The sequence below is a fragment of the Lutibacter sp. A64 genome, assembly GCF_022429565.1.
In the GTDB taxonomy this organism is placed as follows: Bacteria; Bacteroidota; Bacteroidia; order Flavobacteriales; family Flavobacteriaceae; genus Lutibacter.
Map to the genome: position 1 here is coordinate 1 of NZ_CP092487.1, position 57,671 is coordinate 57,671.

General features: G+C 28.3%; 53 protein-coding genes, 3 tRNA genes and 1 pseudogene (1 of these 57 running past the window's edge). 46 read left to right on the forward strand and 11 right to left on the reverse strand.

Features of this window, described 5'->3' with window-relative positions:
* Genes dnaA through MKD41_RS00015 form a run of 3 tightly spaced genes read left to right on the forward strand, consistent with a single transcriptional unit; the run spans nt 1 to nt 2,607 of the window.
* Entirely contained in the window at nt 1-1,428 is a 1,428-nt protein-coding gene (dnaA, locus tag MKD41_RS00005) for a chromosomal replication initiator protein DnaA (RefSeq protein WP_240243405.1), read from the forward strand.
* A 9-nt stretch (nt 1,429-1,437) separates the two neighbouring features.
* Nucleotides 1,438-1,890 (forward strand): low molecular weight protein-tyrosine-phosphatase, encoded by a 453-nt coding sequence (locus MKD41_RS00010; RefSeq protein WP_240243406.1) that lies wholly within the window; start codon nt 1,438-1,440, stop codon nt 1,888-1,890.
* Nucleotides 1,891-2,607 (forward strand): SAM-dependent methyltransferase, encoded by a 717-nt coding sequence (locus MKD41_RS00015; RefSeq protein WP_240243407.1) that lies wholly within the window; start codon nt 1,891-1,893, stop codon nt 2,605-2,607.
* A 207-nt stretch (nt 2,608-2,814) separates the two neighbouring features.
* On the opposite strand, the gene MKD41_RS00020 is transcribed toward MKD41_RS00015, so the two are convergent.
* The 4 genes from MKD41_RS00020 to dapF form a co-directional block, all read right to left on the reverse strand.
* Nucleotides 2,815-3,447, reverse strand: coding sequence for a peptidoglycan-binding protein LysM (locus MKD41_RS00020; protein ID WP_240243408.1), 633 nt, complete (start codon nt 3,445-3,447; stop codon nt 2,815-2,817).
* A gap of 203 nt (nt 3,448-3,650) precedes the next feature.
* A complete protein-coding gene (gene mltG / locus MKD41_RS00025) occupies nt 3,651-4,685 on the reverse strand; it encodes an endolytic transglycosylase MltG (protein WP_240243409.1) in 1,035 nt (344 codons plus the stop codon).
* Nucleotide 4,686: 1 nt separating this feature from the next.
* On the reverse strand, nt 4,687-5,208 hold the full coding sequence (locus MKD41_RS00030; RefSeq protein WP_240243410.1) for a GNAT family N-acetyltransferase: 522 nt from the start codon (nt 5,206-5,208) through the stop codon (nt 4,687-4,689).
* Nucleotides 5,208-5,987, reverse strand: coding sequence for a diaminopimelate epimerase (gene dapF / locus MKD41_RS00035; RefSeq protein ID WP_240243411.1), 780 nt, complete (start codon nt 5,985-5,987; stop codon nt 5,208-5,210). The genes MKD41_RS00030 and dapF overlap by 1 nt, the downstream gene beginning before the upstream one ends.
* Nucleotides 5,988-6,150: 163 nt before the next feature.
* On the opposite strand from dapF, the gene MKD41_RS00040 reads away from it, so the two are divergent.
* Both MKD41_RS00040 and ligA read left to right on the forward strand, forming a co-directional pair.
* Nucleotides 6,151-7,560: a trypsin-like peptidase domain-containing protein gene (locus tag MKD41_RS00040; RefSeq protein ID WP_240243412.1), complete on the forward strand. Its 1,410-nt coding sequence runs from the start codon at nt 6,151-6,153 to the stop codon at nt 7,558-7,560.
* Between the two features lie 341 nt (nt 7,561-7,901).
* Nucleotides 7,902-9,905 (forward strand): NAD-dependent DNA ligase LigA, encoded by a 2,004-nt coding sequence (gene ligA / locus MKD41_RS00045; RefSeq protein WP_240243413.1) that lies wholly within the window; start codon nt 7,902-7,904, stop codon nt 9,903-9,905.
* A 72-nt stretch (nt 9,906-9,977) separates the two neighbouring features.
* Here ligA and MKD41_RS00050 read toward each other — a convergent pair whose 3' ends face one another.
* The gene (locus MKD41_RS00050; protein WP_240243414.1) at nt 9,978-10,631 is read right to left on the reverse strand and encodes a Crp/Fnr family transcriptional regulator; all 654 of its coding nucleotides are present in this window, start codon (nt 10,629-10,631) and stop codon (nt 9,978-9,980) included.
* 254 nt (nt 10,632-10,885) lie between these two features.
* Here MKD41_RS00050 and MKD41_RS00055 point away from each other — a divergent pair, with 254 nt between their 5' ends.
* Nucleotides 10,886-11,536, forward strand: a complete 651-nt coding sequence (locus MKD41_RS00055; RefSeq protein WP_240243415.1) for a lysoplasmalogenase — start codon at nt 10,886-10,888, stop codon at nt 11,534-11,536.
* A gap of 93 nt (nt 11,537-11,629) precedes the next feature.
* Here MKD41_RS00055 and MKD41_RS00060 read toward each other — a convergent pair whose 3' ends face one another.
* From MKD41_RS00060 to MKD41_RS00070, 3 genes are read right to left on the reverse strand one after another with little or no spacing between them, the layout of a single operon-like run.
* Nucleotides 11,630-12,670 carry a GMP reductase gene (locus MKD41_RS00060; RefSeq protein WP_240243416.1) on the reverse strand — a complete coding sequence of 347 codons (1,041 nt, stop codon included), beginning with the start codon at nt 12,668-12,670 and terminating at the stop codon, nt 11,630-11,632.
* An 18-nt stretch (nt 12,671-12,688) separates the two neighbouring features.
* Nucleotides 12,689-13,603 (reverse strand): bifunctional metallophosphatase/5'-nucleotidase, encoded by a 915-nt coding sequence (locus tag MKD41_RS00065; RefSeq protein WP_240243417.1) that lies wholly within the window; start codon nt 13,601-13,603, stop codon nt 12,689-12,691.
* A 27-nt stretch (nt 13,604-13,630) separates the two neighbouring features.
* Complete coding sequence (locus MKD41_RS00070; protein WP_240243418.1) at nt 13,631-14,383, reverse strand: 5'-nucleotidase C-terminal domain-containing protein; 753 nt, start codon at nt 14,381-14,383, stop codon at nt 13,631-13,633.
* A gap of 52 nt (nt 14,384-14,435) precedes the next feature.
* Between MKD41_RS00070 and MKD41_RS00075 the strand changes: the two genes are divergently transcribed.
* The 10 genes from MKD41_RS00075 to MKD41_RS00120 all read left to right on the forward strand — a co-directional run bounded on the left by MKD41_RS00075 (nt 14,436) and on the right by MKD41_RS00120 (nt 23,486).
* The gene (locus MKD41_RS00075) at nt 14,436-14,957 is read left to right on the forward strand and encodes a DUF6913 domain-containing protein (RefSeq protein WP_240243419.1); all 522 of its coding nucleotides are present in this window, start codon (nt 14,436-14,438) and stop codon (nt 14,955-14,957) included.
* A complete protein-coding gene (gene dapA, locus MKD41_RS00080; RefSeq protein WP_240243420.1) occupies nt 14,958-15,833 on the forward strand; it encodes a 4-hydroxy-tetrahydrodipicolinate synthase in 876 nt (291 codons plus the stop codon).
* Between the two features lie 48 nt (nt 15,834-15,881).
* Entirely contained in the window at nt 15,882-16,400 is a 519-nt protein-coding gene (locus tag MKD41_RS00085; RefSeq protein ID WP_240243421.1) for a ferritin, read from the forward strand.
* Between the two features lie 179 nt (nt 16,401-16,579).
* A complete protein-coding gene (locus MKD41_RS00090) occupies nt 16,580-17,407 on the forward strand; it encodes an outer membrane protein assembly factor BamD (RefSeq protein ID WP_240243422.1) in 828 nt (275 codons plus the stop codon).
* Nucleotides 17,397-17,729 (forward strand): DNA-directed RNA polymerase subunit omega, encoded by a 333-nt coding sequence (locus MKD41_RS00095; RefSeq protein ID WP_240243423.1) that lies wholly within the window; start codon nt 17,397-17,399, stop codon nt 17,727-17,729. Before MKD41_RS00090 ends, MKD41_RS00095 begins: the two co-directional genes overlap by 11 nt.
* 1 nt (nt 17,730) lies before the next feature.
* Complete coding sequence (gene coaBC / locus MKD41_RS00100; RefSeq protein ID WP_240243424.1) at nt 17,731-18,945, forward strand: bifunctional phosphopantothenoylcysteine decarboxylase/phosphopantothenate--cysteine ligase CoaBC; 1,215 nt, start codon at nt 17,731-17,733, stop codon at nt 18,943-18,945.
* Nucleotides 18,938-19,825 (forward strand): DUF4835 family protein, encoded by an 888-nt coding sequence (locus MKD41_RS00105; RefSeq protein WP_240243425.1) that lies wholly within the window; start codon nt 18,938-18,940, stop codon nt 19,823-19,825. The genes coaBC and MKD41_RS00105 overlap by 8 nt, the downstream gene beginning before the upstream one ends.
* Nucleotides 19,826-19,849: 24 nt before the next feature.
* Complete coding sequence (recN, locus tag MKD41_RS00110) at nt 19,850-21,502, forward strand: DNA repair protein RecN (protein ID WP_240243426.1); 1,653 nt, start codon at nt 19,850-19,852, stop codon at nt 21,500-21,502.
* 49 nt (nt 21,503-21,551) lie between these two features.
* Nucleotides 21,552-22,388: an enoyl-ACP reductase FabI gene (locus tag MKD41_RS00115; protein WP_240245057.1), complete on the forward strand. Its 837-nt coding sequence runs from the start codon at nt 21,552-21,554 to the stop codon at nt 22,386-22,388.
* Nucleotides 22,389-22,532: 144 nt separating this feature from the next.
* Nucleotides 22,533-23,486, forward strand: a complete 954-nt coding sequence (locus MKD41_RS00120) for a glycosyltransferase (protein ID WP_240243427.1) — start codon at nt 22,533-22,535, stop codon at nt 23,484-23,486.
* Nucleotides 23,487-23,570: 84 nt separating this feature from the next.
* On the opposite strand, the gene MKD41_RS00125 is transcribed toward MKD41_RS00120, so the two are convergent.
* Nucleotides 23,571-26,111: an ATP-dependent Clp protease ATP-binding subunit gene (locus tag MKD41_RS00125; protein WP_240243428.1), complete on the reverse strand. Its 2,541-nt coding sequence runs from the start codon at nt 26,109-26,111 to the stop codon at nt 23,571-23,573.
* A gap of 257 nt (nt 26,112-26,368) precedes the next feature.
* Between MKD41_RS00125 and gyrA the strand changes: the two genes are divergently transcribed.
* Together gyrA and MKD41_RS00135 are read left to right on the forward strand one after the other, a co-directional pair.
* Nucleotides 26,369-28,882 carry a DNA gyrase subunit A gene (gene gyrA, locus MKD41_RS00130; RefSeq protein WP_240243429.1) on the forward strand — a complete coding sequence of 838 codons (2,514 nt, stop codon included), beginning with the start codon at nt 26,369-26,371 and terminating at the stop codon, nt 28,880-28,882.
* Nucleotides 28,883-28,902: 20 nt separating this feature from the next.
* Nucleotides 28,903-30,177: a tetratricopeptide repeat protein gene (locus MKD41_RS00135; protein ID WP_240243430.1), complete on the forward strand. Its 1,275-nt coding sequence runs from the start codon at nt 28,903-28,905 to the stop codon at nt 30,175-30,177.
* A gap of 50 nt (nt 30,178-30,227) precedes the next feature.
* Here the strand turns inward: MKD41_RS00135 and MKD41_RS00140 are convergent, their stop codons facing one another.
* Together MKD41_RS00140 and MKD41_RS00145 are read right to left on the reverse strand one after the other, a co-directional pair.
* A complete protein-coding gene (locus MKD41_RS00140; protein ID WP_240243431.1) occupies nt 30,228-30,998 on the reverse strand; it encodes a C40 family peptidase in 771 nt (256 codons plus the stop codon).
* Between the two features lie 8 nt (nt 30,999-31,006).
* Entirely contained in the window at nt 31,007-32,182 is a 1,176-nt protein-coding gene (locus tag MKD41_RS00145) for an acetyl-CoA C-acyltransferase (protein ID WP_240243432.1), read from the reverse strand.
* A 328-nt stretch (nt 32,183-32,510) separates the two neighbouring features.
* Here MKD41_RS00145 and MKD41_RS00150 point away from each other — a divergent pair, with 328 nt between their 5' ends.
* From MKD41_RS00150 to MKD41_RS00285, 28 genes and pseudogenes are all read left to right on the forward strand, one after another.
* Nucleotides 32,511-34,565 (forward strand): HD family phosphohydrolase, encoded by a 2,055-nt coding sequence (locus tag MKD41_RS00150; protein WP_240243433.1) that lies wholly within the window; start codon nt 32,511-32,513, stop codon nt 34,563-34,565.
* A 104-nt stretch (nt 34,566-34,669) separates the two neighbouring features.
* Nucleotides 34,670-34,753: transfer RNA gene (locus tag MKD41_RS00155), tRNA-Ser, on the forward strand.
* A 20-nt stretch (nt 34,754-34,773) separates the two neighbouring features.
* Nucleotides 34,774-34,848: transfer RNA gene (locus MKD41_RS00160), tRNA-Pro, on the forward strand.
* 46 nt (nt 34,849-34,894) lie between these two features.
* Nucleotides 34,895-34,968: transfer RNA gene (locus MKD41_RS00165), tRNA-Arg, on the forward strand.
* A gap of 325 nt (nt 34,969-35,293) precedes the next feature.
* Entirely contained in the window at nt 35,294-36,139 is an 846-nt protein-coding gene (locus tag MKD41_RS00170; protein ID WP_240243434.1) for a site-specific integrase, read from the forward strand.
* An 820-nt stretch (nt 36,140-36,959) separates the two neighbouring features.
* The gene (locus MKD41_RS00180) at nt 36,960-37,727 is read left to right on the forward strand and encodes a LytR/AlgR family response regulator transcription factor (protein ID WP_240243435.1); all 768 of its coding nucleotides are present in this window, start codon (nt 36,960-36,962) and stop codon (nt 37,725-37,727) included.
* Between the two features lie 324 nt (nt 37,728-38,051).
* A complete protein-coding gene (locus tag MKD41_RS00185) occupies nt 38,052-38,234 on the forward strand; it encodes a hypothetical protein (protein WP_240243436.1) in 183 nt (60 codons plus the stop codon).
* Nucleotides 38,235-38,283: 49 nt separating this feature from the next.
* Entirely contained in the window at nt 38,284-40,353 is a 2,070-nt protein-coding gene (locus tag MKD41_RS00190) for a tetratricopeptide repeat-containing sensor histidine kinase (protein ID WP_240243437.1), read from the forward strand.
* Between the two features lie 59 nt (nt 40,354-40,412).
* On the forward strand, nt 40,413-41,075 hold the full coding sequence (locus MKD41_RS00195; RefSeq protein WP_240243438.1) for a response regulator: 663 nt from the start codon (nt 40,413-40,415) through the stop codon (nt 41,073-41,075).
* Nucleotides 41,076-41,257: 182 nt separating this feature from the next.
* Nucleotides 41,258-42,886 carry a vitamin K epoxide reductase family protein gene (locus tag MKD41_RS00200; RefSeq protein WP_240243439.1) on the forward strand — a complete coding sequence of 543 codons (1,629 nt, stop codon included), beginning with the start codon at nt 41,258-41,260 and terminating at the stop codon, nt 42,884-42,886.
* A 116-nt stretch (nt 42,887-43,002) separates the two neighbouring features.
* Entirely contained in the window at nt 43,003-43,254 is a 252-nt protein-coding gene (locus tag MKD41_RS00205; protein WP_240243440.1) for a hypothetical protein, read from the forward strand.
* 88 nt (nt 43,255-43,342) lie between these two features.
* Nucleotides 43,343-44,413 carry a TlpA disulfide reductase family protein gene (locus MKD41_RS00210; RefSeq protein WP_240243441.1) on the forward strand — a complete coding sequence of 357 codons (1,071 nt, stop codon included), beginning with the start codon at nt 43,343-43,345 and terminating at the stop codon, nt 44,411-44,413.
* A gap of 125 nt (nt 44,414-44,538) precedes the next feature.
* Nucleotides 44,539-44,754, forward strand: a complete 216-nt coding sequence (locus MKD41_RS00215; RefSeq protein ID WP_240243442.1) for a hypothetical protein — start codon at nt 44,539-44,541, stop codon at nt 44,752-44,754.
* Between the two features lie 107 nt (nt 44,755-44,861).
* Nucleotides 44,862-45,956, forward strand: a complete 1,095-nt coding sequence (locus MKD41_RS00220) for a TlpA disulfide reductase family protein (RefSeq protein ID WP_240243443.1) — start codon at nt 44,862-44,864, stop codon at nt 45,954-45,956.
* 110 nt (nt 45,957-46,066) lie between these two features.
* Complete coding sequence (locus MKD41_RS00225; protein WP_240243444.1) at nt 46,067-46,297, forward strand: hypothetical protein; 231 nt, start codon at nt 46,067-46,069, stop codon at nt 46,295-46,297.
* Between the two features lie 60 nt (nt 46,298-46,357).
* On the forward strand, nt 46,358-46,720 hold the full coding sequence (locus MKD41_RS00230) for a hypothetical protein (protein WP_240243445.1): 363 nt from the start codon (nt 46,358-46,360) through the stop codon (nt 46,718-46,720).
* Nucleotides 46,721-46,819: 99 nt separating this feature from the next.
* A complete protein-coding gene (locus MKD41_RS00235; RefSeq protein ID WP_240243446.1) occupies nt 46,820-47,878 on the forward strand; it encodes a TlpA family protein disulfide reductase in 1,059 nt (352 codons plus the stop codon).
* Between the two features lie 2 nt (nt 47,879-47,880).
* Nucleotides 47,881-50,067, forward strand: a complete 2,187-nt coding sequence (locus MKD41_RS00240) for a peptidase domain-containing ABC transporter (protein WP_240243447.1) — start codon at nt 47,881-47,883, stop codon at nt 50,065-50,067.
* An 83-nt stretch (nt 50,068-50,150) separates the two neighbouring features.
* Complete coding sequence (locus MKD41_RS00245; RefSeq protein WP_240243448.1) at nt 50,151-50,366, forward strand: hypothetical protein; 216 nt, start codon at nt 50,151-50,153, stop codon at nt 50,364-50,366.
* Nucleotides 50,367-50,416: 50 nt separating this feature from the next.
* On the forward strand, nt 50,417-51,547 hold the full coding sequence (locus tag MKD41_RS00250) for a TlpA disulfide reductase family protein (RefSeq protein WP_240243449.1): 1,131 nt from the start codon (nt 50,417-50,419) through the stop codon (nt 51,545-51,547).
* A gap of 61 nt (nt 51,548-51,608) precedes the next feature.
* Complete coding sequence (locus MKD41_RS00255; protein WP_240243450.1) at nt 51,609-51,818, forward strand: hypothetical protein; 210 nt, start codon at nt 51,609-51,611, stop codon at nt 51,816-51,818.
* A gap of 60 nt (nt 51,819-51,878) precedes the next feature.
* A complete protein-coding gene (locus MKD41_RS00260; RefSeq protein ID WP_240243451.1) occupies nt 51,879-53,234 on the forward strand; it encodes a TlpA family protein disulfide reductase in 1,356 nt (451 codons plus the stop codon).
* Nucleotides 53,235-53,295: 61 nt separating this feature from the next.
* The gene (locus tag MKD41_RS00265; protein ID WP_240243452.1) at nt 53,296-53,532 is read left to right on the forward strand and encodes a hypothetical protein; all 237 of its coding nucleotides are present in this window, start codon (nt 53,296-53,298) and stop codon (nt 53,530-53,532) included.
* A gap of 86 nt (nt 53,533-53,618) precedes the next feature.
* Nucleotides 53,619-54,530 (forward strand): HlyD family secretion protein, encoded by a 912-nt coding sequence (locus tag MKD41_RS00270; RefSeq protein WP_371824276.1) that lies wholly within the window; start codon nt 53,619-53,621, stop codon nt 54,528-54,530.
* 15 nt (nt 54,531-54,545) lie between these two features.
* Nucleotides 54,546-54,911, forward strand: a pseudogene (locus tag MKD41_RS16410) (HlyD family secretion protein); the annotation flags it as partial.
* Between the two features lie 429 nt (nt 54,912-55,340).
* A complete protein-coding gene (locus MKD41_RS00275; RefSeq protein WP_240243453.1) occupies nt 55,341-56,330 on the forward strand; it encodes a hypothetical protein in 990 nt (329 codons plus the stop codon).
* A 437-nt stretch (nt 56,331-56,767) separates the two neighbouring features.
* The gene (locus tag MKD41_RS00280) at nt 56,768-57,082 is read left to right on the forward strand and encodes a hypothetical protein (RefSeq protein WP_240243454.1); all 315 of its coding nucleotides are present in this window, start codon (nt 56,768-56,770) and stop codon (nt 57,080-57,082) included.
* A gap of 2 nt (nt 57,083-57,084) precedes the next feature.
* A protein-coding gene (locus tag MKD41_RS00285; protein ID WP_240243455.1) for a PfkB family carbohydrate kinase crosses the window boundary here: on the forward strand, nt 57,085-57,671 show its start. The gene runs 616 nt beyond the window's last position; only the first 587 of its 1,203 coding nucleotides appear in the window; the start codon lies at nt 57,085-57,087; the stop codon falls past the right edge of the window.

The window sequence follows — 57,671 nt, forward strand, 5'->3', positions numbered from 1 at the left end:
ATGAGTAAAACTGCAACATCAGTTTGGACGGAATGCTTATCTTTTATACAAGATAACATAAAGCAGCAAGCTTACAAAACTTGGTTTGAGCCAATTAAACCTATAAAATTATCAGGTGAGGCTTTAACTATTCAAGTGCCAAGTAAATTTTTTTACGAGTGGTTAGAGGAACATTATATCAAATTGTTAAGAGTTGCGTTGGTAAAACAGCTTGGTGAAGATGCTAAATTAATCTATGATGTGCGCATGGAAAATAATTACAGTAGTAATAATCCACATACTGTAAAATTTCCGAGTTCTAATAGAAATCCAATGAATCCGCAGGGAGTTACAGTTCCTATAGATTTTAATAAACGAGAATTAAAAAATCCATTTGTAATTCCAGGAATTCAAAAGGTTAAAATAGAATCTCAATTAAATCCAAATTACAATTTTCAAAGTTTTGTTGAAGGAGATTCTAATCGTTTAGCGCGTTCAGCAAGTATGGCGGTTGCAAATAAACCAGGAGGGACTTCGTTTAACCCATTGTTGGTTTATGGTGGAGTAGGTTTAGGAAAAACACATATTGCACATGCTATTGGTGTAGAAATAAAAGATAAATATCCAGATAAAACTGTTCTGTATATTTCTTCTGAAAAATTTACACAACAATATATAGACTCTGTAAAAGGAAATACGAGAAATGATTTTATTCATTTCTATCAAATGATAGATGTATTAATAATTGATGATGTTCAGTTCTTATCTGGTAAAACAGGAACTCAAGATGTTTTCTTCCATATTTTCAACCATTTACATCAAAACGGAAAACAGGTAATTTTAACGTCAGATAAAGCGCCAGTAGATATGCAAGATATTGAGCAGCGTTTACTTTCTCGATTTAAATGGGGATTGTCTGCAGAATTACAAGCGCCTGATTATGAAACAAGAGTTTCTATTCTAGAAAATAAACTGTATAGAGATGGTGTTGAAATGCCAACTGAAATTGTACAATACATTGCAAAACATATAAAATCAAATGTAAGAGAATTAGAAGGTGTGTTAATTTCTATGATTGCACAAGCATCATTTAATAGAAAAGAGTTTACACTTTCTTTAACAAAACAAATTGTAGATAAATTTGTAAAGAATACCAAGAGAGAAGTTTCTATAGATTATATACAAAAAGTAGTTTCTAATTATTTTGAATTAGATGTTGCTACATTACAATCTAAAACTAGAAAACGCCATATTGTTCAAGCGCGTCAATTAGCAATGTATTTTGCAAAAAGAATGACAAAAGCTTCGTTAGCAAGTATTGGTTCTCAAATTGGTAAAAGAGACCATGCAACTGTACTTCATGCTTGTAAAACTGTTGATAATTTAACAGAAACCGACAAGCAATTTAGAAGATACGTTGATGATTTAACAAAAAAACTTACGTTTTAAATATATAAAATGACTAAAGTATTAATGGTTTGTTTAGGTAATATTTGCCGCTCTCCATTAGCAGAAGGAATTTTAAAATCCAAAATTCTTGGTTCTAACGTTTTTGTAGACTCTGCTGGTACGGGTGCATATCATGTTGGTGAACAGCCAGATACAAGATCTATAGCTATAGCAAATAGTAAAGGTATTGATATTGCCGATCAAAAAGCGAGAAAATTTACTGTTAAAGATTTTGATTTGTTTGATGTTATTTACGTAATGGACAATTCAAACTATAAAAATGTGATTTCTTTAGCTAGAAATAACCAAGATGCATCTAAAGTTAAACTAATTTTAAATGAAGTTTTTCCGAATGAAAATTTAGATGTGCCAGATCCATATTATGGAGGTGAATTTGGTTTTAAAAATGTGTATAACATGCTAAACGAAGCATGTGAAGTTATTGCTAAAAAAATAAATTAGATGAGTGATCAAAAAGGTAAATTGTATTTAATTCCTACTACTTTAGGTGATAATGAGCCTTTAGAAGTGCTTCCGCTTTCAGTAAAAAAAATAATAGAAGCATTAGATACTTTTATTGTTGAAAATGAAAAAACAGCACGTAGGTTTATAAAACGAATTACACCTAGAAAATCGCAACCGTCTTTAATAATCTTAAAGTTAGATAAATATGCTGATCAGTTAGAGGTTAGAAGTTATTTAGATGTTTGTGAAAAAGGTGTTTCAGTGGGATTGCTTTCTGAAGCTGGAGTACCAGCTATTGCAGATCCAGGAGCAGAGATAGTAAAGTTGGCTCATGAAAAAAATATAAGAGTTGTTCCATTAGTTGGTCCTTCATCAATTGTGTTGGCAATGATGGCTTCAGGGTTTAATGGTCAGAATTTTGCATTTAATGGTTATTTGCCAATTGATACATCAGAAAGAAAAAAAGCAATTAAAAGCTTAGAAAAATTATCAAAAGAAAGAAATCAATCGCAAATATTTATTGAAACTCCTTATAGAAATGATAAAATGTTTGCAGATTTAAAGAGTACACTTACACCAGCGGCTAAATTATGTATTGCTTGTAATATTACATTAGAAGATGAGTATATAAGAACACTTGAAATTAAAGATTGGAAAAACGAACATCCAGATTTACATAAAAAACCAACTATTTTTATAATTCATAAAGATTAAAAAAAGAGATTGTCTAAAAAGTTTAGGAATCCGTTATTCTGAACTTGTTTCAGAATCTCATCTTGGTGATAATAAATCACTATGAAAACCTGAATTCGAAGACTCACGAATTCCATATTATAAAATGTGAAATAGATGAGTAAATAAATTCAGGTTGACGAAAATTTATTTTTTTAAACAGCCACTTTTTAATATTGCCAATATATTTTAGACGCTAGGCTTTTTGTTAGCCTCAATAAATGAAGTGTCATACCCTGAAAATTCTCTTAAATAATGTTGAATAGAAGATCCAAAAGCATCTTTAAAGGTAGTTCTACCATGGCTTCTTAAATATTTCTTTACATTACCAGCTCCAGATAAGTGTGCTGCTGCTAAAATTCCAGATTCTGTAATTACAACACCATTAATTTTTTTTCCAACACTTCTTTTAATGTCTTTTCTTAAAATCCATTTATTTAAAGAACACAAAGCTACAAATGCATCTTCTTGTAATTCAGGAGTATTTAGAAAGTTATGTGTATTGTAAATTTTAAATCGCTCTAACGTTGTTCTACCAAATTGGTATTTTCCTAGATAACCTAGTGAATTTACGATGTGGTATCTACCTTGAGACTCTTTAAAAGCAACTGCTTCTCTAAATCCGTTAAATGAATTCCCTATAAAAGGAATTTTTACACTTAGTTCTAAAGATAAAAGGGCTTCTTGTTCGGTAGGTACAGAGCTAATCGCTGTTTCTGCTTCTATGGTTCTAGTTTTTTTTGTGTTATTAGTATCTTCTGTAAAGGCTGACGCTATAACAATAATACTAATTAAACTTAAAAATACTATTATTTTTCTCATAATTTAAAGGTTTTAGTCCTTGTAAATTTCGGGGTGCAAATGTATAACATATTTTTAATAACGCAAACAAATACTTGTAAATTATTTTTTTTAATAAAGTTTTAACAATATTTAAAAAATAGAATGAATTATTAAATTTAATGAGTTGATATTGTGTTTTTATTGAGAAGAATATAATTAACCCTAATAAAACCGCTTGCTAGCTATCGATTTACACCTTGCTTATTTAGCCAAAGTTGGTACTTAAATGCATTTCTGTTATGTTGAGATAACGTTTTCGCAAATTCATGGCTTCCAATGTTGGTTACACTTGCACACATGTAATAATAGTTGTGTTTTTTTGCATTTAGAACAGCTTTAATAGAAGTTATGTCTGGCATACCAATTAGCCCTGGAGGTAAACCGCTATTTTTGTAAGTATTGTAAGGAGAGTTTATCTCTAAATCTTTTTTTAAAACTCTTTTAATAACAGTTTCTTCACCTAATTTAGCTTTTAAAGCAAATATTATTGTTGGATCCGCTTGAAGAGGCCATTTATCTCTTAACCTGTTTAAATATAAGCCAGCTACCATTGGGCGTTCACTTACATTAGCAGTTTCTTTTTGAACTATTGAAGCTAGGGTGATTACTTCATTAGGAGTTAAATTTAATTTTTTAGTTTTTTCTAGTCTGCTGTTATTCCAAAATTTATGGTATTCGTTTAGCATTTTTTTTCTAAATGATTCAGCAGATGTATTCCAATAAAATTCATAAGTATTAGGTATATACATGCCTAATGCTGTATTTTTAGAAAATCCATTTTTTTTATAGAAACTACTATCTTTAAAACTATTGAGTAGTGAAATTGAGTCTGCTTCAATTTGTTGAGAAATTCTACCGGCTAATTTTTCAAAAGTATCTTGATTATTAAAAGAGACTTTAACAGGAGTTTGTTTACCGCTTCTTAATAAATTTACCAATTCATTATTATTCATTCCTTCGGTAATTTTATACTTACCAGGTTTAATAGTATTCGGATAATTTTTTTTTGAAGCAACCCATGTAAAAGGTTTTACCCTTTTTAAAAAAGGACGTATTAAATTTTCAACATCATTAAAATTACTATTGGTAGGTATAAATAAATAACCTTCTTTAACGGTGTTAGTATTGTATATTTTCGCGTAATAACTATAGGCTAAAAAGCCTCCAATTATAAATAATAATCCGATAATTAATAGGATCCCTTTTTTTAAATTCATTTTAATTATTTATTAATTGGTATAGAATTTCATCTTTAAAACTAGAATTTAAATATAGCCAATCTTTTTTGATGCCAACTTTTTTAAAATTATTTTTTTCGAATAATGCAATACTTTTTAAATTAGTTGAAATAATGTTTGCATAAATTTGATGTACATTTAAATAATTAAAAGCATATTCGATAACCATTTCAAGAGCTTCAGAAGCATATCCTTTGTTTTGGTGTTTAGGAAGTATTAGAATTCCAATGCCAACGCGTTTATGTTGTGGATTAAAATCAAATAAATCTATTAAGCCAATTGGAGTATCTTCTTCATTGCAAATTACAAACCTATATTGTTTGGCTTCGTAAATATCTTGATGCGCATTTTCAATATATTGTAATAGAATATGTTTTGAAAAAGGAAGTTGAGTTCCGCTAATTTCCCAATTATCTTCGTTGTTTTCAATTGAGAATAAAAAGTCTAAATCAGCAGGCTCTAATGCTCTTAAATTTATATGTTTACCTAGTAAAGTTGCCATTATAAAGTAATGTTGCCTTCAAAAACAAATTGTGCCGGACCTTTTAAAAACACATTAGTGTAAGTATTTTTAATTTTTTCAAAAGAGACTTCTAGGTTACCACCTAATACTTCTATTTTAATTGAAGTATCGCTGGTTTTGTTAGAATTATGTGCAGCTATTGCAACTGCAGTAACACCTGTTCCACAAGCCAAGGTTTCATCTTCAACACCACGTTCGTAGGTTCTTACTTTAAATGAGTCTGTAGCTGTTTTTTCAACAAAATTTACGTTGGTTCCTGTTTCAAAATAAGGAGCACCATATCTAATTTTTGCGCCAACTTCTTTTACATTTAAATCTGAAATTTCTTCGGTAAAAGAAACATGGTGTGGTGAGCCAGTATTTAAGAATGCATGGGTGTCTGAAACTTCAATATCGGTAACGTCAATCATTTTAAGACTTACAATTTCATTTTCTATGCTAGCAAAATGTAACCCGTCAACTGCATTAAAAGTAGTTTTGTTATTTATAACTGCTAATTGTTTTGCAAAAGCAACAATACATCTACCTCCATTACCGCACATACTACCTTCATTACCATCGGCATTAAAATAAACCATTGTAAAGTCTTCATTTTCTGAAGGCTCTAATAGTATCAGCCCGTCTGCTCCAATTCCAAAGCGTCTATCGCACAGTTTATTAATTAATTGTTTGTTTGTTTTTGGAAAACTTAGGTCTCTATTATCAACCATTATAAAATCGTTTCCCGCTCCTTGATATTTGTAAAAATGTATTTTCATTGTTGCAAATGTAGTAAATTCAAAGTAGTTTTTTGTACCCAAAAATGAAGCAATAATAAAAATGTTAAAATTGGTTAAATGAGCGTTAATGAAGCGTTAAAGACGTTTTTCGGATATAATAATGTTTTAAATTTGAATGTTAATAAATAAAATTATATAAAAAATGAAAAAAATATTAAGTATTGTGTTGTTTTCGGCTTTAGGAGGTGCATTGACTCTTGGCACATATAAATTATTTATAGAAAAGCCACAAGTGGTTATTGAAAAATCAATAGATGAAAGTCCAGTTACAGTTGCAACAAATTATAACAGGTCTATGGGAGATGCTATAGAAGATACAGATTTTACCGTTGCGGCTGAAAAAACATTAAATGCTGTTGTGCATGTTAAAAATACATCATACAAAACAGTTAGAGATCCGTTTGCAGAATTTTTTTACGGACAAGGAAGTGGAACTAAACAATATTCTCAAGTAGGGACAGGAAGTGGTGTTATTTTTTCATCAGATGGTTATATTATTACTAACAATCATGTAATTAAAGACGCTACTGAGATAGAAGTTACCTTAAATAATAAAAAAGTGTATAAAGCAGAATTGATAGGTGCTGATGCCACAAATGATATAGCTTTGCTTAAAATTAAAGAAAACGATTTGCCTTACATAACTTTTGCTAATTCAGATGCTGTTAAGGTAGGTGAGTGGGTATTAGCCGTGGGTAATCCATACAATTTAACTTCTACTGTAACTGCTGGAATTATAAGTGCCAAAGGAAGAGATTTACATGGTAATGGTGTAGTTACAGATTCGTTTCTACAAACCGATGCTGCAGTAAATCCAGGTAATAGTGGAGGTGCATTGGTAAATACTAGAGGAGAACTTATTGGTATTAATACTGCAATTTCTTCAAGAACAGGTTCTTTTGTGGGGTATTCGTTTGCGGTTCCTTCAAACATTGCTAAAAAAGTAATTGAAGATTTAATGGAATTCGGAAATGTGCAAAAAGCAGTTTTAGGTGTGCAAGGTGGTGAATTAAATGGTAAAGTTGCAGAAAATTTAGATATAGAACTTTCAGAAGGGTTTTATATAGCAAGTGTTGTTGAAGGTTCTGGTGCAGCAAAAGCTGGTCTTAAAAAAGATGATGTTATTGTAAATGTAGATGGTGTTAAAATTACATCGTTTGCAGATTTAACGGGGTTTTTAAATACAAAAAGACCAGATGATGTTATTAATGTAACTTATGTAAGGGATGGAAAAGAATATAAAGCCAATGTAGTTTTAAGTAAAAATGAAATTAGTAAGGTGAATTCTTTAGGATTAGAGTTGAAAAATTTAGATACAAAAGAGTTAAAAGATTTAAAGATAGATAACGGTGTAAAAGTTACCGATATTACAAACAAAGAATTGTTGTATTATGGAGTAAAGTCTGGCTTTGTTATTACAGCAATTAATGGCGAAAAAGTAAACTCTGTTGATGATGTAAATTCAATTATTTCAGCTAAAACTGAAGGAGAAGTTTTAAGAATAGAAATGTTGAATTTAGATGGAGAAATAGAGCGATATATATTTAAGTAATTGTTTAGTTGATTTATTTAAAGCTGACTGGAAGCTATTGTTTTCAGTCAGCTTTTTATTTTAATTTCTTTTTTTATTGCGGGTAAATTAAACTGTTTTAAGCTAGAAATAGTTTAAAGTAATTATTCTTATGAAATAGAAGGTTTACAAATTTTAAAAATTCAATAAACATAAAATTAAAATTTATAGATGTTGTAAAAGTAAATTTCTATTAGCAAATAAAGCACAAGTAAATTGTTTCTAATTTAATATATTGGTAGTTAGTTTTATAGAACTAAAGCATTTTAAAATAATAAGAAATTTTAAAAAATATGATTACTTTTATCCAATATTTATAAGATATGCCAAACACTATTGAACAACAAATAAATGCTCTTAGAGAAGAGTTGAGAATGCATAATTACAATTATTATGTGTTAGATGCCCCAGTAATTTCTGATTATGATTTTGATATAAAATTAAAAGAATTGGAAAAATTAGAAGCTGAAAATCCTCAATTTTTTGACGCTAATTCTCCTACGCAGCGTGTTGGGGGAGCAGTAACTAAAAATTTTAATACTGTTGTTCATAAAAATCGTATGTATTCTTTATCTAATTCTTATTCAAAAGAAGATTTAGAAGATTGGGAAAAAAGAATAAAAAAAGTGTTAGGTACCGATGAGGTTGAATACACGTGTGAATTAAAATATGATGGTGCATCTATAAATTTAACCTATAATAATGGAAAGTTAGAAAGTGCTGTAACACGAGGAGATGGTTTTGAAGGCGACGAAGTAATTGCTAATATTAGAACAATAAAGTCAATTCCTCTAGTGTTAAACAAAAAATTTGATACTCCTTTTGAAATTAGAGGAGAAATCATTTTACCATTAGATGGGTTTAATAAAATGAATGAAGAACGGATTGATATTGGAGAAGAGCCGTATAGAAACCCTAGAAATACAGCAAGTGGAAGTTTAAAATTACAAGATAGCGGAGAAGTTGCTAAACGACCATTAGATTGTTTGTTATACCATGTGGTTTCAGATAAACACATTAAACAAACACATTTTGAAACTTTAGAATTTGCCAGAACGTTAGGGTTTAAAGTACCAAATGCTATAGAAATTTGTACTTCAATTAATCAGGTTTTTAATTTTATTGAAAAGTGGAATACAGAACGTTTTAATTTACCTTATGAAACCGATGGAATTGTTGTGAAAGTAAATTCTATGGCGCAACAAGATGAATTAGGGTATACAGCAAAATCGCCTCGTTGGGCAATTGCCTATAAATTTAAAGCCGAACAAGTAAGTACTGTTTTAAATGAAATTACGTATCAAGTTGGTAGAACAGGAGCAATAACGCCAGTTGCAAATTTAGAGCCGGTACAACTTGCCGGAACTATTGTTAAAAGAGCTTCATTACATAATGCAGATCAAATTGAAAAGTTAGATATTAGAGTAGGAGATACTGTTTATGTTGAAAAAGGGGGAGAGATTATTCCAAAAATTATAGGTGTAAATTTAAAAGAACGACCAACAGATTCTCAGCCTACAAATTATATTACACATTGTCCAGATTGTAATACGGAATTGGTTAGAAGTGAAGGAGATGCAAAGCATTATTGTCCAAACGAATATGGTTGTCCAACCCAAATAACAAGTAGAATTCAGCATTTTATTAGTAGAAAAGCTATGAATATTGATGGAATAGGGGCTGAAACTATTGAATTGTTATACAAAGAAGGTTTGATTCATAATTATGCTGATTTGTATGAGTTGAACGAAGCTCAAATTATTCCATTGGAAAGAATGGCAGAGAAATCTGCTAAAAATATTATTGCTGGTATCGAAAAATCGAAGCAAGTTCCTTTTGAAAAAGTGCTTTTTGCTTTGGGTATTAGGTATGTAGGAGAAACGGTAGCAAAAAAACTGGCAAAGCACTTTAAATCTATAGATAATTTAATGAAAGCTTCTTTTGAAGAATTAATTGCAGTTGATGAAATAGGCGATAGAATAGCACAAAGTGTGCTAGATTTTTCATCAAATTTAGTAAATATTCAGTTGGTAGCGCGATTAAAATTGTATGGAGTTCAATTAGAAATGTCTGCAGAATCTCAATTAGATGTGACTACAATTTTAGAAGGAGAAATATTTGTTGTGTCTGGAGTTTTTTCAATTTTCACAAGAAACGATTTAAAAAAGTCTATTGAAAATAATGGAGGTAAAGTAGTAGGTTCAATTTCTAAAAAAACTTCGTATATTATTGCTGGTGAAAATATGGGGCCAAGTAAATTAGCAAAAGCTGAAACTTTAGGAATTCCAATTATTTCTGAAAGTGATTATTTAGAAATGATAGAATAATTTTTTTACTTTTAAGTCTTTTTAAGAGGGGATAATCAGATTAAAAAAAAATCGTTTTTTTAAATAAAGGCCTTAAATATTGTCTACTATAATTCTATTGCGTTTAATTTTTATTTTTCCTTCGTTTTCAAGTATTTTTAAGAGTCTAGAAACCACAACTCTTGATGTGTTTAAATCGTCGGCAATTTCTTGATGGGTTATTTTTAAGATGTTGTTTTTCATTATTTTAACTTTGTCGTTCAAGTATTTTAATAACCTATCATCTAATTTCATAAAAGCTAGGCTATCTATAGATTGCACCATTTCAATTAAACGCATATGGTAACTATCTATAATAAAATGTCTCCAGCTTTCATATTTTACAAGCCAATAATCAATTTTATTAACCGGTATAAAAATACTTTCGGTTTCTTTTTCTGTAATACCTCTAAACATACTTTTAGTTTTATGAATACAGTTTACAAAAGAAATGGCGCAGGTATCTCCTTTTTCTAAAAAATAAAGAGCTATTTCATCACCATTATCATCTTCTCTAATTATTTTAACGGCTCCACTTAGTATTAGTGGAATATGTGTCATTTTATCACCAATATCAATTAGTAATTCATGGCTATCAATTGTTCTTAAAATACCATTATCTATAATTTCATTAATTAGTTCTGCTTCAAAAATAGTAGTATAGTATTCGTTTAATTTAGCTCTTAATATATCTTTATCAGTAGTCATTTTAATAAATTCAAAATTTACACTCAAATTTACAAAAAAAATAAGCATCTTAAACCACAGATGTTACTTAGTAATATATTTAAAATAGTATAGCTTAGGAGAAAAGCATTGATTTTACATTTATATTTTAATGCAATTCTAAAAAAGAATACTGTCAATTAAATTTTTTAAGTTTGCTTGTAAAGTGTATTAAATTAGCTTAGTTAAAAATATATAAAAGTTGTACATTTAGTAGATGTAAAAAAGAAATTAAAATGGTGAGAAAAATAGCACTTTATGTTTTTTTATTGGTTTCAATATTAGATGTTGTTGGTATTATTTTTAAAATAGATACGTTTGTATTAATTTTTAAACCTTTAATTCTTTTGTCTCTTTTGTTTTTATACGCGCACTCAGTAGAAGAAAAAAATAAGTGGTATGTTATGGCTTTAATATTTTCATTTTTTGGAGATGTTTTTTTACTTTATGCGGGTGACACTGTTTTTAAATTTGGGTTGAGCTCATTTTTAATTGCTCACCTTTTATTTATTGCAATTGTAATAAAACAAATAAAAAAAGCATCAATTGTAAAAGTTCTTGTGGCAATAATTCCCTTTGCAATAATAGTTGTAGGATTGTTATTTTTATTGAAAAATTCTTTAAAAGAATTAATGATTCCTGTAATTATTTATGCAATTACTATTGCAACTTTTGGAATAGTTTCTATGTTAAATTATATGAATGTAAAAAGTAAAAAAGCTTTATTAATGTTAATTGGTGCGATAGTTTTTGTTGCTTCAGATGCAATTTTGGCTATTAACAAATTTTATTATTCTGCATTAGTTTTTCAAATAACTGTAATGGTTACATATATTACTGCACAATATTTTATTTATAAATCCATGGTTTTGGTTGAGGATAAATAGCTTTAATTAATATAAAAAAGTCCTATAAAAATATAATTTTTTATAGGACTTTTATTAAAACGTATCTCTCAAAAATAGAGAACTTAAAAAGTATTATTTTGAAAAAACTTGGTTATGTTGTTCTTGGACTCTAATAAAAGTAGTTCTTTTTGTTAGCTCTTTTAATTTGCTAGCACCAACATAAGTACAGGTTGAGCGTAAACCGCCAAGAAAATCTTGTACGGTATTTTCAACAGGACCTCTATAAGGTATTTCAACAGTTTTTCCTTCGGAAGCTCTATACTCAGCAACACCACCAACATGTTTGTTCATTGCTGTTTCAGAACTCATTCCGTAAAATTGTTTGTATTTTTCACCGTTAATTTCAATAGTTTCTCCGCCGCTTTCTGCATGACCAGCTAACATACCGCCTAACATTACAAAATCTGCACCACCACCAAATGCTTTGGCAATATCACCTGGAATTTTACAGCCACCATCAGAAACAATTTGTCCGCCCATACCGTGTGCAGCATCTGCACATTCAATAATTGCTGAAAGTTGAGGATAACCAACGCCTGTTTTTACACGTGTTGTACAAACAGATCCAGGACCAATACCCACTTTTATTATATCTGCACCGGCTAATAATAATTCTTCAACCATTTCACCAGTAACTACATTACCAGCCATAATAACTTTGTTTGGATATTTTTTTCGAGTTTGTTGTACAAAATCAACAAAATGTTCTGAATATCCATTAGCTACATCAATACAAATAAATTTTATTTGAGGGTATTTGTTTAAAATTTTGGCTAATTTTATAGAGTCAGGGTTTCCAGTACCTGTACTAACAGCAAAATAATCTATAGTTTCTGGAGGTAAAGAAGCTATAAATTCATCCCATTCTTCTAAAGAATAATGTTTATGTATAGCTGTAAATATTTTATGTTTGGCAAGAGTTTTAGCCATTTCAAAAGTACCAACAGTATCCATATTTGCAGCCATTATTGGAACGCCTGTCCAGGTATGATTGCTGTGTAGAAAAGTAAATGTTCTATCTAAAGATACTTGTGATCTAGAGCTTAATGTTGATCTTTTTGGACGAATCATTACATCTTTAAACCCTAATTTTAATCCTGTTTCAATTCTCATATTTCTTTTATATACTTTTTATACAATTATACTTTTTCCTTTACTAATTTTAGTTGCATCACTATCGAAATAAAAATCGACTCTTCCAACATTTATTCCATAACAACCCACTTGATTTACCAATACATTTTCTCCAATACTATTTTTAGTAATTGTAGGTTTTGGTAAAAAAGTATGTGTGTGTCCACCAATAATTAAGTCGATATCTTTAGTTTTTGAAGCCAACACCAAATCGCTTACTTTTTCAGGGTTGCTCTTGTAAAAATAGCCTAAATGTGATAGGCAAATAACCAAATCGCAGTGTTGTTCTTCTTTTAAAATACGACTCATATCTTGAGCAATTTCAATTGGGTCTATGTATTTAGTTTCTTTATACATTCTTGGGTCAACTAACCCCTCTAATTCAACCCCTAAACCAAAAACACCAATTTTTATTCCATCTTTAATAAATGTTTTATAGGGTTTTACAAAGCCATCTAAAACGGTATTTTTAAAATCGTAATTTGCGGATAAAAAATCGAATTTTGCATTTGGTAATTGAGCTAGTAAGCCATCTATACTATTATCAAAATCGTGATTTCCAATAGTTGCTGCATCATATTTAAGCATGCTCATTAGTTTAAATTCCAATTCGCCACCATAAAAATTAAAAAATGGTGTTCCTTGAAAAATATCTCCAGCATCTAATAATAAAGTATTCGGATTTTCTTTTCTTATATTTTCTATTAAAGTAGCGCGTCTTGCAACACCACCTTGGTTTGGAAATTTATGATGATCGCTTTGAAAAGGTTCTATATGGCTGTGCGTATCATTTGTATGTAAAATAGTAATATGTTTTTCTGTATTTTTTGAAAATGATTGTAATGATAAGCCGCCTAATGTTAAGAAAGCAGTAGCTGCTGTTGATTGCTGTATAAAATTTCTTCTTTTCATTTTATTGCTAATTTTGAATATTTTAAATTAATTTTCTACTCTAAATCTTCCGTCTAAATTGGTTTTTAGAGTATCGGTTTCTTTAAAATAATCTATAATGGCATTTCTAAGTTTATAGTCTATGTTGGTAATAGAAACTGGATTTTTAAAAAAGTTCATACTATCGCCTCCATTTTGAAGATAATCGGATGTTAGAACAAAATACGTTTTATCATTTTCTAAAGGTTTGTTATTAATTTTAAGCGAATATCCGTTTTTAGTAATTGCTAAATTAAAGTTTTTAGATACCGGATGTGCTTTATTTTGTTCAATTAGGTAAGCTACAAGTTCTTTAATTTTAGCAGTTGTAAGTTCAACAACAACCAATCCGTTTTCAAAAGGCATTAAGTTAAATGCGTTTTCCATTTTAACATCACCCTTAGTAATACCAGCTCTAATTCCTCCAAAATTAAACATAGCAAAATCTATATTTTTAGATGTTCTGTTGTTAAATACAGGGTTGGCTCTTTGGTAACATAAATCTGCCATTAAATTTCCTAATGTACTTTCTAATGGACTATCTGTTCTAACTAAATCTATTGGAGTATAAGAAAGTACTGCATTCATTTCTGAAGCTACTTTTTGCTTGTATGGCTCAATAAAATCAGTAATTTCTTTTACAGATTCAATTTCTTGGTTAATGGGAAGTAATTTTCCTTCAATTTTAACCAGCTGTTGTGGTTCATTTTTACAACTAATAACTAATAGAATTGTAAATAATGAAATTATAAAATTTTTCATTGTTGAAATGCTAATGATTTTAATTATTTTTGTGATTCAACGGTAAATATAAATGATTTTTACAGGAATTAAACGAAAAAGTAATCAATTATTTTTTAATAAAATAATTAAAGAACCAACTGATGTTGTTTCAGTAAGTTCAACTAATAAAATAAAAAAAATACTTGTTTTACTAGATGATATAACTTTAAAAGAAGAGGTTGTAGAAAATCTTAAAACTAATTTGGGCTTCAAAAAAAATGCTATTGAAATTATAACTTTTCTTCAAAAAAAAACAAAAGATAATGATGATAACACTGTTTTTTCATCTAAAGATTTTGGCTGGTATGGTAAAGTTAAAAATGAAGAATTAAAAAATATTTTAACAAAAAAATACGATTTGTTAATAAACTATAGCAAAGTTGATAATTTATACATAAACTTATTATTATTGCAAATTAAAGCAGCTTTTAAAGTTGGTTTTGCAAAACTAGATAATCGCTTTTATGATTTGTTGATAGATTGTAACACAACCGAGATAGCCTTGTTTAATAGGGAGTTAAAAAAATATTTAGAGATTTTAAACAAAGTATAAATGAAAGAATTGTTAGGAACTGGGGTAGCGTTAGTAACACCTTTTAATGAAGATCATTCGGTTGATTTTGAAGGGTTAGCTCGTTTGGTAAACTATCAAATAGATAATGGAGTTAATTATTTAGTTGTTTTAGGAACAACAGGGGAACCAGCTACTTTAACAGCTAAGGAAAAAGCCTTAGTAAAAGAAACAATTATAAAGGAAAATAAGGGAAGATTGCCTTTAGTACTTGGAATTGGGGGTAACAATACAATGGCTGTTGTTGAAGAAATTAAAACTACAGATTTAACTGAATTTGCTGCAATACTTTCAGTGTCTCCATACTATAATAAACCAACACAAGAAGGTGTTTATCAGCATTTTAAAGTAATTTCTGAAGCAAGTTCAAAACCAATAATTATTTATAATGTACCAGGAAGAACTGGTAAAAATATGGAACCTTCAACCGTGTTAAGATTGGCTAACGATTTTAAAAATATTGTTGCTGTTAAAGAAGCAGCAGGTGATATGGTGCAGGCTATGCGAATTATTCAACATAAACCAGATGATTTTATGGTAATTTCTGGAGATGATATGATTGCTTTGCCAATGGTTTTAGCTGGTGGAGCAGGTGTAATTTCTGTTATTGGACAAGGTTTGCCTAAAGATTTTTCAGAAATGATTCAATTAGGACTGCAAAAAAATGTTGATGAAGCTTATAAATTACACTATAAAATAATGGATAGCGTAGATTATATTTTTGAAGAATGCAATCCTTCAGGAATAAAAGCTTTATTGCAAAAACAAAAAATTTGTAATTCTAATGTGCGTTTACCATTGGTAAAGGCTACCGAAAAATTAGAACAAAAAATAGCGAAATTTATAGATAATTATTAGTAATTTTACAGTTATTGAAATTGTAAATCACTAATAAAAAAGTTAATTATGTTATCAGAAAACATGCAAGCTGCTTTAAATAAGCAGATTAAAATTGAAGCAGAATCATCTCAAGTATATTTAGCAATGGCTTCTTGGGCAGAAAATAAAGGATTAGAAGGTATTTCTCAATTTATGTATGCACAATCCGATGAAGAACGTGAGCATATGCTTAAAATGTTTAAATATGTAAATGAACGTGGAGGACAAGCATTGGTTTCTGAATTAGCAATGCCAGAACAACAATACGGTTCAATAAAAGAAATGTTTGAAACTTTATTTAAACACGAGGTTTTTGTGTCACAAAGTATTAATGAATTAGTACATATTACATTAGAAGAAAAAGATTACGCAACACATAACTTTTTACAATGGTATGTTGCAGAACAAATTGAAGAAGAAGCGCAAGCAAGAACTATTCTAGATAAAATAAACTTAATTGGAGACGATAAAGGAGGTTTGTATTTATTTGATAATGATATAAAACAGCTTACTGTTGTAAGTTCTGTAGCACCTCCTACAGTTTAATAATTAACAAACAATTAAGATTGTTGCATACTATATATTGTAAAAGCAAGTTATTTTTGTGGTTAACTATGAAGTAATAAAATTATTTTCTCATTTCTAATGAATTAAAAAAAATTTTAATTATTTCTATTAATAAAAAATCATTTTAATAATCCATAATAAATAACTATTTTTGCCAAATGCTTAAAAATAAAATATATATTATCATTTTATTAGTTACTGTTGGTTTTTCATCTTGTGGTGAATACCAAAAAGTATTAAATAAAGGTACGGTTGAAGAACAATACGCAATGGCTTCAGAATTATATGAAGCACAAAAGTATAATAAGGCTATACAATTATTTGAGAAAATTACGCCATCATATAGAGGGAAACCTCAAATGGAGCGTATTCAATTTATGATTGCACAATCTCATTACAATACTAAACAGTACACTTTGGCAGCTTACTATTTCGATAAATTTGTAAAAAATTATCCTAAAAGCTCAAAGTTAGAAGAATCAGCATATCTTTCTGCGCATAGTTATTTTTTAGATTCACCAGTATTTAGTTTAGACCAAAAAGCTACACAAGAAGCTATTACAGCTTTACAAAGTTTTTTATATAAATATCCAGAATCTGATAAAGTAGCAGAAGCAAATGAAAATATAAAAACGCTTACAAGAAAATTAGAAAGAAAATCTTTTGAAATTGCAAAACAATATTATCATACAGAAGATTATATTGCAGCAATAGCAGCATTTGATAACTTATTAGCAGATTACTTGGGTACTTCATATAAAGAAGAAGCGATGTATCTTAAATTTAAAGCAGCAAATAATTTAGCTATTAATAGTTATATTTTAAAGAAAGAAGAACGATTAAATAATGCTATAAAAATTCACGAAAGATTTAAAAGAAGCTTTCCAGAATCAGAGTATTTATCTGAAACCGAAGATTTACTACAAAACTTAAATAACGAGTTAAACTCTTTAATTGCATTAAAAACTGAAGCAAATGGACTATAAAAACACAAAAGCAGCATCAACTACAATTACTTACGACAAAGACTTTATTGAGGCTCCAACAAATAATATTTATGAAGCTATAACAATTATAGCTAAAAGAGCTGAGCAAATTAGTGGTGATTTAAAAAGCGAACTAATTGAAAAATTAGAAGAGTTTGCTACATATACCGATAGTTTAGATGAGGTTTTTGAAAATAAAGAACAAATTGAAGTTTCTAAATTTTACGAAAAATTACCAAAACCAACTGCTATTGCTGTTGAAGAATGGTTAGAAGGTAAAATTTATCATAGAAACCCAGATGTAGATTCTAATAAAGAGTAAGATGTCAATTTTAAGCGGTAAAAACATACTTTTAGGCGTTACCGCAGGTATTGCTGCTTATAAAACAGCACACTTAGTACGACTTTTTATTAAAGCAGGTGCACAGGTAAAAGTTGTAATGACACCTGCTTCTAAAGATTTTGTTACTCCGTTAACACTCTCTACATTATCTCAAAATCCGGTATATTCTACTTTTTTTGAAAAAGGAAATCAAGAAACAGAAGAATGGAATAGCCATGTAGAGTTAGGGTTATGGGCAGATTATATGGTGGTGGCTCCTGCTACTGCAAATACCTTATCTAAAATGACCAATGGTGTTTGCGATAACTTATTATTAGCCGTGTACTTATCAGCAAAATGTAAAGTGTATTTTGCTCCTGCTATGGATTTAGATATGTACAAGCACCCTTCAACAAAAAATAGCATTGAAAAATTACAAGGTTTTGGAAATGTATTTATACCTCCATCAACTGGTTTTTTAGCGAGTGGTTTAGAAGGTGAAGGGCGTATGGAAGAGCCAGAAAATATTATTTCTTTTATAGAAAATGATATTGTAAAAGGATTACCATTATATAACAAAAAGGTGCTAATTACAGCGGGACCAACTTATGAAGCAATAGATCCTGTTCGTTTTATTGGAAATCATTCTTCAGGAAAAATGGGCTTTGAAATTGCAAAAAAAGCGGCTAGTTTAGGTGCAAATGTATATTTAGTTGCAGGTCCTTCGTACCAAACAGTTTCTAATAGTTTAATAAAAAGAATTGATGTTGTTAGTGCTGAAGAAATGTATAATGAAGTTCATAAACATTTTAATTCAGTAGATATAGCAATCCTTTCTGCGGCTGTTGCAGACTATAAACCTAAAAACGTTGCTACTGATAAAATTAAAAAATCTTCAAATTCAATGGCTATTGAATTGGTAAAGACACAAGATATATTAGCATCGCTAGGAAATATAAAAAAACAGCAGTTTTTAGTAGGTTTTGCATTAGAAACTAACAACGAATTGGAGCACGCTAAAACCAAGTTAAAAAATAAAAATTTAGATTTAATTGTTCTAAATTCTTTAAATGATAAAGGAGCTGGATTTAAAAAACCTACAAATAAAGTTACAATAATTGATAAATCCGAAAATATTTCCGAATTTGGTCTAAAATCTAAAGCAGCTGTTGCTGAAGATATATTTAATGTAATTTTGAATAAAATTTATGCGTAAAATAGTTCAAATAGTTATTGCTTTATTCGTTGTTATTCAGTTAAATGCACAAGAATTAAATTGTACCATTACTGTTAATTCAGATAAAATTCCGGGATCTAACAAGCAAATATTTAATACTTTGCAAACCTCGTTAAGTGAGTTTGTTAATCAAAATAGATGGACAAATTTTAATTATAAGCCGCAAGAGCTTATTAATTGTAATTTAACGCTTACTATTTTAGAACAATCAGGGTCAGATTTTAAAGGTCATATTCAAATTCAATCATCTAGACCAGTTTATAACTCAACTTATTTAACACCTGTTTTTAATTTTAAAGATGATAATTTTTCATTTCAATATACAGAATATGAGCCTTTACAATTTAATGAAAACTCTTTTGAGTCTAATTTAGTTTCTGTTATTTCTTTTTATGTATATACAATATTAGGAATGGATGCCGATACTTTTTCTTTAAATGGAGGAACTTCTTATTTTACAAAAGCTCAAGATATTTTAGTGTTAGCACAACAAAGTGGTTATGTAGGATGGAACCAAAACGATGGTGCCAAAACACGTTTTACATTAATAGATAATATGTTGTCTCCAACGTATGATATGTTTAGAGAAGCAATGTATAACTATCATTTAAACGGTTTAGATATGATGAGTAGGGATACCAAAGAAGCAAAACAAGCTATTTTTAAAGTTGTAGAAAATTTAAAAACTATTTACGATGCTCGTCCAAATGCATTTTTATTACGTGTTTTTATGGATTCTAAAGCTGATGAAATTGTAGATGTTTTTTCTGGAGGTCCTAGATTTGACACTAGTAAATTAAAAGATGATTTATTAAGAATTTCTCCTTTAAATGCTTCTAAATGGGAGGCGATAAAGTAATTTCTTAATTTTCAAATTCATAGAATGCTTATACAACTTTCCATAAAAAATTACGCTTTAATTGAAAGTTTATCTGTAAATTTTCAAGATAATTTATCAATAATTACCGGTGAAACAGGAGCTGGTAAATCAATTTTATTAGGTGCTTTAGGGTTGGTTTTGGGTAAAAGAGCAGACTCTTCAACTTTAAAAGACAGTTCAAAAAAATGTATAATTGAAGCTAAGTTTTCAATTTTAAATTATCAATTGCAATCTTTTTTTGAAGAAAAAGATTTAGATTTTGAAGAAGAAACCATTATTAGACGTGAAATTTTACCAAGTGGAAAATCACGGGCTTTTATTAACGATACTCCAACTACAGTTCAAACATTACAGTTGCTTAGTGAAAAACTAATAGATGTGCATTCGCAACACCAAACTGTACAGTTGGCCGATGGAGATTTTCAGTTTTATATAATTGATGCATTGGCAAATAATTCAGAAAAAATTGCATCTTATAAAAGAGGGTTACTTATTTTTAATAAGTTGCAAAGAGAGTTAAAAATACTGAAAAAACAACAAGAAGCAGCTAAAGAACAGTATGAATATAATTTGCATTTATTTACAGAATTAGAGAAAGCAAATTTAAAGATAGATGAACAGGAAACTTTAGAGCAACAGTTAGATAAAGAAAATAATATTGAAGAGATAAAATTAAATTTAACAGAGGCACAAGCATTAGCTTTAAATGAAGAGATTGGAATGCAGGCTTTGTTGGTTTCGTTTACAACTAATTTAAATAAAATTCACTCTTTTTCTTCAGAATATAAAGAACTTTATGAAAGGGTTTTAAGTTTAAAAATTGAATTAGATGATGTAATTTCAGAAATTGAAAATTTAAACGAAAATGTTGATTTTGATCCCTTAGAATTAGAAAAATTAAATGATAGATTACAACTAATCTATAATTTACAAAAAAAGCATACTGTAAATTCTATTGCAGAATTATTAGAAATTAAAGAAGCGCTTTCTGTTAAAGTAGATGCAGTTCAAAATTCTTCTTCGGAAATAGAAGCTAAAGAGGTTGAGATAAAAAATGTTGCGGCTAAGATAGATAAATTGGCAACTTCCATTTTTAATGAACGTAAAAAGGCAATTCCAGTTTTAATAAAAAAATTAGAATCTATTCTTTCTAATTTAGGAATGGAAAATACCAGATTTCAATTTAAAATTAATCAGACTAAAAATTATTATTCTAACGGAAAAGACGAATTACATTTGTTAATTTCTGCTAATAAAGGAGTTAATTTTGGAGAGCTTAAAAAAGTAGCGTCTGGTGGAGAATTATCTAGAATAATGTTAGCTGTAAAAGCAATACTATCGGAATATTCTAAACTGCCAACTATAATTTTTGATGAAATAGATACAGGTGTTTCTGGAGATGTTTCTCAAAAAATGGCTGATATTATGCAACAAATGAGTGTTAATATGCAGGTGATTACCATAACACACTTACCTCAAATAGCAGCAAAAGGGCAACAACATTATAAAGTATTTAAAGAAGATATTAACAATAATATAATTACACAGTTAAAGCAATTAGATGTAAATGAGCGTATTAAAGAAATTGCAGAAATGTTAAGTGGTAAAAATATTTCAGAAACCGCAATTGAACACGCAAAACAATTGTTAAATTAAGAATTTACTATATTTGCACACAATTAAATTAAATCGAAATAACATTAAAATTATGTATAATTTATTAAAAGGTAAAAAAGGTATTATTTTCGGGGCGTTAGATTCAAAATCAATTGCTTGGAAAGTTGCGGAAAGAGCACATGAAGAAGGAGCAACATTTGTTTTAACAAATGCACCAGTTGCAATGCGCTTTGGAACAATTTCAGAATTGGCTGAAAAAACAGGTTCTCAAGTAATACCAGCCGATGCAACATCTTTAGAAGATTTGGAAAACTTAGTTGAAAAATCTGTTGAAATTTTAGGTGGTAAAATTGATTTCGTATTGCACTCAATAGGTATGTCTGTTAATGTGCGTAAAGGAAATCATTATACAGAGCAAGATTATAATTATACAAAAACAGGTTTTGATGTTTCTGCATTATCTTTTCATAGAGTTATGAGTGTATTGTATAAAAAAGATGCAATGAACGAGTGGGGAAGTATTGTAGCATTATCTTATATGGCTGCACAACGTGTTTTTCCAGATTATAACGATATGGCAGATAATAAAGCTTATTTAGAATCTATTGCTCGTAGTTTTGGTTATTTCTTTGGACGCGATAAAAACGTAAGAGTAAATACAATTTCACAATCACCAACACCAACAACTGCTGGAAATGGTGTAAAAGGTTTTGATGGGTTTATTGCTTACGCAGAAAAAATGTCGCCTCTTGGAAATGCAACCGCATTAGAATGTGCAGATTATACAATCTCAATGTTTTCAGATTTAACTAAAAAAGTAACACTTCAAAATTTATATCACGATGGTGGGTTCTCAAATATGGGAGTAAGTGATGCTATTATGGGTAATTTTATGGAAACTTTCGAGTCTGAAAAAGGAGAATAAAAATAAACGAATATAGATTTATTAAAAAAAGCGAAGATTTAAAAATTTTCGCTTTTTTTATGAAATAAAATCAGATATTTAAAGCTTTAGTTTGAATTAGCTATTTTAAAATCTGTAAATTTGAAATTCTAAAAAAAATAATTTGTGGAACTACAATTTTCTATAATTATACCTGTTTATAACCGTCCTCAAGAAATTGATGAATTGTTGCAGAGTTTAACCAAACAAACTTATCAAAAAAGTTTTGAAATTATTGTTGTTGAAGATGGTTCTAATTTAAAATCTGATGAAATTGTAAAGAAATATTCAGATCAACTTAACTTAAACTATTTTTTTAAGCCAAATAGTGGAGCAGGAGCAAGTAGAAATTTTGGAATGCAAAAAGCAACCGGAAACTACTTTGTTATTTTTGACTCCGATTGTATTATTCCTGCAAATTATTTAGTTGAAGTTGAAAAAGCTTTAACTAAAAATTATACCGATGCTTTTGGTGGAGCAGATGCAGCTCATGAATCTTTTACAGCAATACAAAAAGCTATAAATTATAGTATGACTTCTTTTTTTACCACAGGAGGTATTCGTGGTAGTAAAAAAGCAGTTGATAAATTTCAGCCAAGAAGTTTTAATTTAGGAATTTCTAAAAATGCTTTTGAAACAACCAAGGGATTTAGTATGATGAAAATTGGTGAAGATATAGATTTAACCTTTAGACTTTGGGAGCATAAATTTGAAACACAATTTATTGAAAATGCTTTTGTGTTTCATAAAAGAAGGGCAACATTTAAACAATTTTTTAAACAAACCTTTGCATTTGGAAAAGGAAGGCCTTTTTTAAATAGAAAATATCCTAAGACAGCAAAAATAACCTATTGGTTTCCTTCGGTATTTATTTTAGCATTTATTTTTTCAATGCTTTTATTGCTGTTTAACGTAAAAATAGTTGCACTGTTTTTTGGCATTTATTTTACAATACTATTTGTAGATTCTCTTTTGAAAAATAAAAACTTAGGAGTTGCTTTGTTGAGTATAATTACTACGTTAATACAATTTACTGGTTATGGTTTTGGATTTTTAAAAGGGTTGATTGTAACTGAGTAGTTTGTTGTTAAATAGTTATTAGATAAAAAAAATCCAGAAATTTTTACAAAATCTGGATTTTAATAGTTTTAATAAAGTTGAAAATTATTCTTCAATCTTTTTTGTGCCTTTGCTAATTTTAATAGTTAGTTCTGATGTTTCTTTGTTTAAATCCATAAAAATAGTATCGCCTTCATTTAGTTTAGAATTTACTATTTCTTCAGCTAAAGCATCTTCAATATATTTTTGAATAGCACGTTTTAAAGGTCTAGCTCCATATTGTTTGTCAAAACCTTTGTCTGCAATATAATCTTTGGCTTCATCGGTTAGTATTAATTTATAACCTAAATCTTCAATACGGTTAACTAATTTTTTAAGTTCTATATCAATTATTGAGTGAATATCTTCACGTTCTAAAGCATTAAATACAATTACATCATCAATTCTATTTAAAAATTCAGGTGCAAAAGATTTTTTAAGCGCACTTTCTATTACTTTTTTAGCATTTTCATCTGCTTGTTGTTTTTTAGAAGCAGTTCCAAAGCCAACACCAGTTCCAAAGTCTTTTAACTGACGAGAACCAATATTAGAAGTCATTATAATAATAGTATTTCTAAAGTCAACTTTTCTTCCAAGGCTATCTGTAATATGTCCATCGTCTAAAATTTGTAATAACATATTAAAAACATCTGGATGTGCTTTTTCAATTTCATCTAATAGAACAACAGCGTATGGTTTGCGTCTTATTTTTTCAGTTAGTTGCCCACCTTCTTCATACCCAACATATCCAGGAGGTGCACCAATTAAACGAGAAATTGCAAATTTTTCCATATACTCGCTCATATCAATTCTTACTAAGGCCTCTTCATTGTCGAAGAGCTCAGTTGCCAATACTTTAGCTAACTGTGTTTTACCTACACCTGTTTGACCTAAAAATATAAATGAACCGATTGGTTTGTTTGGGTCTTTTAGTCCAACTCTGTTACGTTGAATTGCTTTTACCACTTTAGAAACAGCTTCGTCTTGACCAATAACTTTTCCTTTAATTAAGTTAGGAAGGTCGTGTAATCTGTGGCTTTCTGCTTCGGCAACTCTATTTACAGGAATTCCAGTCATCATAGAAACTACTTCAGCAACATTATCTTCAGTAACAATTTCACGATTTAATTTAGAGGTTTCTTCCCATTTTTTTTGTTCTTCTTGTAATAGACTTTCAACACGTTTTTCATCATCTCTTAGTCTTGCTGCTTCTTCATATTTTTGACCGTTAACAGCTTTGGTTTTATCAACTTTAATAGTTTCTAGTTCTTTTTCAAGTTGCAATACTTCTTTTGGAACTACAATATTTGTAATATGAATACGTGATCCGGCTTCATCCATAGCATCAATAGCTTTATCTGGAAGGAAACGATCGGTCATGTATCTATTTGTTAATTTTACACAAGCTTCAATAGCATCAGAAGTAAAATCTACGTTGTGATGGTCTTCGTATTTATCTTTAATATTATTTAATATTTGAATGGTTTCTTCAATAGATGTTGGTTCTATTATTACTTTTTGAAATCTTCTTTCTAAAGCTCCATCTTTTTCAATATTTGTTCTAAATTCATCTAAAGTAGTTGCTCCAATACATTGTATTTCTCCACGTGCCAATGCTGGTTTTAACATGTTTGAAGCGTCTAAAGAACCGGTAGCTCCACCTGCACCAACTATGGTATGAATTTCATCAATAAATAAAATAATATCTTCATTTTTTTCTAATTCATTCATTAAAGCTTTCATACGTTCTTCAAACTGACCTCTATATTTTGTGCCAGCAACTAAACTAGCTAAGTCTAAAGATATAATACGTTTGTTAAATAAAATACGAGAAACTTTGCGTTGAATAATACGTAAAGCCAAACCTTCTGCAATGGCAGATTTACCAACTCCAGGTTCACCAATTAACATTGGGTTATTCTTTTTTCTACGGCTTAAAATTTGAGAGACACGCTCTATTTCTTTTTTTCTACCAACTACAGGGTCTAAGTTTCCTTCTTCAGCTAAACGAGTTAAATCACGTCCAAAATTATCTAAAACAGGTGTTTTAGACTTCTTTTGAGGAGTTTGTTCACCTTTAGGATGTTCAAAAGGATTTGATCTAGAAGATTCAAAATCATCATCCGATTTGTTTTCGGCTTTAGGTAGCTCTATTTCGTCATTAACAAATAGTTGCTTATAAACCGTTTTTACATCTTCGTATGTAGCATCAAAATTGTTTAATAATTTTGTTGTAGGATCGTTTTCATTACGTAAAATACAAAGTAGTAAATGTGCGGTATTTACAGATTCACTTTGGTATAGTTTAGCTTCTAAAAAGGTTGTTTTTAACGCCTTTTCAGCTTGTCTAGTTAGGCGTAAGCTTTTCTTTTCAATAGAAGGATTTTCTAATATTAAATTTTTAGGGCTTAAGCCTTCGATTTTTTTACGTAAATGATCTAAATTTATAGCTAATGAGTTTAAAATATCTATTGCCTTTCCAGTTCCTTTACGAATTAGACCTAACATTAAATGCTCGGTTCCAATAAAATCATGACCCAAGCGTAGTGCCTCTTCTTTGCTGTATGCAATTACATCTTTAACTTTTGGTGAAAAATTATCGTCCATTATATTGTGTTTATATTGTAAAATTAACTGATTTTTTTCTTTTTATAGCGCAAAAACAGCACCACTTTTTAAATATTTATAAAGTATGTAGTTTTTATGGTCTTTATTTATTTGTTTATCAGTTGTTTAAGTGTTGTTTTTGTTAACTTTGTATTGTTGATAAAAAATCAAAAAACAACCTGACAATTTGGGTGTTAAAAAATGAAATATCGTATATTGCTTTGTTAAAAAAATACACTAAAATAAATTAAAAACACATGGCAGAAGGAGAAAAACTGATACCTATTAATATAGAAGATGAAATGAAATCTGCGTACATTGATTATTCAATGTCAGTGATTGTTTCAAGAGCATTACCAGATGTGCGAGATGGTTTAAAACCAGTACATAGAAGGGTTCTTTATGGAATGCATGAATTAGGTATTAAAGCTACAGGTTCATATAAAAAATCAGCAAGAGTTGTTGGGGAAGTACTTGGTAAGTACCACCCACATGGTGATACTTCGGTATACGATTCTATGGTGCGTATGGCTCAAGATTGGAGCGTGCGTTATATGATGGTAGATGGTCAAGGTAACTTTGGATCTGTTGATGGTGATAGCCCAGCAGCAATGCGTTATACTGAGGTGCGTATGCAAAAAATATCTGAAGAAATGCTTTCAGATATAGAAAAAGACACTGTAGATCATAAATTAAATTTTGATGATACTTTAAACGAACCAACAGTTTTACCAACTAGAATTCCAAATTTATTGGTAAACGGAGCTTCTGGTATCGCAGTAGGTATGGCTACAAATATGGCGCCTCATAATTTAACCGAAGTAATAAACGGAACTTTAGCATATATAGATAATCGAGAAATTGAGGTTTCAGAATTAATGCAATATATTAAGGCTCCAGATTTTCCTACCGGAGGTATTATTTATGGTTATGAAGGCGTAAAAGAAGCCTTTGAGACTGGAAGAGGACGAATTGTAATACGTGCTAAAGCTTCTATTGAAGAAGTAAAAGGTAGAGAATGTATTATAGTTACTGAAATTCCATACCAAGTTAACAAAGCAGATATGATTAAAAAAACTGCAGACTTAGTTAACGAGAAAAAATTAGAAGGTATTGCTAATATTAGAGACGAATCCGATAGAAATGGAATGCGTATTGTTTATGTATTAAAACGAGATGCAATTCCTAATATTGTATTAAATAAACTATATAAATATACTGCGTTACAAACTTCTTTTAGTGTTAATAATATTGCATTAGTAAATGGACGCCCAGAACAACTAAACCTAAAACAACTAATACATTATTTTGTTGAACATAGACATGAAGTAATTGTTAGAAGAACCGAATTTGAGCTTAAAAAAGCAGAGGCTAGAGCACATATTTTAGAAGGTTTAATTATTGCAAGTGATAATATAGATGAAGTAATTAAAATAATTAGAGCATCTAATAATGCTGATGAAGCTAGAGAAAGTTTAATGACACGTTTTGAGCTTACAGAAATTCAAGCAAAAGCAATTGTAGAAATGCGTTTGCGTCAATTAACTGGACTAGAGCAAGATAAATTACGTGCAGAATATGATGAAATTATTAAAACTATTGAAGATTTAAAAGATATTTTATCAAATGAAATTAGACGTTACAGTATTATTAAAGAAGAATTAGAAGCTATTAGAGATAAATATGGTGATGATCGTAGATCTATAATAGAATATGCTGGAGGAGATTTATCTATTGAAGATATGATTCCTAACTCTAAAGTAATTGTAACAATTTCTCACGCAGGTTATGTAAAACGTACAAACTTAGACGAATATAAAGTTCAAAATAGAGGAGGACGTGGTCAAAAAGGAGTAGCTACTAGAAATGAAGATTTCTTAGAGCATTTATTTTTGGGTACCAACCACCAATACATGTTATTCTTTACTCAAAAAGGAAAAGTATTTTGGATGCGTGTTTACGAAATTCCTGAAGGAAGTAAAACTTCAAAAGGTAGAGCACTTGTTAATTTAATAAATTTAGAACAAGACGATAAAGTAAAAGCATTCTTGGTTACAGAAGATTTAAAGAATGAAGAATATGTTAATAATCATTATGTGATTATGGCAACCAAAAAAGGTCAAGTTAAAAAAACTTCATTAGAACAATATTCAAGACCAAGAACAAATGGAATTAATGCTATTACAATTAAAGACGATGATGAATTGTTAGAAGCAAAATTAACCAATGGAGATAGCCAAGTAATGATGGCTTTAAAATCTGGTAAATCTATTCGTTTTGAAGAAAGTAAAACCAGACCAATGGGAAGAAATGCTTCCGGGGTTCGCGGTATAAGACTAGCAGATGAACAAGATGAAGTTGTTGGAATGGTTGCTGTTAACGATTTAGAAAGTAATATTCTTGTAGTTTCAGAAAACGGTTATGGTAAACGTTCTAGCCTAGAAGATTATAGAATAACAAACCGTGGAGGTAAAGGAGTTAAAACTATAAATGTAACAGAGAAAACAGGAGGTTTAGTTGCAATTAAAAATGTAACCGACGAAGATGATTTAATGATTATTAATAAATCGGGTATTACAATTAGATTGGCTGTTGCAGATTTACGTGTTATGGGACGTGCTACGCAGGGTGTTAAATTAATAAATATTAAAGATAACGACTCAATTGCTGCAGTTGCAAAGGTAGTACATGAAGAAGAAGTTGATGTTAATGAAGAGGAAAATGGCACGGAAATTGAAAACAATAATGATGAGATTACAAATAAAGAATAATTAAGAATAAATCAATTACAATGAAAAAACAATTAATATTTCTGTCTGCTTTTTTAATTAGTATGACAGTATTTGGGCAAAAAAATGAATTAAAAACAGCCGAAAAAGCTATAAAGAATAGCGATTTTTCATCTGCAATGGCAGCAATTAATCAAGCAGAGAGTTTAATTGGTAGTGCAGATCAGAAACTAAAAGCTAAATACTATTATTTAAAAGGTATGGCTTTATATCAAGCAGGAGCTAATTCTAATGTTGAAGAAGTAGGTGATGCTTTTAATGAATTGTTAACGTACGAACAAGAGTCTAATAAGTTTAAGTATTCTAATGAAATAAAAGAATTAATTAACACTTTAGTTCAAAATACAGCAGCAAATGCTTCTAAAAGTTATGAAACTGCTGTTCAAAGTAAATTACCAGAAGACTATGTAAAAGCAGCTGATGGATTTTCACAAGTATATGCTTTAAGTCCTACAGATACTACTTTTTTAGATAATGCAGCGCTGGTTTATTTTATGGGGCAAGATTATGAAAAATCTAAAGAAGCTTATCAAAAATTATTAGATTTAAATTACACGGGTATATCAACCGTTTTTATTGCTAATAATAAAGAAAATGGAGAAGAAGTTGTATATCCAAGTAAAAAAGCAATGGATTTACAAGTTAAATTAGGGATGGCTGAAAACCCAAGAGAAGAGATTAAAGAGTCTAGACGTGAAATGATATTTAAAAACTTAGCACAAAATTATGCTATGTTAGAAGATTCAGAAAAAGCGTTGGAAATTATTGCTGCAGGTAGAGAAGAATTTCCTACTAGTTATTCATTATTAATTGATGAAGCTAATATGTACTATAAAGCAGGAGATAATGATAAGTTTAAAGAAAAATTAGAAGAAGCTATTAGCTTAAATCCTACAGAACCTACTTTATATTATAACGTTGGGGTAATGAATATGAGCCAAGGTAATTTAGATGAAGCTATAAAATCTTTTGAAAAAGCAGTAGAATTAAAACCAGATTATGGAGATGCTTATAATAATATAGGAGCTGCAATTATAGAAAAAGCAACACCAATAATTGATGAGATGAATAAAAGTTTATCTGATTTTGATAAATATGATAGTTTGCAAAAACAACAATTTGAAATTTATAAAGAAGCACTTCCTTATTATGAGAAAGCTTATGAGATAAATTCAGAGAGTTTAAGTGTTATCCAAACTTTAATGGGATTATACGAAAACCTTGAAATGACAGATAAATTAAATGAAATTAAGGCAGTTTACGAAAAATTAAACTAGAATTAAGTTTATAGCATAAAAAAAGCCTCTCGAATTTGAGAGGCTTTTTTTTATATAATTTTTTTAATAACTCGAAGTTTATGAGTATGCTTTTGCAGTTCAAGATTAAATATTCCACTATGGTCTAGCATATCTACTCTAACTTTACCGTGTGCATGTATAATATAATTGTCTTTCATTATTATACCTACATGGGTAATTATTCCTTCACTATCATCAAAAAAAGCTAAATCGCCTGGTTCACTTTCTTCAATAAAACTAAGTACTTCACCTTGTGTTGCTTGTTGCGAAGCATCTCTTAATAATTTATAACCACATAGTTTATAAACCATTTGAGTAAAACCAGAAGAATCTATGCCAAAAGGTGTTTTTCCTCCCCATAAATAAGGCGTATTTAAAAATTTATAGGCAATATCTATAACTGAATTTTTAGGAGATTGGGAATCTAAAATAGCACCTTCATAATAAAATTGGGTATTATTAACTAGAATATTTTTTGAGTCGTAAAAAGGTAAATTAGAGCCTAGGCATACGGTTGCAAAATTGTTGTTATTATCAGTAGCAAAATCAATTAAATCAGCAGCTAAAGTAATAGCAGAAGTGTCTAGTGTTTTATATGTTTCTTCAGAAATTTCTTCGTACTGTTTGTTGTTTATCCAGCCTTCATAATTGTCGAAAGCAATTCTTATTTTGCTCCAATTTTTTCTAGATTCTAGTACTTTAAAATGTTCACCAAATAATAGTTGAGAAACCATTTCAGAAATGTTGTTAGGTTCAATTCTAACAGGGATAATACTTAAATTACAAATACCGTATTGCATAAATATAATTACATTCTTTCAATTACTATTGCACTTGCACCGCCACCTCCATTGCAGATACCGGCAGCACCAATTTTTGCGTTTTTTTGTTCTAATATTGAGGTTAAAGCAATTACAATTCTAGCCCCAGACATTCCTAACGGGTGGCCTAAAGAAACTGCACCACCATTAATATTAACTTTATTGGCGTCTAAACCAAGTAATTTTATGTTAGCTAAACCTACAATAGAAAAAGCTTCGTTTAGTTCAAAATAATCAACATTATTTAGAGATATTTCAGCTTTAGCTAATGCTTTAGGAATTGCTTTTGCAGGTGCTGTTGTAAACCATTTAGGCTCGTTTGCAGCATCTGCATACCCTTTAATTTTAGCTATTGGTTTTAAATTTAGTTCTATAGCTTTCTCTAAACTCATAATAACCAATGCTGCGGCTCCATCATTTAGAGTAGATGCATTTGCAGCTGTTACAGTACCATCTTTATTAAAAACAGGTCTTAATGTTGGTACTTTATCTTTATTAATATTTTTATATTCTTCATCTTCAGAAAAAATAATTGGATTGCCTTTTCTTTGTGGAATTTCAACAGGAATAATTTCATTTTTAAAGTTACCGTTTTCCCAAGCTTTGGCAGATTTATTATAGGATGCTATAGCAAAATTATCTTGATCTTCTCTAGTAAAATTATATTCTGAAGCACATAAATCACCACAAGTACCCATATGTTTTTGGTTGTAAACATCGGTTAAACCATCTAATAAAAGACCATCAACTGCATTTATATTACCTAATTTTGTGGCTTTTCTTCCAGAAATATAATGAGGAATGCTACTCATATTTTCCATACCACCAGCAATTATAATTTCGGCATCACCAGCTTTTATTGCTTGTGTTGCTAGCATAATAGACTTCATTCCAGAAGCGCAAACCTTATTTATAGTTGTGCAAGGAACTGTATTTGGAATACCTGCAAAAATTGCGGCTTGTCTTGCAGGAGCTTGACCGAGACCTGCAGAAATAACATTTCCCATATAAACTTCATCAATTAAAGTTGGGTCTAAGTTTATTTTATTTAAAGCGCCTTTTATTGCAATTGCACCCAATTTTGGTGCAGAAATTGAGGCTAAACTACCTAAAAAACTACCAATAGGAGTGCGTGCTACAGAAACAATTACAACTTCTTTCATAAGTCTATATTTTTATATGGTCAAACTTTAATTTAGCTCTGGTACCTAGTAACATAGCTATTTTTTACCGTATTTAGTTAAAATAGAAATGTTAAGTTTATAGTATTTAATTTGTTATATAATTAATATGCATTCAATAAAATTAATAATTGCGAATTTAATGAAAATTAAGTAATCTTTCGATTTTTAACATAGAGTTTAATTTTGAAAATTAATCGTAATTTACAATCAATGGTTAGCTTTAATAGAAAAAAACTTAGAAAATAAAAATATTTGCAAATGTTATTATAATAATAATTGTTATTTTTGAAATGAAAACGGATACTTCGTGAAAAAAATTATTAATAAATTACTTGTAAACCACTCTTTAATATATAAACTGTTTTTATATATAGCAACTATAACTTTGGTTGTGTATTTGTTTCCAAAAGGAGGCCAGTTTAAATATGAATTTCAAAAAGGAAAACCTTGGGAGTACGAAAATTATTATGCTCCGTTTGATTTTGCAATACAAAAAACAGAAGATGAAATTGCATTAGAAAAGGAGCAAATTAGAGCATCATCAAAACAATTTTATGAATACAATGAGGATATTGCTTTACAAGTAAAAAACACCATTAATTCAAAAGTTGAAGAAGCATTAATTAATGAAGGAATTGATGAAGAAGAAAAGAATAGATTAAGAAATTTAGTTTCTCAAATTATTAATAATGTATACGAGTATGGTTATTTAGAAGTTACCACAGATGTTAAAGATGAGTTTCCGGTAATTACCCTTAGAAGAGGAAATAAGAGTCAAGAAATAGCTATAAACAAGTTATTTAAAACCTCACAAATTTTAAATTTTATTAATTCAAAAATAGGGAATCAACCATTTTCGCAAGAAGAAAACATTATTTTAAATATAATTTATGAAGAATTAAAACCCAATGTGAAATTTGACACTGAATTTACTGAAAGAGTACTGCAAGAAAATTTAAATAAAATTTCCTATACAAAAGGGTTAGTTTCTGAAAATGAAAGGATTATATTTAAAGGAGATATTGTTCAGGGAGAAAATTTAATAATTTTAAACTCTCTTAAAAGCGAATTTGAATCTCAAGTTTGGAGTAAATCTAGTTATAATTGGATTGTTTTTGGTTATACCATATTAGTTGCCTTAGCTTTTTCTATGTTATTACTTTTTTTAAGAAAGTATAGATCAGAAATTTTTGAAAACAATACCAAAGTAACCTTTATATTTTTTAATGTAGTTTTAATTGTATTGTTAATTACTTTAATTGTAAAATATGACGCTAAATATATTTACATAGCACCAATTGTAATTTTACCATTAGTATTAAAAGCATTTTTTGACGCTAGATTAGGTTTATTTACTCACGTATTAACAGTTTTATTATTAGGTTTTATTGTGCCTAATAGTTTTGAGTTTATTTTTCTACAAATTATTGCAGGTATTGTAACAATTTTAACAATTTCAGAATTACATAAAAGAGCCAATTTATTTATATCTGTAGCACAAATTACATTTGTATATTTTATTGCTTATTTTGCTTTTTCAATTATTCAAGAAGGAAATGCTCATAATCTAGATATAGATAAGTTTCTTTATTTTACAATAAACGGAGGTGCTACATTATTTGTCTTACCTTTAATTTATATTTTTGAAAAATTATTTAGTTTAGTTTCAGATGAATCTTTAAAAGAACTTTCTAACACAAATTCTAGCTTATTAAGAGAATTGTCTGAAAAAGCACCCGGAACATTTCAACACTCGTTACAAGTTGCAAATTTAGCAGAAGCATGTGCCATTGAAATTAATGCAAACTCTATGTTAGTTAGAACAGGAGCATTGTATCACGATATTGGTAAAATGATGAATCCAATGTATTTTACAGAAAACCAATCTACAAATGTAAATCCACATAACGAGCTAACACCAAGAGATAGTGCTCAAATAATAATAAACCATATTATTAAGGGAGTAGAATTAGCTAAAAAAAATAGAATACCAGATAGAATTATAGATTTTATAAGAACACATCACGGAACAAGTTTGGTGTATTATTTCTATAAAACAGAAGAAGCTTTAATTGGTGCTGTTCCAGATAAAAAACATTTTCAATATCCAGGACCTATTCCTTTTTCAAAAGAAACAGCAATTTTAATGATGTGCGACTCTGTAGAAGCTGCTTCAAAAAGTATAAAAGAGCCAACAGCACAAGCATTTGATATATTGGTAGAAAAGATTGTAAATAAGCAAATGGAGGAAGGACAATTTATGAATGCAGATATTACTTTTAAAGAGTTACAAATAATTAAAAAGGTGTTAAAGAAGAAGTTAAAGAACATTTACCATCTAAGAATTGAATACCCAGAATAAAATTATATAAAAAACCTTAAAAAAAAGTGAAAAAAGGTTGTGTAAATGCTTTTCAAATGCTACATTTGCACTCGCAAAAATAGGTTCATATACATATTTTTATTGGAGAGGTGCCAGAGTGGTAATGGAGCAGATTGCTAATCTGTCGACGGGTAACTGTCGCCAGGGTTCGAATCCCTGTCTCTCCGCAAAACTAAGATAATCATTTCGGGGTGTAGCGTAGCCCGGTTATCGCGCCACGTTTGGGACGTGGAGGCCGCAGGTTCGAATCCTGCCACCCCGACAACAATTGATAAATTTAAATGACTTATCTTATTTTTTGAAATAATGGTCGCGTAGCTCAGCTGGATAGAGCATCTGCCTTCTAAGCAGACGGTCACAGGTTCGAATCCTGTCGCGATCACTACAACACTTATCAAAAGGTGGTAAAACCTTGTAAATCCAATGATTTACAAGGTTTTGTAGTTTTAGGTCCATCATATAATTTGATATAAAAGGTTCACAAATCGGTCAACAAAATATAAATTCAAAAATGTTGACCGAATTTTAGCTAGAAGCATTGAAAGCACTAGGTTTTCTAATTTTTATCTAAAGAAATTAATAACTGAATTAAATCAAATATTTTAACAGATTGGTCAACAAAAAAGCTAATTTCTAAAAGGTAGTATTTATTATAGTTGATTTGACTTTCGTCTAAATAAAGTTTAACATTTAAAAAGACGATAACTATGAAAACTTCAACCACATTTTCAATCCTTATTTGGGTAAACACTTCACGTGTAAAAGATAATCAGGCAAAATTATTTGCTCGAGTAACAGTTAATCAAAAACGTGTTAGCATTAGTTTAAAAAGAAGTGTAGATATTTCTACCTGGGATAAAAGCAAATCTCAAGTAAAAGGAAACACTCAAAAGGCGAGAATTACAAATAGTTATATTCAACAGGTAAAGGCGAAACTCTTCCAAAGTTATCAATTCTTGAAGTTAGAAGGAAAGCTAATAACTGCTCAGGCGATTAAATCAAATTTTTTAAGTGAAGATGAGGTGTATAAATCAATGGAAGATTTAATTACTTATCATAATGAAAAAATGGCTTGTAAACTTCATAAAGATACAATGAGGAATTACAAATCAAGTCAGAATTATTTAAGGAAGTTTATTAAAAAGGAGTACAAAACAAACAATGTTTATTTAAAAGATTTAAACTATTCATTTGTAATAGGATTTGAAGATTTTTTACGTTCGTACCAGCCAATAGACCACCAAAGAAAAATTGGGAATAATACCGTAATGAAACATATTCAACGGTTAAGAAAAATGGTTACAATGGCATTTAAAATGGAGTGGATTGTTAGAGATCCTTTTGTAAAGTTCAAATCGTTATTTATTAAAAGTAAAAGAGAATTTTTGTCAGAGGAAGATTTACAGTTGTTAGAAGAATTTACCAGTTCAATTAATAGATTAGAATTAGTAAGAGATTTATTTGTTTTTAGTTGTTATACAGGTATTGCATATATAGATATTCCAAAACATCATACATATAAACTACAGATCAATCTTAAACTATTTTATTAATAGAAGTACAAATGCTTCAGCTGAATTCTTTCAATGCGAAGGTTAAAGCTTTTAGAAGTCAATTTAGAGGTATCAAAAATGTAGAATTCTTTCTTTTTAGATTAACCAGAATTTTTGTCTAAACACAACAATTAGGAATGATCCTTTATTTGGCATCAAATAAAATGTGTAAAAACAAAAAACACTGATAATCATAAGATTAACAGTGTTTTGGCTTGACCTATTTCTAGGTTCGTCGGGGTGGCAGGCTCAACCACCTTTTTGTACTACACTGTTAAACAGTTATTTATATTGTTTCCTGTAATTATGCACACCTAATTGCACACTAAAGTCAAAAAAGAACTATTTAAAAACAAAATTTGCTTGTCTTTCTTAGTATAAAGATACAAATTATATTAATAGTCTGAAGATTAATATATATGAAAGTTATTTGAATCCTTTCTTATGTAAACAAAAGATTATCGAATTGAATGATCTCTAATAAGTTGACCAAATAATTTTCAAGCCTTTCCATTTTGCACACTATTGATTTGCCTCATCGGTCGCTTTAGCTAATGGATTTCTAATAAAATATGTTAGTGAGATAGAAGATTTTAGGTTATTAATAATTATATAACATTATGCTAAAGTTTTAGTAGCAAAGAATGTGATGATAGAGTTTATAAAAATATTAAGTATTAAAAAAAGAGAGTTCTAATAACTATATTAGAAAGAATAAACAGCTTACTATCTTAAATCTAGGTGAATACGGTTTTACCGTAATTAATATTCTTTGCATCCATTTAATTTTGAATTATTGAATTAAAAATTAAGTGTAAAGGTGCATTATTCTTTAAAGAAATATAAATATGTAATTGTTGATTCTCAACCCGATGCAATTGTGGAGTTGCAGAATCATATGAAAGATTATGGACAGTATGTTTGTGTGGGAGTTGCAAAAAACAGCGAGGAAGCTATTCATATAATTATTGATAAAACTCCAAACCTTGTTTTTTTCGACCCAGAAATAATGGTTCAAGGAGTTAAAGAATGTTCCTTTGGTATAATTTCTGAAACATATCAATTATTAAAAAGATTACCTCATTTTATTGCAATGAGTAATTCTACAGCCCTATCCTATAAAGCTATAAAAAAAGGAGTGTTTGATTATCTTTTGAAACCATTCAATTATTATGAATGTAAAAAGGCATTAATTCGTTTTGAAAACACACAGCCAGAAGCGGAGATTATATGCATTAAATCTTTTACGGAATATAGATTTATGGAATTAAATGATATTATTTACTTAAAGGCTGACAATAACACTACAGATTTCTTTTTAAAAGATGGTACTATGGTTACTTCCTTTAATACATTAAAACACTTTGAAGTTGAACTCCCTAATACATTTGCTCGTATTCATAAAAGCTATATTATAAATATGATGCATTTAACAAAAATCCATTTTAGCAAATTTCAATGTTCCTTAAAGCATACCAATATCTTTATCCCTTTTTCAAAATCTTTAAAATCTAAAATGATGGAAATTAAAGATCTTATGATGAATGGGTTTATTGAAAATACCGCACAATCAATAAAATCTGCATAATCCATTTACCCCTTTAATTACGCTAATTACTAACCCCATCAATCCACTTACAATTCAATATTTAATTTCTTTTTATCTTAGATTTCTTTAGCATATTTTTGAAGTGTACTAAAAGATAAATCAATTGTTTTGATTTATTTATAGAAGCTTCAAAAACTTGAAATTAAGAATGTAAACAAATAAGGGAAAATTAGTTTTCATTTTCTATTTCAACCAATGTCAATGTATTCCCACATTGATTAGTTCACGTCACCCTAAAAATAATATCAACCCATTAAAAATGTTGGGAGGGAGACAATTGTCTAATTTTTTAAGAAATAAATAATGAAAACTATAAAATTTATATCAGTTTTAATGCTATGTAGTACGCTTTTTATCTCATGTACTAACAACGAATCTGATGAGGAAATGCAATCTCTAATTGATTTACAAAAAATAGCTGAGGATGGTGATGCTGGAGAAGATCCAATAGTGCTTTCACCTCCACCTCCACCTCCAGCTGAATAAAATAATAAATTTAAAACCTCTTCTATTATTGATGAGGTTTTAAATCTTTATGAAATACTTTTTGGTTATATTTGAGTTAAATTGTGCTTATTCAACTCAAATGTATTTTCGATTTTTAATTTTTGTAATTATTTTTTTTCTGGTTGGTTGTCGGTTTGATTCTACTATTAAAAATAATAATGATTCTACTATCAGAGCATTAGACTCCATTTTCTCAATTTCATTGAATAATGAATTACCAGATTCTGTTAGAATACATTCTTTAAAAATAGCAAATATTAAAATAAAGAATGTTAGCAATGATTCCTTAAAATTTAAATTATTATTAAAACTTGCTCATAATAATTTAAATTTAGGAAATGTTGAAAATTTTGGAAAAATAAATCTTAATATTCTTAATGAGCCCTATATGAAATTGGCAACAATGAATGATAAAGCCTTAGTTTTTGAATATTTAGGATATTATTATGGATTGAAATTTTCTCCAGACAGCTCATATTATTTTTATGATAATGCACTAAAATCATATAAGAAAGTAAATAATGAATCTTCTGAAGGAAGAGTATTCCTAAATTTAGCAACTATATTAAGTAGTATTAGAGACTATACAAGAAGTGAAATATATACTATTAAGGCAATTGAAAAACTTCAATACACTAATGATAATAGAAATTTGTATTTGGCTTATAACAATTTGGCTGTAATTTCAAATGAATTAAATAAATTTGATGAATCTATTGAATATCGCAAAAAAGGATTGAGCTATTTATCAAAACTTAATAATGTTGAGGAATTAATTTTGTTGGCATTAAATGGGATAGGAATTTCCTATCAAAAAAAAGGAAATTGGCTTAAATCTATTGATTTTTTCAAAAAAGCAGGTGCCAAATTAGCAACAAGTAAAAAATTGCCAAAAATTTTAGCCGCAATTAATGATAACCTTGCTTACTCTAAATTCAAATTAAATCAGACAGATGAATTACCCGAACTTTTTTACAAAGCTTTAAAAATAAGGGATAGCTTAAATATTAAAGATGGACAAGTGGTTAGTAACCTCCATCTATCCGAATATTATTTATCGCAAAAAGACACTTTAAAAGCAATTAGATATGGTAATAAAGCAAAAGAAATTGCTGAAGAAGCAAATTATAGTGAAGGATTGTTTAATTCGATTTCTTTCCTCTCAAAAATTGTATCCCCAGAAAAAGGAGTTAAATATCTTCAGAAATATGTAAAACTTTTAGATAGTCTTCAACAACAAGAACGAGAAATAAGAGAGAAATTCACTCGGATAGCTTATGAAACAGATGAAATTACTAAAGAAAATAAAGTAATTACAAAGAAAAATTGGTGGTTAACAATTGCAATAATTATTGGTTGCGCATTCTTTACAGTAATTTATTTTTATATAAGGCAACGTTCAAAAAATAAAGAGCTACTATTTAATCAAAAGCAAGAAGAAGCCAATGTTGAGATTTACAATTTAATGATTTCTGAAAAAACAAAATTTGAGGAAGGAAGTATTAAAGAAAGAAACCGTATATCTGAAGAGTTGCATGATGGTATTGTAAATAAATTATTTGCTTTAAGACTCCGGCTATTGTTGTTAAATGAAGGTAAAACGAAAAAAGATATGGATGTACGAGAGAAGCATTTAGAAGAATTACAAAATATTGAAGAGGAAATAAGAACGGTTTCTCATGAACTAAAAGTAGAGCTTTTTAATGTGGATAATTCATTTGAAAAAATGGTAAAAGACTTAGTGATAAAACGAAGTAATTTAAGTAATTTTGAATGGAATCTTAGTTTCAATATCCATAGAAAATGGGAAAGTGTAGCAAATAAAATTAAAATACATTGCTATAGAACTATCCAAGAGGCATTGCAAAATATTCATAAATATGCGCAAGCCACTGAAGTTGAGATTAGGTTTATAGAAGATGAGCAGCTATTACTAGTGGAAATTATTGATAATGGAATTGGTTTTAACCCTAAAAATAAATCCAATGGAATTGGATTGAAAAACATTGAATCTAGAATTTTAAAGTTAAATGGAACAATTGAAATTCTATCAAGTATTGGTGAGGGTACAAAAATAATAATGAATATTCCCTTGTAGATAAATATTTTAAAGAGCAGTTTTATTCTCATCTGTAATAATTATAATTTATTTGCAAGGTGAAAAAAGAATTAAAAGTTTTAATTATTGAAGACCATCCAATGATTCTGCAGAGTTATAAGGATGTGTTATTAACCATTCCTAATTATAAGTTTAGTTTATCAACAGCGGCCAATTGTAGCGAAGCAATTCGTTTAATGAATAAATCTAAATTTGAATCTCCAATTGACTTATTTTTAATAGACATCCAAATAGATCCTTCAGAAGATGGAAAAATAACTTCGGGAGAAGATTTGGCACTCTATGCTAGAAAGGAATTTCCTGAATCTAAAATAATCATTTTAACAGCAATAGATAATACAGAAAGATTAAAAAGTATTATCAAAAACACACCACATAATGCACTAATGATTAAAACAGATATTGTTCCGAAAACCCTCTTTAAAGCATTTGGCAGTGTTATGAATTCTAAACAATATTATAGTAAAAAAATTCAAACATTAAAAGTTAGAAGTCTGAAAAATGAAGATTTATTGGACGAGGTAGATAAAAGAATCCTATTCCATTTGTCAAAAGGAGTTAAAACCAAAGATTTGGTAAACTTTATAGATTTAAAACTTAGTATGATTGAAAAACGTAAAAGTGTTATTAAACAAATTTTTAATGTAATCGGAAGTGATGCTGAATTATTAAAGGAAGCAGAAAAAAGAGGATTTATTTAATAACCCTTTATTAAGTTTCTAATTCATTCGATAAAGTATTCTATATTTATTTTCATGATTACGGTTAAACCGTAATCAAATATTTATTTCAATTTGTAATTTTAATTGAATTATTTGAAGTAACAATCAGTTAAGAAATTTTCTGTTGTATCAAATAAGAGAAATATAAAATTATTGAACAAATGGAAAACAACCTCATTTATTTAATCACCAAATTAGCTAATAAAAACAATATTGTACTTGATAAAATTGAAGCAAAGGTTCAATTATTAAGTCACCCAGACTATCCAAGTTTAAGTAGTATTTCTGGACTTTTTAACCATTTTAAAATTGATTATTTTGCGTTGAAAGTTGAAACTAATTTTGAAGTATTTGAACAGGTTCCAAAAGTGTTTTTAGCTCAAATAGCTGTTAATGATAAGGGAAATGAACTCGTTATTGTTTCAAAAAATAAAAATAATGTTGAAATTATATTTAATAAAAATAAATCAGAAATTGAAAGTGTTGAAAGTTTTTTGGAGAAATGGACAGGAATCTTATTTGTAATTGAAAAACCTCAAGTAAAGCTTTCAGCAAGTAAGAGTAGAACTAAATATTTTAAAATTGGAATAGGAATTATTACAATGGTTATTTTATTTGGTACATTTCTTTACTCAAAACCATCATTGTTTCAGGTTGTTCATTTCGGATTATCTTTAGTTGGAATTTACATTAGTTACCTTATAGTACAACATGAGCTTGGGGTGCATTCTCAAATATTGGATAAATTTTGTTCAGGTCAAAGAAAAAGAACAAACTGTGATGCTGTTTTAAATTCCAAAGGAGCTACTATATTTGGTTTATTTAAACTTAGTGATGTTGGTTTTGTTTATTTTACAAGTTTAGCGCTTACTTGGTTAGTTTTTTCCTTTAATAACTTTCAAACAACTTCAATATTTTTCCTAATAAGTTCATTAGCAATTCCATTTACATTTATCTCAATTTATTATCAAAAAGTAATTGTTAAAAATTGGTGTCCGCTATGTATAACTATTGTAGGTATTTTATGGCTGCAATTTGCATCGCTGTTTATAATTAATTCATTTTGGGAAAGTCAATTTATAATTGATTCCAGTTCAATATTTCTACTTGCAAGTATTGTGGTTGTTGTTACCAGTTGGCTTTTAATATATCCATTACTTAAAAAAGAACAAAAATTAGAAAAATTTGAAATTGAGTACATTAAATTTAAAAGAAATTTTAAACTTTTTAATGCAGCACTCAATTTAAATGAACAATTAGAAACTGAAATATTTAATTACAATGAAATTGTATTTGGAAACACAAACAAAGCAAACATATTAAATATTATGATTATTACAAATCCAATGTGTGGTTTTTGTAAAGAAAGCCACGCACTTGTAGAGAAAATTTTGGAACAAGAAAATCCAGCTATTCAAATTACCATTAGGTTTAATGTTCAGGTAGCTAATAAAGAGGCTATAGGGACTAAAATTGCGGCAAAAATTTTAGAGCTATACCATAAAACTGATGAAAAAGATTGCTTAATCGCACTTTCAGATATTTATGGAAAAATGGATGCAATTACATGGTTAAAAAAATGGGGCGAAGCTTCTAGTTTAAAGTACTTAGAAACTCTAAAAGAGGAGAAAGAATGGTGCACTAGCAATAAAATAAACTTTACGCCTGCTGTTTTAATTAATGGAAAGCAATACCCAACTGCATACGATAGAATGGACTTATTATATTTTATAGATGATTTATTAGAAGAACAAACTATTGTAAAAGAAGAACTAATAGAAGTTGAATAAATAAAAAATCCCTAAAATTAATTAGGGATAATAAACAATATTCTCTCGCGAAGAATAGACACACTCTTGAGTGTCTCAAAATGTTCAGGGCAAATATAATTATATTATTATTTATTATGAAAAAACAATTTTTAAATTTAGGAAAAGCTTTAAATAGAGCTGAACAAAAACAAATTTTTGGAGGAGCTGATACTGGTATGACTGATCCAACTGGTTGTTCACAATTAGAAGGTTTATACTGTGATTGTCCAGCTGAGTCCCACGGTAATGCCGAGGGATGCGGTTGTCTTGATGATAGTTGGTGTGTAATGGGGAATTGTCACAGAGGTTATAATAATAGTGGAATGTTTGGTCATTGTCAGGCATAATAGCTAAACAACCTTAATGAGTTATATTTTTAAAGAATAGACAATTTCACCGAAAATATAACTCATTTCTAAATCCGTACTTAAAGACATGAAAAAAATAACAATTATTCTACTAATATTAATTACAGGCTGTAATTCTACAACAAAAAAAGTTTCACCTATTTATAATTATTCTATTGATGCCACTATTAAAGGTTTTAAAGAAAATACGATGGTATATTTGTATAAAGCAGATATAAAAATTACCAATCCTAAACCTTTGGACTCGGCAAATATTATTGATGGGAAATTTAAATTTCAAGGAAATATTGAAGAGCCATTTTTAGCAATGCTATATTTTAGGGACGATGTAAATTCAAGAACACCTAGTCTAACATTTTGGATGGATTTTAGTGATATGGTAATAAATGCAAATCTTAACAGTTTTAACAGTGATTTTGTAAGATTAAATAATGAGCAATTAAAAGGGTCATATTTAAGTGAACTTAATAATGAAATTAAAAGTAGAAGAGATTCTTTGAATAAAGCAGGGCAAAGAAGCAAAATTTATGATGAATCTATAAATTTTATATTTAAAAACCCAAACAATTATTATTCAGTTTGGGAAGCTTATAATTTTAGAACTTCACTTCTGCAAAGAAATCTACTTCAAAAATATTATGATACCATAGATGAAAAATTTAAAAACTCTATTAACGGCAAGCTTATTAAAGAGTTACTTGATTCAAAAAAAATAGTGGTTGGAGAACATTTTACAGATATTATTGCTAAGGATTTGGACAATAAACCTATAAAACTCTCAGATTTTAAAGGTAAAGTGATTTTACTTGATTTTTGGAGTACCAATTGTCAGCCGTGCCGTAAACAAATACGGGATGAATTTCCAATTTTAAAAGAAAAATATAATAAAGAAGACTTTGTAATTGTAAATTACTCTTTAGATACCGATTATAATACTTGGAGAAAAACAAGCATTTCTGATGGTATAGACTGGATAAATATAGCTGATTTAAAAGGTTATAAAAGTACAAATGTTTTAAACTATCAAGTTAGATCAATTCCAAAATCAATAATTATTGATAAAGAAGGAATTATACAACATATTAAATTAGGTTATAAGGCAGGTACGCTGGAAAAAGAGTTAGATAAGTTACTATAAAACTAAACGAAAAAATCCCTAAAATAAATTAGGGATAATAAACAATATTCTCTCGCGAAGAATAGACACAAACCTTGAGTGTCTTTAAATGTTCAAGGCAAATATAATTATAAAAATTATTTATTATGAAAAAACAATTTTTAAATTTAGGAAAAGCTTTAAATAAAACAGAGCAAAGAAGTGTTAATGGGGGCATTAGTAGTGTTCATGAAATGTGCAAAGGTGATATGGGTGATTATAATTACGGAAGTGGTTGTATATGTGTAAATGACAACGATTGTGTTATGGGTAGTTGTCAGAAACCTTTTGACAGAGGTGCAACATGGGGTCTTTGTGCATAAATTATTTAACTGCAGGGAAGTTTATTAAACTTCCCTGCAGTTATTAAAATGTATTTTGTGTTATAATAAAAAAACAGATTAAGGTATAGTAATAAATGATTAAAAGTATGGAAAAAATAATTGTATTTATATGTTTAATAGTAGTCAACTATAGTTATAGTCAAGATGGTAAATCAAATTATCAGAAAAATAATTCATTTAAACTAACAGCGAGTATTCAAAACCTAAAAGATAGTTTATGGGTTGGTTTAACTAAAATGGATAGACGAAATTTCTACTCAGAAATTATAGATTCAACGATGTCAATAAACGGCTCATTCAAATTTCAAGGTAAGTTAATTAGTCCTAGTGAGTATATGATTGACATAATCGATTATGAGAAAAGAGAAATAAAAAGACTTTATTTATGGTTAGAAAATAGCGAAATTACAATTATAGGGAATTATAATGATTTTGAAAATGCTCAAGTTCATGGTTCAAGATTAACAACTTTATCAAAAGATTACGAGAATATTGCAGAGTTATATAGGAATCAAATCAAAAGAGGTGAAATTAATAGCAACAATTATAAGAAAAAACTAAATAAAAAAAGAGTTGATTTTTTATTCAAAAACCTTAATAATTCAGTTTCATTAGCCTACTTCTTATATTTTACAGACAATGTATCAAAAGACAGTTTACAATTATTTTATTCGAAACTTGATAAAAAATTCAAAAATTCAAAAAACGGGATTACTTTAAAAAATAGTTTTGAAATAGAAAAAATAAAAATTGGCAATCCATTTATTGATATTGAAGCTAAAGATTTAGAAGGAAATATTGTAAAACTTTCAGATTTTAAAGGCAAAATAATTGTTTTAGATTTCTGGGCATATTGGTGTCATTACTGTCACGAACAGAATCAAGAAGAATTTCCAAAACTTAAGGAGAAATACAAGAATGAAGATTTTGTGATTATAAGTTATTCAGTTGATGTAAATAAACAAGATTGGGAAAAATCTAGTAAATCTGATAATATTGACTGGGTTAATATTTCTAATTTAGAAGGTGTAACTGATAAATATGTAACTCAATATGGAGTCCAAGGATATCCAACAAGTTTTATTATTGATAAAGATGGAACTGTTCTCAAACAAATTAGCGGCTATGTCTATAATGCTCTTGAATCTGAATTAGATAAAATATTCTCTCGCGAAGAATAGACACACTCTTGAGTGTCTTTAAATGTTCGGGGCAGGGCAGAACGTGAAAAAAATGTTTAGTAAACATTTTTAGTGAATGAGCCAGAAGGCGCGAAGGCATTAAATTTATTATGAAAAAACAATTTTTAAATTTAGGAAAAGCTTTAAATAAAGCTGAACAAAAACAAATTTTTGGAGGAGTTTCAGACGGTTGTCGTATTGCAGTCAGAAACTCAGATGGTTCTTTTGCTCACTGGTCAACTCCTGTATATTTTTATGAAGAAGTAGAAGGGGATTATGCCTCTGGAACAGTATATTCAGATGGAAGTTATGCTTCTGGTTATAGCTGTGCAAGTTGTTAATAAAAGTTAATTAATTATAAGGTGCTAGTTTAAAACTAGCACCTTATTTATCTATAAATTATGAAAATAAGTTATATAATATTTTTTTTTATTTTATTATTTACATCCTGTAATAATAATGTACAGATTAAAAAAAATGAAGAAAAAAATAAAAATGAAGCAGTTTTTGTTATAAAAAATCAAATGGAAGGGGTAAATGTTTCTTTATATAAAGATATTAATTTTAAAACGTTTGAAAAACCTCATTTATATACTAAAAAAATAATTGATACAATAAATTTAAATATTAATCCATATGATATTGTTTATATTTCTTCAAAATACAGCGCAAAAGAGAAGATTTATGTAAAAGTTGGTGATACAATTTATATTGAGTTAAAAGATAGCATACTTAATTTTTATTCTAACAGCAATTTAAATTAATTCATAAAATCATTTAAAGGGGATTTACCAAAAAATTTCATCTTAGATTCTATAAAAAAAACATTTTATCATATAGATTCAACAAAAGCTATGAATTTAATGGCAAATCAATTTGAAAAACCAAACCCAGTTTATAGATACAAAATAAATAGGAAAAAATTTGTTGATGACACCTTAGGAGTAAATTGGCTTTTAAATGAAGTAATTTCGGAAAATAATAAACAACTTTTAATGATTGATGAGGTATTTAACAAAAATAAAATTGATAAGAGTTTAATGATTTTTTTAAAAAATGAGTCAAATAAAAATCTATTTTCAACTTTGCTTTTAAACTATAATTTTTCTAAACTCAAAATATTTCTAAATAATCTGAAATCTGAAAAATTTATAAGTGAAAGTAGTTTATTAAATAATAGATATAAATATGAAATTTTAATAACATATATTAATCTAGTAGTACTAAAAGGTAAAGTTGAAAAATCAAGATCGAAATTATTTATTGATTATGTTGAAGCATATAAGATCTTGCCAAATTTTTTATCAGGAAATTTATTAAAAGATGCAAGGAAAATTTGTTTGCATAATTCTTTTCAACAAGGTGAGGAGGTTTCAAAAATTTATTCTATTTATAATGATTTCAAACTAAATTATAAAGACTCGATTTTCATAAATTTTTTAGATGAAAAATATTTAATCAAACTTAAAAAAATAGAAGATAGTTTAAATATTAATGATGTTTTTCTCATAAATGGAAACAAACAAAAGATTAATTTAAAGGAAATCATAAATCAAAATAAAGGCAAGCTTATTTATATAGATTTTTGGGCTAGTTGGTGTGCTCCTTGTAAAGAAGCTATGCCAAGTTCACAGGAGCTGGTTAATGATTATAAAAGTAAAGAAGTTATTTTTATATATGTTTCAATAGACAGCGATTTTGATAAGTGGGAAAGAGCATCTAAGGAAGAAGATTTATCTATATATAAATATAATGTACTAGCAATTAATTACCCAAAAGCAAATTTTTATAAAGAATTGAATTTAAAAACAATACCTCGTTATATTTTATATGATAAAAATGGAAAGTTAGTCCATAAAAATGCTCCAGGACCTGATGGTATAGAAATAAGGAAATTATTAAATGAATATTTGAATAAATAGTTTTGAGAAAATTCCCCAATTACAAACAAACCGAAGCCAAAGATTGTGGTCCTACGTGTATTAAAATTATTGCCAAATACTATGGTAAAATTATTAATACACAGCAACTACGTACTTTAAGTGAAACCACAAGAGAAGGCAGTAGTTTATTGGGTTTAAGTGAAGCCGTAGAAAGTATGGGGTTTCGTTCTTTGGGTGTTAAACTTTCTTTTACCAAATTATTAGAAGCTCCGTTACCTTGCATTGTACATTGGAATAAAAACCATTATGTAGTTGTTTATAAAATTAAAAAAGGAATAATTTATATTTCAGATCCTGCTCATGGTTTAATAACATATACTAAAGATGAATTTATAAAACATTGGATTGGTAATAATGCTGATAAAAATACAGAAGAAGGAATAGCGCTTCTGGTAGAGCCAACACCTTTATTTTATCAAGAGGAATTTGATAAAGAAGAGCCTTTTGGATTCAATTTTATATTTAAATACTTATTCAAATATAAAAAATTTATTGTACAGTTAATTATTGGTTTATTAGCGGGTAGTTTATTACAACTAATTTTTCCTTTTTTAACACAAAGTGTAGTAGATGTTGGTATAAAAAATCAGGATGTTAATTTTATATATTTAATTCTTTTTGCACAATTATTTTTATATATAGGAAAAGCAAGTCTTGAAATTATTAGAAGTTGGATTTTATTACACCTTAGTACACGTATTAATATTTCATTAATTTCAGATTTCTTTATAAAATTAATGAAGTTGCCAATTTCATATTTTGATGTTAGAATGACTGGTGATTTATTACAGCGTATCAATGATCATAAACGAATAGAACGAATTTTAACAACCTCATCTTTAACAATTTTATTTTCGTTTTTTAATTTAATTATTTTCAGTTTTGTTTTAGGATATTATAGTTTTCAAATTTTAGGAGTTTTTGTTTTAGGGAGTGTATTTTATATTGCTTGGGTATTATTTTTCTTTGAAAAACGAAAAGAACTAGATTACAAACGTTTCTCTCAAGTAAGTCAGGAACAAAGTAAAGTTATTGAGCTTATCAACGGAATGCAGGAAATTAAATTACATAATGCTGAACGCCGTATGCGATGGAATTGGGAGTATGTTCAGGCTCGTTTATTTAAAATTTCTACAAAAAGTTTAGCATTAGAGCAAACCCAAAGTGTGGGTTCAAACTTTATAAATGAACTTAAAAACATGTTCATTACAATTTTATCCGCTAAATTAGTTATTGATGGGGAAATTACGTTGGGTATGATGATGGCAATTAGTTACATAGTTGGGCAATTGAATGCTCCAGTTATCCAATTAATTGGCTTTATGAGAGACGTTCAGGATGCTAAAATATCTTTAGATAGGCTTGGAGAAATTCACAACAAAGAAAATGAGGAAAACGAAGGTGATGAGAAAGTTACTAATATCCCTTTAAATGCTGCCATAACATTAAAGAATATCTCTTTTAGATATACTGGCGGACTAGAACCTGTATTAAAAGATGTATCATTTACGATACCGACCAATAAAACAACAGCTATTGTTGGTGTTAGTGGTAGTGGTAAAACTACTTTAATGAAATTACTACTCCGTTTTTATGAGCTTGATAAAGGTGAAATTTTAGTTAGTAATTTTAATTTAAAAAATATTTCTCAAAAAGTTTGGAGAGCGCATTGTGGGGTTGTTATGCAAGAAGGCTATATTTTTAATGATACTATTGCTAAAAACATAGCTGTTGGAGAAGATTATGTAGATACAAAAAAATTAATTCATGCAGTAGATGTAGCAAACATTTCAGATTATATAGATGGACTTCCTCTGGGTTATAATACGAAGATTGGAAACGAAGGTTCTGGGTTAAGTACAGGGCAAAAACAGCGATTGTTAATTGCTAGAGCAGTTTATAAAAACCCTAAATATCTATTTTTTGATGAAGCAACTTCTGCCTTAGACGCAAATAATGAAATGGTAATTATGGAGAAGTTAAATACATTTTTTACTGATAAAACAGCTGTGGTTATTGCGCATAGATTAAGTACTGTTAAAAATGCATATCAAATAGTGGTTTTAGATAATGGTAAAATTGTAGAAGTAGGAAATCATGAAGAATTGATAAAACAAAAAGGTAATTATTACAATCTAGTAAAAAACCAACTAGAATTGGGTGGTTAAAGATATTCTCTCGCGAGGAATAGACATAAACTGTGAGTGTCTTTAAATGATCACAGCTTTAATAAATATTAATTTTTTTAATTATGAAAAAACAATTTTTAAATTTAGGAAAAGCTTTGAGCAAAACAGAACAAAAAGAAATTTTTGGAGGTCTACACGAATTAACATATAGTGATGGTGGAAACGATTGTAATAGTGGTTCAATGTCTTCAGGTTGTCCATGTCTTTATTCTAAACCTCAACAGTGTTCTTCAGGTGTTTGTTCTCATGATAGTCATATAATGGGAAAATGTCAATAATTTTAATAAGCCTAGGAATTATAATTCCTAGGCTTCAAATAACTTTTTAAATGAAATATATCTTATTTTTTTTAATTATATCATTAGTAGTAAATTGTAGTGACGAAAAAGAACTACCAAAACAAAATTATTCAATAGCTGTAAATATTAATGGTATTAAAGATAGTGTAAAAGCTGTCTTCTATAACATGGAAACTCTCCAACCTATTGACTCAACTTATGTTATCGATAATAAATTTAAATTTAGAGGTTTTATAGATGAACCATCATCAGGATTAATTTATTTTACGAATAGTACTATTGAAAAATACCCAACAATACTATTTTGGATTGATACTACAAATATAAATATAGTTGCAAATCTCAAAAGTTTAAATGTTAAGGATAATGCTACTTGTTTTCTGAGAAAGAGTCAAATTAGTGGGTCTAAATTGAACCATTTAGTCATTGATTATAAAGAGCAGGTAGATTCATTAATATTAAACAGAAAAATCGCAATAAATAATTCTAAGACTGAACAGGAAAAGGAACTAATTTCAAAAAAATATAAATTACTTCAAGAAAAAAACGATTCTCTTTTTGTTTTTAATAATTATAATAATTATTTCAGCATAAAGAAAATTTATGATGAAAGGAACTTTAGACCAAAACCTTTTATTAATAGATATTATCACTTATTAAATGATTTTTATAAAAAATCATCTAAAGGAAGATTAATATTCAATTTTTTACAATCAAATATAATTAAAGAAGGTGATTCTCTGAAAGATTTTTCAGGAATGACCTTAAATAATAAAAAAATAAGCTTGTCAAATTTTAAAAACAAAGTTGTGTTATTAGATTTTTGGACAAGTAATTGCCCTCCTTGTAGAAAGCAAATAAGAGAAGAGTTTCCAATTTTATTAGAAAAATTTAAAAAAGAAGAATTTGAAATTGTAAGTTTTTCTTTGGATTCAAACTATGAGCTTTGGAAAAAAGCGAGTTATGAAGATAAAATAAATTGGATAAATATTTCAGACCTTAAAGGGTTTTATAGTAGCATTGTAATTGATTATGGTATACAATTAATACCAAGAACCTTTATTATTGATAAAAGTGGGATTGTGAATAAATCATTTACGGGCTATAATAAAGGACTTATAGAAAAAGAATTAACTAACATATTCTCTCGCGAAGAATAGACACAACCCTTGAGTGTCTTTAAATGATCAAGGCTTTATTAAATAATTAAATTTTTATATTATGAAAAAACAATTTTTAAATTTAGGAAAAGCTTTAAATAAAGCTGAACAAAAACAAGTTTTTGGTGGCTTACATGAATTGACACAAGAAGAAGATGGTTGGTGTAGTGATGTTTGTACTTTAGAAACTAATGCTGGTTGTCCAGCAGGTCAGGAATGCTTTGTGGGGTATTGTGATAATGCGCAGACAAAAATGTGCAGATACATATAGAATAACAATTAGCCTTAATAGATATATTGAGGCTAACTTTACGATTAAACAACTAATAGGATGAATTTCAAAAAACACATAGTAATTATACTAATATTTGGATTGTTGGTTAATTGCTTTAAAACCAACAAGAGAACAGAAAATAAGAATATTTCTATAAATCTTTATTTGTCAGATCAAAACGATATTGCTTTTGATAATTCATATACTAACATTGGTGCCTATTCTTATATTGAAAAATATCCTAAATATTATTCAGAATTAATAAAAAAGTATAGCTTAAGTAATAATGATTCAGTTGTTATTGCAACTTTGTTTACAGATTTTGACAAATTTAATTATGATTTATACAAGAAAGGGATAATTGAAAAAAGCACCATTATCAATAAGAAAATTGATACAATAAAGGAGTCAAAAAAAATAAATTATGACCAATTTTCAATTGCTGTATATTTTAACAATAAGATGAGAAAAATCATATATGATCAAAATAATAATAATACCTTTTTAGATGATAGTATTCTTAAGTTTAGTCAAGAGTTTAATAAAAATGGAGAGTCATTTAAATTAGTAAACAAAGATCTTATCTTAAATTATAATGAAATCAACACCATAAATTTAAATAGAAAAATTAAAATATTTCCAGCATTAAATGAAGCAATGTTTAGACCATCTAAAAATATAAAAACAATAAACTCTAGATTGACGGTCGAATTTTGCGATTATTGGAAAGGAAACTTAATAATTAAAAAGAAGAAATATGATGTTGCTGTACAAGGAATATTCAATTCTTTTTTGCAAATACTTATAAAACCTTCTTCTGAAAAATTTAGCAACAAAGATTATATTTATAATAATAATTTTGCTTATAAAATTAAGGATACTATTAAATTAGAAAAAGATTATTTTTTAATTGATAGTTTAGCTAATAATATGAGTAGTTTATATATTTCTAGAACAGATTTCAAAGGTGAAAATCTAGGTCATAGAAAAGGTCAAAAAATGAAAAATTTTAAACTCAATGATTTGCTAGGTAAGCAATTTACGATTAATGAAATTAGTAAGGACAAGCAATTTACATTATTAGATTTTTGGGGAACTTGGTGTAGCCCTTGTAAAGAATTAACGCCAAAATTGGTGAAACTCGAGAAGAAATATTCAAAAGTAATTTCAATTGTCGGGATTGCTTATGATGATTCAAATGAGAAGGTAATAAATTATACAGAGGAGCATAAAATGAAGTGGACACAAGCTTTTGTTAAGAGAGAAAGGATCTCATCTCAAATTCTTAAAGAATTAGGTATAAAACAATATCCTACATTTATTTTATTAGATAACAATCAAAAAATTATATATAGGAGTTCAGGTAAAGATGCACTTATAGAAATAGAAAAAAAATTCTCTCGCGAGGAATAGACACAAACCTTGAGTGTCTTTAAATGATTAAGGGATTAATAAATATTCAAATTTTTATAAAATGAAAAAACAATTTTTAAACTTAGGAAAAGCTTTAAATAAAGCTGAACAAAAAAGTGTTAATGGAGGTCAGATACCTAGTTATTGTTTTGATAATGAGCCTGGATATCGAGAAGAATGTAGAGAAATAGCATTAGGTGAGTTTGCAGATGGTGGTTGTCCTACTTGGAATCCTTGTTTTAGTTCGGGACCAATGGGTTGTACTGATATGTGTATGAGCGATCCAGGAAGCCGATAAGCTTTGTAATATTATATTAAAGGGGGGTAATTAATTGCCCCCCTTTTAATAATTTACTGTAATTAAGTTATTTAAAGATTTGAATAATGTCCATAGAAAATAAAGATATACAAATACGTAGCGAAGAAGTACAAGAAATTTTAACCTATGTGCCTAATTGGATGATTCGTTGGGGAATAACGTTGATATTTGTCATAATTCTTATACTTTTAATTATTTCCTGGTTTGTTAAATATCCAGATGTAATTACTGCAGAGGTTGTGGTTACTACAAAAATTCCACCGGAAAAAATATTTGCCAAAACAACAGGGCAAATAGAAACAATTTTGGTTGAGAATAGTGGTAAAGTTTCTGAAAATACCATAATTGGAGTAATTGAGAATTCAGCAAATTATAAAGATGTTTTATTGCTTAAAAGTATTTTAGATACAATTACAATAAATAAAAATAATTTTGTTTTTCCAATGGATGAATTACCTTTTTTATTATTGGGAGATATTACACCTAACTTTTCAAATTTTGAAACTAATTACTCAGAATATGTTTTAAATAAAAAGTTAAAACCTTATTCAAGTGAATTTTTAGCAAATAATTTAACATTGTCTGAAATTAGAAACAGATTAGATATTCTAAAATCACAAAAAAAATTAAATGAAAGCGAACTAGAATTTAAGCAAAAAGATTTAAATAGAAGTAAAATATTATTTGAAAAAGGAGTTATTTCAGCACATGATTATGAGAACAAACAATTAGAGTTTACTCAGTATAAAAGAGCTCTTGAAAATATGAGCACTTCTATTTCTCAGCTAAATGAAGCAATTGGTAATTCTAAAAACACTATTAAAAGTTCTGAAATTCGTAAAACTCAAGAAGAAACCAGATTACTAAAAAAAGTGATTCAGTCACTGTATCAATTAAAAAAATCTGTTAAAGATTGGGAACAGCTTTATGCTTTAAAATCTTCTATTACTGGAAAAGTTTCTTATTTATCATTTTGAAATGAAAATCAAACAGTAAATATTGGAGATTTTGTATTTACAATTATCCCTTCTGAAAATTCTGATTATATTGGTAAAATTAAGGCTCCTGTTCAAAATTCAGGTAAAATTAAAGTTGGTCAAAGTGTAAATGTAAGATTGTCAAATTATCCTGATACGGAGTTTGGAACTCTTACTGGTTTAGTAGAAAATATTTCTCTATTTCCAGATAAAGAAGGGTATTATTTGATAGATGTGTCGCTTGATAAAGAGTTGATTACTTCATATAATAAGAAAATTGAATTTCAACATGAAATGAGTGGCTCGGCAGAAATAATAACTGAAGACCTTAGGTTAATTGAACGATTCTTTTATCAAATGAACGGTATATTTAAAAGATAGAATATTCCTAAAAATAATACGGATTTTCAGTATCAAAAATATACTGTCTTACATTTACGCTAGTAAGGTTATTGACAATCTTTTTTACATCAATTTAACCACCCCTATTTGGGGTGGGCTTTTATGCTAAATAGTAAAATTAAATTTCATAGCTTTCCTCAAAATCTTTTTAAACAACTTTCCTAAAAACTTCGGTAAAGAAATAAACTTTTTAGAATTTCAAATTACGGTTTTCCCGTAATCCTAATTATTAAAAAGAATCAATATTTGTAGTCCTAAATAATCAAAAGAAATGAATTTAAAATTAAAGTAAAATCATAATTTCAATATAAAAATCGATTGTCTTGTGCTTTATTTTAATCCTTATAATTTAACCAAATTCTTTATATGAAACTTAACTTAAAAGTATTCTTCAAAATTATTCTAATTTTGATAAGTCAACTGGTAATAGCGCAAACTAAACAAATAAATTTAACTAGTGGAACGGTTAAAGTTCCTGCTATGCAATACAAACAATTTACTTTTTCATTTGCTGAAGGAGATAAAATCGTTTTTAATTTTAAAGAACAACAAAATAAAATTATTAATAAAGTAGAAATTTTTGAATTACCTTCAAATCTAAAGTTTTCAGATTTTAAAACAAAAAATATCACTAATAAAGTAATCACTGTGAATCAAGAAGGAATATACCTTTTTAGAATAACCAATGCTTCATTAGGCAAACGAATTTGCAATATATCAGTTGACAGGGTCCCTAAAGATATTTCTACAATTAATTTTAATTCCACGGTAGCTAAAAGAATAATTTCAGATACAACTTATACCACAAGAATTGATAGGAGATTAATAAAAAGTAAGTACCATACCAAAACTGTAATTAACAAACAAAAACACTTTATAAACAGCGGTACAAATTCAACATTTTTAGGAGGTAAATCTCGTATTGCAATTCCAGTTAACCTACCGCCAAATACAGTAGAATGGTATTATACATTTTCTGCATCTCGAAATGAAACAGATATTGATAATGTTTCAAGTGGAATGCAATTGGCATCTGAAATAACAAATTTAATTGATCAAACAGGGTTATTAAACTTTGGGATAAATCAGTTAAGTAAGCCCCCTGGGGCTAATTATTGCGATCTTTATTTAATTGACTATAGTAATTATAATAATTTCATTAATAAGCAGGAATTTTCGTATTATACATCTGGAACTAGAGAAAATTTAATTTCAGGTACCGTAAAAGTTGAAAATAACTCAAATCAACTATATCTTGGGTTAAAAAACCCTGATTCAGCACATGGGATTCATGTAGTTATAGGAATAGTAGCAATAACAAAAGAAGATATTTATGAAAGTTTCGAAGTAAAAATTCCACGTGTTACAACCAAAGAAGAGCTATATATTCAAGATTAAATCATGGTTTTTATTAATTTGAAAAAATATTGCCTTTTTAAATCAGATCAAGCTCGTGATTTTGAAAAGTTAAGAGACTTATGTAATCATATGGAGAAAATGATGGCAATTTAAGAGGTATTAGTTTTTTAGAAATTCAGTTGAAAGAAGCGTAAAACATTTTTGTTGAAAATTTTAAAAATGTAGAATAATTAGTGAAACTACAATAAAGAATAGTGGAGCTGAAATCGAGATTGTATTTGGGGAATATTCTGAAAGGTTATAAAAAATATTTTAGTGAAAAGAATGCATAAATGGTACATTTCAAGTCAAAAACATAGTTTAAATCTATACAATTCAAAGCTCTTTAAATAATCTTCAGAAAGTACGGTAAAACCGTAATTATACAAAATTGATTTACTTTAATTTTAAGCTACTATAAATTAAACAATATTAATATGAGTGGTGGAAATAATTATGGATACGTACCAACATCAAAATCTAAATTTGAATGTGAACATGGGATTATTATAACAATCCTTTCGACTATTGATGTTGCAGTACTATCTCAACATTTGAAGGGTGATATTTTAATTGTTAAGTTGTATAATAAGTCTGTTGTTTTAGAGAACGGAAATGGAGAAATATTAGGAAGTGTTATACATGTTAATGTAAACGAATTACGTGAATGTATTGAAAGTGGAAATAATTATTCTGCTGAGATAGTTTCAATTATAGGAATTGCTTGTAAAGTGAAAATTTCAAGAGATTAGGGATGATAAATATTATTGGAGGCACTTATAAAGAAATTAATATTGATGCAAATACATATTATATATTTGGTTCTGGATTAAGGTCCGTTGCTTTTATTCTGGAAAATTCGGAAGAAGAAATAGTATTCTATACAATTGCGAATAAGGAGGCTGAATGCCATTTGAATAATTATAAAAAAGTTTATAATAAATTTAATTTCGAAATTAAACATTCAAATGATTTATTAACATTTAAATATTTTTACTCGTTAGATAATCCAGAGATTTATCCAAATCCAAATTTATTGAAAAATAAACCAACTATTAATGTTTCAAAAGATAACTTGATTTGTTTTGGAATGTTAGATGGTAATTTTCAAATTGATGCAAAAAAAGTTGTATATGACCCACAAACTTCTTTAAATCCTATTAGATTTAATGTTAACAGTAAAGCAACAGAATTAATTTATATTGTCAATTCAAATGAAGCCAAATCAATTTCAAATTGCTCAGAAATGAATGATATAGTTAACTTTTTCTTTGATGTAGAAAAGGTTAAAGCTTTAATAATTAAGAATGGACCAAGTGGGGCAAATCTGTATTTAAATAA

Coding starts and splice junctions, on each gene's coding strand:
- MKD41_RS00015 (WP_240243407.1), top strand. CDS start 1,891: ATGAGTGATCAAAAAGGTAAATTGTATTTAATTCCTACTACTTTAGGT.
- MKD41_RS00170 (WP_240243434.1), top strand. CDS start 35,294: ATGAAAACTTCAACCACATTTTCAATCCTTATTTGGGTAAACACTTCA.
- recN (WP_240243426.1), top strand. CDS start 19,850: ATGCTTATACAACTTTCCATAAAAAATTACGCTTTAATTGAAAGTTTA.
- MKD41_RS00085 (WP_240243421.1), top strand. CDS start 15,882: ATGTTATCAGAAAACATGCAAGCTGCTTTAAATAAGCAGATTAAAATT.
- MKD41_RS00225 (WP_240243444.1), top strand. CDS start 46,067: ATGAAAAAACAATTTTTAAATTTAGGAAAAGCTTTAAATAAAGCTGAA.
- mltG (WP_240243409.1), bottom strand. CDS start 4,685: ATGAATTTAAAAAAAGGGATCCTATTAATTATCGGATTATTATTTATA.
- MKD41_RS00265 (WP_240243452.1), top strand. CDS start 53,296: ATGAAAAAACAATTTTTAAACTTAGGAAAAGCTTTAAATAAAGCTGAA.
- MKD41_RS00215 (WP_240243442.1), top strand. CDS start 44,539: ATGAAAAAACAATTTTTAAATTTAGGAAAAGCTTTAAATAAAACAGAG.
- MKD41_RS00050 (WP_240243414.1), bottom strand. CDS start 10,631: ATGACTACTGATAAAGATATATTAAGAGCTAAATTAAACGAATACTAT.
- coaBC (WP_240243424.1), top strand. CDS start 17,731: ATGTCAATTTTAAGCGGTAAAAACATACTTTTAGGCGTTACCGCAGGT.
- dapA (WP_240243420.1), top strand. CDS start 14,958: ATGAAAGAATTGTTAGGAACTGGGGTAGCGTTAGTAACACCTTTTAAT.
- MKD41_RS00140 (WP_240243431.1), bottom strand. CDS start 30,998: ATGCAATACGGTATTTGTAATTTAAGTATTATCCCTGTTAGAATTGAA.
- MKD41_RS00030 (WP_240243410.1), bottom strand. CDS start 5,208: ATGGCAACTTTACTAGGTAAACATATAAATTTAAGAGCATTAGAGCCT.
- MKD41_RS00060 (WP_240243416.1), bottom strand. CDS start 12,670: ATGAGAATTGAAACAGGATTAAAATTAGGGTTTAAAGATGTAATGATT.
- MKD41_RS00245 (WP_240243448.1), top strand. CDS start 50,151: ATGAAAAAACAATTTTTAAATTTAGGAAAAGCTTTGAGCAAAACAGAA.
- MKD41_RS00070 (WP_240243418.1), bottom strand. CDS start 14,383: ATGAAAAATTTTATAATTTCATTATTTACAATTCTATTAGTTATTAGT.
- MKD41_RS00095 (WP_240243423.1), top strand. CDS start 17,397: ATGGACTATAAAAACACAAAAGCAGCATCAACTACAATTACTTACGAC.
- MKD41_RS00020 (WP_240243408.1), bottom strand. CDS start 3,447: ATGAGAAAAATAATAGTATTTTTAAGTTTAATTAGTATTATTGTTATA.
- MKD41_RS00235 (WP_240243446.1), top strand. CDS start 46,820: ATGGCAAATCAATTTGAAAAACCAAACCCAGTTTATAGATACAAAATA.
- MKD41_RS00270 (WP_371824276.1), top strand. CDS start 53,619: ATGTCCATAGAAAATAAAGATATACAAATACGTAGCGAAGAAGTACAA.
- MKD41_RS00125 (WP_240243428.1), bottom strand. CDS start 26,111: ATGGACGATAATTTTTCACCAAAAGTTAAAGATGTAATTGCATACAGC.
- MKD41_RS00145 (WP_240243432.1), bottom strand. CDS start 32,182: ATGAAAGAAGTTGTAATTGTTTCTGTAGCACGCACTCCTATTGGTAGT.
- MKD41_RS00260 (WP_240243451.1), top strand. CDS start 51,879: ATGAATTTCAAAAAACACATAGTAATTATACTAATATTTGGATTGTTG.
- MKD41_RS00090 (WP_240243422.1), top strand. CDS start 16,580: ATGCTTAAAAATAAAATATATATTATCATTTTATTAGTTACTGTTGGT.
- ligA (WP_240243413.1), top strand. CDS start 7,902: ATGCCAAACACTATTGAACAACAAATAAATGCTCTTAGAGAAGAGTTG.
- MKD41_RS00105 (WP_240243425.1), top strand. CDS start 18,938: ATGCGTAAAATAGTTCAAATAGTTATTGCTTTATTCGTTGTTATTCAG.
- dapF (WP_240243411.1), bottom strand. CDS start 5,987: ATGAAAATACATTTTTACAAATATCAAGGAGCGGGAAACGATTTTATA.
- MKD41_RS00210 (WP_240243441.1), top strand. CDS start 43,343: ATGAAAAAAATAACAATTATTCTACTAATATTAATTACAGGCTGTAAT.
- MKD41_RS00250 (WP_240243449.1), top strand. CDS start 50,417: ATGAAATATATCTTATTTTTTTTAATTATATCATTAGTAGTAAATTGT.
- gyrA (WP_240243429.1), top strand. CDS start 26,369: ATGGCAGAAGGAGAAAAACTGATACCTATTAATATAGAAGATGAAATG.
- MKD41_RS00220 (WP_240243443.1), top strand. CDS start 44,862: ATGGAAAAAATAATTGTATTTATATGTTTAATAGTAGTCAACTATAGT.
- MKD41_RS00040 (WP_240243412.1), top strand. CDS start 6,151: ATGAAAAAAATATTAAGTATTGTGTTGTTTTCGGCTTTAGGAGGTGCA.
- MKD41_RS00135 (WP_240243430.1), top strand. CDS start 28,903: ATGAAAAAACAATTAATATTTCTGTCTGCTTTTTTAATTAGTATGACA.
- dnaA (WP_240243405.1), top strand. CDS start 1: ATGAGTAAAACTGCAACATCAGTTTGGACGGAATGCTTATCTTTTATA.
- MKD41_RS00010 (WP_240243406.1), top strand. CDS start 1,438: ATGACTAAAGTATTAATGGTTTGTTTAGGTAATATTTGCCGCTCTCCA.
- MKD41_RS00075 (WP_240243419.1), top strand. CDS start 14,436: ATGATTTTTACAGGAATTAAACGAAAAAGTAATCAATTATTTTTTAAT.
- MKD41_RS00255 (WP_240243450.1), top strand. CDS start 51,609: ATGAAAAAACAATTTTTAAATTTAGGAAAAGCTTTAAATAAAGCTGAA.
- MKD41_RS00205 (WP_240243440.1), top strand. CDS start 43,003: ATGAAAAAACAATTTTTAAATTTAGGAAAAGCTTTAAATAGAGCTGAA.
- MKD41_RS00055 (WP_240243415.1), top strand. CDS start 10,886: ATGGTGAGAAAAATAGCACTTTATGTTTTTTTATTGGTTTCAATATTA.
- MKD41_RS00185 (WP_240243436.1), top strand. CDS start 38,052: ATGAAAACTATAAAATTTATATCAGTTTTAATGCTATGTAGTACGCTT.
- MKD41_RS00190 (WP_240243437.1), top strand. CDS start 38,284: ATGAAATACTTTTTGGTTATATTTGAGTTAAATTGTGCTTATTCAACT.
- MKD41_RS00200 (WP_240243439.1), top strand. CDS start 41,258: ATGGAAAACAACCTCATTTATTTAATCACCAAATTAGCTAATAAAAAC.
- MKD41_RS00230 (WP_240243445.1), top strand. CDS start 46,358: ATGAAAATAAGTTATATAATATTTTTTTTTATTTTATTATTTACATCC.
- MKD41_RS00065 (WP_240243417.1), bottom strand. CDS start 13,603: ATGAAAAGAAGAAATTTTATACAGCAATCAACAGCAGCTACTGCTTTC.
- MKD41_RS00280 (WP_240243454.1), top strand. CDS start 56,768: ATGAGTGGTGGAAATAATTATGGATACGTACCAACATCAAAATCTAAA.